This is a genomic window from Sporosarcina sp. P16b (genome assembly GCF_002743065.1).
In the GTDB taxonomy this organism is placed as follows: Bacteria; Bacillota; Bacilli; order Bacillales_A; family Planococcaceae; genus Sporosarcina.
Genome location: NZ_PDYO01000006.1, coordinates 115,344 through 173,014, shown reverse-complemented (window position 1 = coordinate 173,014; position 57,671 = coordinate 115,344). Strand labels below are relative to the sequence as shown.

General features: G+C 38.3%; 60 protein-coding genes, 1 other RNA gene and 1 pseudogene (1 of these 62 only partly in view). 20 read left to right on the top strand and 42 right to left on the bottom strand.

Going from position 1 to position 57,671, the window contains the following annotated elements:
• Positions 1-63, bottom strand: partial view of a type 1 glutamine amidotransferase domain-containing protein gene (locus tag CSV77_RS09755; protein ID WP_099673262.1) — the 5' end (the start) only. It extends 453 nt beyond the left edge of the window; 63 of the gene's 516 nt are visible here — the first part of the coding sequence; its start codon is at positions 61-63; its stop codon lies off the left edge, out of view.
• A gap of 282 nt (positions 64-345) precedes the next feature.
• Between CSV77_RS09755 and CSV77_RS09750 the strand changes: the two genes are divergently transcribed.
• Entirely contained in the window at positions 346-987 is a 642-nt protein-coding gene (locus CSV77_RS09750) for an HD domain-containing protein (protein WP_099631913.1), read from the top strand.
• Positions 988-1,376: 389 nt separating this feature from the next.
• Here CSV77_RS09750 and CSV77_RS09745 read toward each other — a convergent pair whose 3' ends face one another.
• On the bottom strand, positions 1,377-1,610 hold the full coding sequence (locus tag CSV77_RS09745) for a hypothetical protein (RefSeq protein ID WP_099631912.1): 234 nt from the start codon (positions 1,608-1,610) through the stop codon (positions 1,377-1,379).
• 111 nt (positions 1,611-1,721) lie between these two features.
• Between CSV77_RS09745 and ssrS the strand changes: the two genes are divergently transcribed.
• A non-coding RNA gene (gene ssrS / locus CSV77_RS09740) (6S RNA) lies at positions 1,722-1,916 on the top strand.
• A gap of 56 nt (positions 1,917-1,972) precedes the next feature.
• Here ssrS and CSV77_RS09735 read toward each other — a convergent pair.
• Positions 1,973-2,296 carry a four-helix bundle copper-binding protein gene (locus CSV77_RS09735; protein WP_099673261.1) on the bottom strand — a complete coding sequence of 108 codons (324 nt, stop codon included), beginning with the start codon at positions 2,294-2,296 and terminating at the stop codon, positions 1,973-1,975.
• 152 nt (positions 2,297-2,448) lie between these two features.
• Here CSV77_RS09735 and CSV77_RS09730 point away from each other — a divergent pair, with 152 nt between their 5' ends.
• The 3 genes from CSV77_RS09730 to CSV77_RS16920 all read left to right on the top strand — a co-directional run bounded on the left by CSV77_RS09730 (position 2,449) and on the right by CSV77_RS16920 (position 3,793).
• Complete coding sequence (locus CSV77_RS09730) at positions 2,449-2,934, top strand: antibiotic biosynthesis monooxygenase family protein (RefSeq protein ID WP_304442354.1); 486 nt, start codon at positions 2,449-2,451, stop codon at positions 2,932-2,934.
• 66 nt (positions 2,935-3,000) lie between these two features.
• Positions 3,001-3,498: a DUF3231 family protein gene (locus CSV77_RS09725; RefSeq protein WP_099631911.1), complete on the top strand. Its 498-nt coding sequence runs from the start codon at positions 3,001-3,003 to the stop codon at positions 3,496-3,498.
• A 130-nt stretch (positions 3,499-3,628) separates the two neighbouring features.
• Positions 3,629-3,793 carry a hypothetical protein gene (locus tag CSV77_RS16920; RefSeq protein ID WP_158232059.1) on the top strand — a complete coding sequence of 55 codons (165 nt, stop codon included), beginning with the start codon at positions 3,629-3,631 and terminating at the stop codon, positions 3,791-3,793.
• 64 nt (positions 3,794-3,857) lie between these two features.
• Here the strand turns inward: CSV77_RS16920 and CSV77_RS09720 are convergent, their stop codons facing one another.
• Genes CSV77_RS09720 through CSV77_RS09710 form a run of 3 tightly spaced genes read right to left on the bottom strand, consistent with a single transcriptional unit; the run spans position 3,858 to position 7,446 of the window.
• On the bottom strand, positions 3,858-4,982 hold the full coding sequence (locus CSV77_RS09720) for a Ger(x)C family spore germination protein (RefSeq protein ID WP_099673260.1): 1,125 nt from the start codon (positions 4,980-4,982) through the stop codon (positions 3,858-3,860).
• Positions 4,979-6,076, bottom strand: coding sequence for a GerAB/ArcD/ProY family transporter (locus tag CSV77_RS09715; RefSeq protein WP_099673259.1), 1,098 nt, complete (start codon positions 6,074-6,076; stop codon positions 4,979-4,981). Before CSV77_RS09715 ends, CSV77_RS09720 begins: the two co-directional genes overlap by 4 nt.
• Positions 6,073-7,446 (bottom strand): spore germination protein, encoded by a 1,374-nt coding sequence (locus CSV77_RS09710; protein WP_233212214.1) that lies wholly within the window; start codon positions 7,444-7,446, stop codon positions 6,073-6,075. The genes CSV77_RS09715 and CSV77_RS09710 overlap by 4 nt, the downstream gene beginning before the upstream one ends.
• Positions 7,447-7,624: 178 nt before the next feature.
• On the opposite strand from CSV77_RS09710, the gene tatA reads away from it, so the two are divergent.
• Positions 7,625-7,837 carry a twin-arginine translocase TatA/TatE family subunit gene (gene tatA, locus CSV77_RS09705; RefSeq protein WP_099631908.1) on the top strand — a complete coding sequence of 71 codons (213 nt, stop codon included), beginning with the start codon at positions 7,625-7,627 and terminating at the stop codon, positions 7,835-7,837.
• Between the two features lie 238 nt (positions 7,838-8,075).
• Here tatA and CSV77_RS09700 read toward each other — a convergent pair whose 3' ends face one another.
• Entirely contained in the window at positions 8,076-8,981 is a 906-nt protein-coding gene (locus tag CSV77_RS09700; RefSeq protein ID WP_099673258.1) for a LysR family transcriptional regulator, read from the bottom strand.
• 121 nt (positions 8,982-9,102) lie between these two features.
• On the opposite strand from CSV77_RS09700, the gene CSV77_RS09695 reads away from it, so the two are divergent.
• Positions 9,103-9,813, top strand: a complete 711-nt coding sequence (locus tag CSV77_RS09695; RefSeq protein ID WP_099673257.1) for a YczE/YyaS/YitT family protein — start codon at positions 9,103-9,105, stop codon at positions 9,811-9,813.
• 112 nt (positions 9,814-9,925) lie between these two features.
• Here the strand turns inward: CSV77_RS09695 and CSV77_RS17365 are convergent, their stop codons facing one another.
• The 4 genes from CSV77_RS17365 to CSV77_RS16915 form a co-directional block, all read right to left on the bottom strand.
• Complete coding sequence (locus tag CSV77_RS17365; protein WP_099673256.1) at positions 9,926-10,708, bottom strand: ASCH domain-containing protein; 783 nt, start codon at positions 10,706-10,708, stop codon at positions 9,926-9,928.
• 238 nt (positions 10,709-10,946) lie between these two features.
• The gene (locus CSV77_RS09685; RefSeq protein WP_099631905.1) at positions 10,947-11,483 is read right to left on the bottom strand and encodes an acyl-CoA thioesterase; all 537 of its coding nucleotides are present in this window, start codon (positions 11,481-11,483) and stop codon (positions 10,947-10,949) included.
• Between the two features lie 141 nt (positions 11,484-11,624).
• On the bottom strand, positions 11,625-12,446 hold the full coding sequence (locus CSV77_RS09680) for a Cof-type HAD-IIB family hydrolase (protein ID WP_233212213.1): 822 nt from the start codon (positions 12,444-12,446) through the stop codon (positions 11,625-11,627).
• Between the two features lie 508 nt (positions 12,447-12,954).
• Complete coding sequence (locus tag CSV77_RS16915) at positions 12,955-13,104, bottom strand: hypothetical protein (protein WP_158231669.1); 150 nt, start codon at positions 13,102-13,104, stop codon at positions 12,955-12,957.
• Positions 13,105-13,231: 127 nt separating this feature from the next.
• On the opposite strand from CSV77_RS16915, the gene CSV77_RS09670 reads away from it, so the two are divergent.
• Positions 13,232-13,423, top strand: a complete 192-nt coding sequence (locus CSV77_RS09670; protein ID WP_099631903.1) for a hypothetical protein — start codon at positions 13,232-13,234, stop codon at positions 13,421-13,423.
• A gap of 409 nt (positions 13,424-13,832) precedes the next feature.
• Here the strand turns inward: CSV77_RS09670 and CSV77_RS09665 are convergent, their stop codons facing one another.
• The 6 genes from CSV77_RS09665 to CSV77_RS09640 all read right to left on the bottom strand — a co-directional run bounded on the left by CSV77_RS09665 (position 13,833) and on the right by CSV77_RS09640 (position 18,323).
• Positions 13,833-14,354, bottom strand: a complete 522-nt coding sequence (locus CSV77_RS09665) for a YcxB family protein (protein WP_099673254.1) — start codon at positions 14,352-14,354, stop codon at positions 13,833-13,835.
• The gene (locus CSV77_RS09660) at positions 14,338-14,928 is read right to left on the bottom strand and encodes a histidine phosphatase family protein (RefSeq protein WP_099673253.1); all 591 of its coding nucleotides are present in this window, start codon (positions 14,926-14,928) and stop codon (positions 14,338-14,340) included. Before CSV77_RS09660 ends, CSV77_RS09665 begins: the two co-directional genes overlap by 17 nt.
• 11 nt (positions 14,929-14,939) lie before the next feature.
• Complete coding sequence (locus CSV77_RS09655; protein WP_099636515.1) at positions 14,940-16,112, bottom strand: MFS transporter; 1,173 nt, start codon at positions 16,110-16,112, stop codon at positions 14,940-14,942.
• A gap of 96 nt (positions 16,113-16,208) precedes the next feature.
• Positions 16,209-16,874, bottom strand: a complete 666-nt coding sequence (gene msrA, locus CSV77_RS09650; RefSeq protein ID WP_099673252.1) for a peptide-methionine (S)-S-oxide reductase MsrA — start codon at positions 16,872-16,874, stop codon at positions 16,209-16,211.
• Positions 16,875-16,965: 91 nt separating this feature from the next.
• On the bottom strand, positions 16,966-17,520 hold the full coding sequence (locus CSV77_RS09645) for a GNAT family N-acetyltransferase (RefSeq protein ID WP_099673251.1): 555 nt from the start codon (positions 17,518-17,520) through the stop codon (positions 16,966-16,968).
• A 164-nt stretch (positions 17,521-17,684) separates the two neighbouring features.
• Positions 17,685-18,323, bottom strand: coding sequence for a pentapeptide repeat-containing protein (locus CSV77_RS09640; RefSeq protein WP_099673250.1), 639 nt, complete (start codon positions 18,321-18,323; stop codon positions 17,685-17,687).
• Positions 18,324-18,401: 78 nt separating this feature from the next.
• On the opposite strand from CSV77_RS09640, the gene CSV77_RS09635 reads away from it, so the two are divergent.
• A complete protein-coding gene (locus tag CSV77_RS09635; RefSeq protein WP_099673249.1) occupies positions 18,402-18,890 on the top strand; it encodes a DinB family protein in 489 nt (162 codons plus the stop codon).
• Positions 18,891-18,935: 45 nt separating this feature from the next.
• Here the strand turns inward: CSV77_RS09635 and ytvA are convergent, their stop codons facing one another.
• The 6 genes from ytvA to CSV77_RS09605 all read right to left on the bottom strand — a co-directional run bounded on the left by ytvA (position 18,936) and on the right by CSV77_RS09605 (position 25,731).
• A complete protein-coding gene (ytvA, locus tag CSV77_RS09630) occupies positions 18,936-19,718 on the bottom strand; it encodes a YtvA family blue-light photoreceptor (protein WP_099673248.1) in 783 nt (260 codons plus the stop codon).
• Between the two features lie 142 nt (positions 19,719-19,860).
• The gene (locus CSV77_RS09625) at positions 19,861-20,793 is read right to left on the bottom strand and encodes an ABC transporter ATP-binding protein (RefSeq protein WP_099673247.1); all 933 of its coding nucleotides are present in this window, start codon (positions 20,791-20,793) and stop codon (positions 19,861-19,863) included.
• Positions 20,793-21,857 carry an ABC transporter ATP-binding protein gene (locus tag CSV77_RS09620; protein ID WP_099631893.1) on the bottom strand — a complete coding sequence of 355 codons (1,065 nt, stop codon included), beginning with the start codon at positions 21,855-21,857 and terminating at the stop codon, positions 20,793-20,795. Before CSV77_RS09620 ends, CSV77_RS09625 begins: the two co-directional genes overlap by 1 nt.
• Positions 21,858-21,872: 15 nt before the next feature.
• Positions 21,873-22,898, bottom strand: coding sequence for an oligopeptide ABC transporter permease (gene opp3C / locus CSV77_RS09615; protein ID WP_099673246.1), 1,026 nt, complete (start codon positions 22,896-22,898; stop codon positions 21,873-21,875).
• The gene (opp3b, locus tag CSV77_RS09610) at positions 22,898-23,830 is read right to left on the bottom strand and encodes an oligopeptide ABC transporter permease (RefSeq protein ID WP_099631891.1); all 933 of its coding nucleotides are present in this window, start codon (positions 23,828-23,830) and stop codon (positions 22,898-22,900) included. Before opp3b ends, opp3C begins: the two co-directional genes overlap by 1 nt.
• 170 nt (positions 23,831-24,000) lie before the next feature.
• Positions 24,001-25,731, bottom strand: a complete 1,731-nt coding sequence (locus tag CSV77_RS09605) for a peptide ABC transporter substrate-binding protein (protein WP_099673245.1) — start codon at positions 25,729-25,731, stop codon at positions 24,001-24,003.
• A 191-nt stretch (positions 25,732-25,922) separates the two neighbouring features.
• On the opposite strand from CSV77_RS09605, the gene CSV77_RS09600 reads away from it, so the two are divergent.
• Entirely contained in the window at positions 25,923-26,267 is a 345-nt protein-coding gene (locus tag CSV77_RS09600; RefSeq protein ID WP_099673244.1) for a DUF3899 domain-containing protein, read from the top strand.
• 82 nt (positions 26,268-26,349) lie between these two features.
• Here the strand turns inward: CSV77_RS09600 and CSV77_RS09595 are convergent, their stop codons facing one another.
• A complete protein-coding gene (locus CSV77_RS09595; RefSeq protein WP_099673243.1) occupies positions 26,350-26,901 on the bottom strand; it encodes a YusW family protein in 552 nt (183 codons plus the stop codon).
• 111 nt (positions 26,902-27,012) lie between these two features.
• On the opposite strand from CSV77_RS09595, the gene CSV77_RS09590 reads away from it, so the two are divergent.
• Positions 27,013-27,903 (top strand): catalase, encoded by an 891-nt coding sequence (locus tag CSV77_RS09590; protein ID WP_099673242.1) that lies wholly within the window; start codon positions 27,013-27,015, stop codon positions 27,901-27,903.
• 245 nt (positions 27,904-28,148) lie between these two features.
• Here CSV77_RS09590 and CSV77_RS09585 read toward each other — a convergent pair whose 3' ends face one another.
• From CSV77_RS09585 to CSV77_RS09570, 4 genes are read right to left on the bottom strand one after another with little or no spacing between them, the layout of a single operon-like run.
• Entirely contained in the window at positions 28,149-29,573 is a 1,425-nt protein-coding gene (locus tag CSV77_RS09585) for a glycosyltransferase family 2 protein (RefSeq protein ID WP_099673241.1), read from the bottom strand.
• 1 nt (position 29,574) lies between these two features.
• On the bottom strand, positions 29,575-30,615 hold the full coding sequence (locus CSV77_RS09580) for a HEAT repeat domain-containing protein (RefSeq protein ID WP_099673240.1): 1,041 nt from the start codon (positions 30,613-30,615) through the stop codon (positions 29,575-29,577).
• The gene (locus CSV77_RS09575) at positions 30,608-31,459 is read right to left on the bottom strand and encodes a response regulator (RefSeq protein WP_099673239.1); all 852 of its coding nucleotides are present in this window, start codon (positions 31,457-31,459) and stop codon (positions 30,608-30,610) included. The genes CSV77_RS09580 and CSV77_RS09575 overlap by 8 nt, the downstream gene beginning before the upstream one ends.
• 15 nt (positions 31,460-31,474) lie before the next feature.
• Positions 31,475-32,653, bottom strand: coding sequence for a hypothetical protein (locus tag CSV77_RS09570; protein WP_099673238.1), 1,179 nt, complete (start codon positions 32,651-32,653; stop codon positions 31,475-31,477).
• 214 nt (positions 32,654-32,867) lie between these two features.
• On the opposite strand from CSV77_RS09570, the gene CSV77_RS09565 reads away from it, so the two are divergent.
• Positions 32,868-33,752, top strand: coding sequence for an amidase (locus CSV77_RS09565; protein WP_099673237.1), 885 nt, complete (start codon positions 32,868-32,870; stop codon positions 33,750-33,752).
• A gap of 1,156 nt (positions 33,753-34,908) precedes the next feature.
• Positions 34,909-36,315 (top strand): purine-cytosine permease family protein, encoded by a 1,407-nt coding sequence (locus tag CSV77_RS09560; RefSeq protein WP_099673236.1) that lies wholly within the window; start codon positions 34,909-34,911, stop codon positions 36,313-36,315.
• Between the two features lie 105 nt (positions 36,316-36,420).
• On the opposite strand, the gene CSV77_RS09555 is transcribed toward CSV77_RS09560, so the two are convergent.
• Positions 36,421-36,933 carry a flavin reductase family protein gene (locus tag CSV77_RS09555; protein WP_099673235.1) on the bottom strand — a complete coding sequence of 171 codons (513 nt, stop codon included), beginning with the start codon at positions 36,931-36,933 and terminating at the stop codon, positions 36,421-36,423.
• Between the two features lie 293 nt (positions 36,934-37,226).
• Here CSV77_RS09555 and CSV77_RS09550 point away from each other — a divergent pair, with 293 nt between their 5' ends.
• From CSV77_RS09550 to CSV77_RS09520, 6 genes and pseudogenes are all read left to right on the top strand, one after another.
• A complete protein-coding gene (locus CSV77_RS09550; protein ID WP_099673234.1) occupies positions 37,227-37,466 on the top strand; it encodes a hypothetical protein in 240 nt (79 codons plus the stop codon).
• A 222-nt stretch (positions 37,467-37,688) separates the two neighbouring features.
• Positions 37,689-38,522 carry a gluconate 2-dehydrogenase subunit 3 family protein gene (locus CSV77_RS09545; protein WP_099673233.1) on the top strand — a complete coding sequence of 278 codons (834 nt, stop codon included), beginning with the start codon at positions 37,689-37,691 and terminating at the stop codon, positions 38,520-38,522.
• A 17-nt stretch (positions 38,523-38,539) separates the two neighbouring features.
• Positions 38,540-40,285, top strand: coding sequence for a GMC family oxidoreductase (locus CSV77_RS09540; protein WP_099631876.1), 1,746 nt, complete (start codon positions 38,540-38,542; stop codon positions 40,283-40,285).
• Positions 40,286-41,120: 835 nt separating this feature from the next.
• Positions 41,121-41,795 (top strand): annotated as a pseudogene (locus CSV77_RS17130) (ROK family protein).
• 171 nt (positions 41,796-41,966) lie between these two features.
• Positions 41,967-42,542 carry a chromate transporter gene (locus CSV77_RS09525; protein WP_099673230.1) on the top strand — a complete coding sequence of 192 codons (576 nt, stop codon included), beginning with the start codon at positions 41,967-41,969 and terminating at the stop codon, positions 42,540-42,542.
• Between the two features lie 35 nt (positions 42,543-42,577).
• Complete coding sequence (locus CSV77_RS09520) at positions 42,578-43,114, top strand: chromate transporter (protein WP_099673229.1); 537 nt, start codon at positions 42,578-42,580, stop codon at positions 43,112-43,114.
• A 384-nt stretch (positions 43,115-43,498) separates the two neighbouring features.
• Here CSV77_RS09520 and CSV77_RS16910 read toward each other — a convergent pair whose 3' ends face one another.
• From CSV77_RS16910 to CSV77_RS09460, 13 genes are all read right to left on the bottom strand, one after another.
• Positions 43,499-43,663, bottom strand: coding sequence for a hypothetical protein (locus CSV77_RS16910; RefSeq protein WP_158232057.1), 165 nt, complete (start codon positions 43,661-43,663; stop codon positions 43,499-43,501).
• Between the two features lie 2 nt (positions 43,664-43,665).
• The gene (locus tag CSV77_RS09515; protein WP_099673281.1) at positions 43,666-44,910 is read right to left on the bottom strand and encodes an MFS transporter; all 1,245 of its coding nucleotides are present in this window, start codon (positions 44,908-44,910) and stop codon (positions 43,666-43,668) included.
• Positions 44,911-44,981: 71 nt separating this feature from the next.
• Positions 44,982-45,773: a 2-keto-4-pentenoate hydratase gene (locus CSV77_RS09510; RefSeq protein ID WP_099673228.1), complete on the bottom strand. Its 792-nt coding sequence runs from the start codon at positions 45,771-45,773 to the stop codon at positions 44,982-44,984.
• A 2-nt stretch (positions 45,774-45,775) separates the two neighbouring features.
• On the bottom strand, positions 45,776-46,795 hold the full coding sequence (dmpG, locus tag CSV77_RS09505) for a 4-hydroxy-2-oxovalerate aldolase (protein WP_099673227.1): 1,020 nt from the start codon (positions 46,793-46,795) through the stop codon (positions 45,776-45,778).
• 22 nt (positions 46,796-46,817) lie between these two features.
• On the bottom strand, positions 46,818-47,702 hold the full coding sequence (locus CSV77_RS09500) for an acetaldehyde dehydrogenase (acetylating) (RefSeq protein ID WP_099673226.1): 885 nt from the start codon (positions 47,700-47,702) through the stop codon (positions 46,818-46,820).
• 30 nt (positions 47,703-47,732) lie between these two features.
• Positions 47,733-48,512, bottom strand: a complete 780-nt coding sequence (locus CSV77_RS09495; RefSeq protein ID WP_099673225.1) for a 2-keto-4-pentenoate hydratase — start codon at positions 48,510-48,512, stop codon at positions 47,733-47,735.
• A 65-nt stretch (positions 48,513-48,577) separates the two neighbouring features.
• Positions 48,578-50,047 carry an aldehyde dehydrogenase gene (locus CSV77_RS09490; protein ID WP_099673224.1) on the bottom strand — a complete coding sequence of 490 codons (1,470 nt, stop codon included), beginning with the start codon at positions 50,045-50,047 and terminating at the stop codon, positions 48,578-48,580.
• Positions 50,048-50,057: 10 nt separating this feature from the next.
• On the bottom strand, positions 50,058-50,504 hold the full coding sequence (locus CSV77_RS09485; RefSeq protein ID WP_099673223.1) for a RidA family protein: 447 nt from the start codon (positions 50,502-50,504) through the stop codon (positions 50,058-50,060).
• On the bottom strand, positions 50,501-51,511 hold the full coding sequence (locus CSV77_RS09480; RefSeq protein WP_099673222.1) for an amidohydrolase family protein: 1,011 nt from the start codon (positions 51,509-51,511) through the stop codon (positions 50,501-50,503). Before CSV77_RS09480 ends, CSV77_RS09485 begins: the two co-directional genes overlap by 4 nt.
• Positions 51,508-52,053 (bottom strand): 3-hydroxyanthranilate 3,4-dioxygenase, encoded by a 546-nt coding sequence (locus CSV77_RS09475; RefSeq protein WP_099673221.1) that lies wholly within the window; start codon positions 52,051-52,053, stop codon positions 51,508-51,510. The genes CSV77_RS09480 and CSV77_RS09475 overlap by 4 nt, the downstream gene beginning before the upstream one ends.
• Positions 52,054-52,287: 234 nt before the next feature.
• Positions 52,288-53,160: an MBL fold metallo-hydrolase gene (locus CSV77_RS09470; RefSeq protein WP_099673220.1), complete on the bottom strand. Its 873-nt coding sequence runs from the start codon at positions 53,158-53,160 to the stop codon at positions 52,288-52,290.
• 36 nt (positions 53,161-53,196) lie between these two features.
• A complete protein-coding gene (locus CSV77_RS09465; protein WP_158232056.1) occupies positions 53,197-54,210 on the bottom strand; it encodes a TAXI family TRAP transporter solute-binding subunit in 1,014 nt (337 codons plus the stop codon).
• Positions 54,211-54,264: 54 nt separating this feature from the next.
• Positions 54,265-56,157 (bottom strand): TRAP transporter permease, encoded by a 1,893-nt coding sequence (locus tag CSV77_RS09460; RefSeq protein WP_099673218.1) that lies wholly within the window; start codon positions 56,155-56,157, stop codon positions 54,265-54,267.
• 271 nt (positions 56,158-56,428) lie between these two features.
• Between CSV77_RS09460 and CSV77_RS09455 the strand changes: the two genes are divergently transcribed.
• On the top strand, positions 56,429-57,646 hold the full coding sequence (locus tag CSV77_RS09455) for an ROK family protein (RefSeq protein ID WP_099673217.1): 1,218 nt from the start codon (positions 56,429-56,431) through the stop codon (positions 57,644-57,646).
• The last annotated feature ends 25 nt before the right edge of the window (positions 57,647-57,671 follow it).

Genomic DNA, 57,671 nt, shown 5'->3' with positions numbered 1-57,671 from the left:
AGCTGGTTTCAAGTATTCCGAGTCCTCGAACATATCTCCAAGTACTGTTGCAATTTTAGCCATAATGCTTACCACTCCTTATATGATGTTCTATAAATACTATTCCACATTATAAAGAGACTAAACATTATCACCCGAGATCTAGTTCCCCTTCAGCCGCCAAGTGAGTTATCATATTACTAGTTAATAAATATCTTTGTAGCTGAGTAGAGTCCTCCCCTACTCGTATAATTATGTCTACATGGGGGCACATATATAGTACAGAGCTGTATGTAGGGATGACTTCTTAAAAACGAATGAACAGGTTTTTTAACCGTAAATACTAAATAAAGGGGATGAATGTTGTTGGGGGTACACCAATACTTTAAAAGCTTATCTGATTTAGAACAAATTATTCGTTGTCCTGGAAAGTTCAAATTTCAAGAGCATTCTGTCGCTAGCCATTCATTTAAAGTGACAAAAATTGCCCAGTTTCTTGGGACTGTCGAAGAGGAATCTGGACAGAATGTGGATTGGAAAAGCCTATATGAAAAAGCATTAAACCATGATTACGCAGAACTATTCACAGGGGATATTAAGACACCTGTAAAATACGCTTCGAAAGAATTGAAGAAGCTATTCGGTGAAGTGGAAGAGGAAATGACAAGAAAGTTTATTGAAAAAGAATTTCCTACTGAATTTCAAGCTATATATTTGGAACGATTGAAAGAAGGTAAGGATAAAACATTGGAGGGACGTATCTTATCCGTTGCTGATAAAATTGATTTGCTGTACGAATCATTTGGTGAGATCCAAAAGGATAATCCAGAGCCATTGTTTATAGAAATTTACGAAGAAGCATTAAGGACAATACTGATGTTTCAAGACATGAACTGTGTAGAATACTTTTTAAAACATATACTTACAGATATGCTCAGTGAACGATTTACTGAACATAATGAGTTAACTGACATTACAATGCGAATAATAGAGGAACAGGAAGAGTAAAAGATATTTACAACCGAAGAAGTTAGAATTAGAGCATTTAAACTGAGTACATCGCTTCTACATCAATCAATAAATTAAGCGTTTCAGTTCAGAAGAACTTAGTTTTTTCTCCTCCTGGCCATGGAGAATGAAAATCTGATGTTCTGCCCTATTAATCTGAATGAGCATTTCTATGACACTTTTAATCAAAATGCTCATTCTTTGATCGGGGCCTCCAGATTGCCCCCGCTTATTGCGGATGATAATGCGTGACCTTAAAAGCGAGTGTTACCACATGTAAGACATACTTGAGATAGGCGTAATATATTTCGCACTCACTCCCTTTTTCAACACAACCAGCAAGAACTTTAGTGCCGCCACTTTTATAATAGCAACGCAAAGTCGTTTCTCTAAAAGAATATCCCTATAATAACTAATATGGCGATAATAATACCACCGACTTGCCCGATTACTGCAGATGAAATGATAGGTTTCTTTTGAAATATATCAATGAGCTCAATATCCTCACGAAGTTGTTTTACCTCTTTACGAAGTTCATCCACTTCCTGATTCAACGTACTGATTTCCTCTGTCTGTCTTGTAACTAGCTGTTGCTTTTCTGAGTTGTTTTCATGCTGTTCCATACATGATCACTCCTTGTCTTTTCATTTCTATACGTTGTATCATACGTTTTAGTTTCAAAAAACAGAAGAACTTTCCATTGCTTTTCCGCTATTCCGGGTGTAAGATAAATCTACAAGCTGTATTGTTCGTATGACATTAAGTTTTAACCTTTAAGCTGTAAAAGGGAGTTTATTACGAAACGGAAATGGCATGCTGGATTCCTTTTTAGCAATCCAGACGTACAGGAACGTTTTCCGCAAACACCCACTTTGAGGAGTGGTGGTTTAAAACTTTCTATGACTAAGTACGGCAAACACGGCTTACATAAACAGAGAAAAACACCTTCATAAAAATGGAAGGTGTTTTATCTTTATATAAGAAATTAAGCTACATTGCGACAAGCTTCCGCACAGTTGCGGCATGCTTCAGCACACTGCTTGCAGTGATCATGATCGTGTTTACCACATTCTTCTGCACACCGCACACATACTTCCGCACATAGCTGCAAGATTTTATCTGTAAACGGACTCTGTCGAGTAATCGCCTGGATCGTATATGAACAAATATCTGCACACTCTCGATCAAGTCGAATACAATCGGCCATCATACGAACGTCTTCTTTTTTTAGACATGCATCGAAACAATGATTACACGTCTTTACACAATCCTCTAATATAGCCAATACATCGTCATATTTTGGGTTCATTAAATCGCCTCCAAAAGTATTTTGTTTCTTATTCTCCCCTTTTATTTTAATCTCAAACCAACTTCACTGTTTCCTTATTCATTGAAAGCATTTTCATTTTTCAGCTATAATACATAGTAATTAACAAAATAGAAAAAGATGAGGTGTTTGTATTGAAACTATTTAAATGGACAGGTCCACTAGAAGAAGCAGGTAACTTACCAGAAGAAGCCCGTGCGTCATTAATGAATAATGATGAAGAAGTGCTTGTACTTCAAGAAGCAGAAACGACCACTCTTGACCATGCCGTCGAATACGATGTTTTGGATCAAAGCGGAGATTTACCATCTGGTCGTTTCGCTGTATTAAACAATATTCCTGTAACTGAAGAAGGTAGAGAGACTTTTGAACAGCGCTTTAATAACCGCGCACGTCTAATAGAAGCGGAACCAGGTTTCATAGCGATCCGTGTATTGCGACCCGTACACTCTGGCACCTATGTGATTTTGACTATGTGGGAAGACGAACAATCCTTTAAAAATTGGCAAGAGTCTCAGGCTTACGGTAAAGCGCATGCGAAACGCGGTACAGAAGATGGTGTTGATCAGCGTCCTAATATTTTCTCAGGACCTTCATTTGTTACAACATATAAAAAGTAAGTATAAATAAGCGATATCTGCAAAGACTACTCTTGAAGTGAAAATAATAATGAGGAGAGTGTTTTTGTGGGTATTTTAGATGGTAATCCAAAAGATCAACCTATGCATTACGGTGAAATCACTGCTATCTGGGCGTTTATGGGTGCAAATAACGGTCTGATCAGTGGCTATGAGGCTTTCGTCAATCACGCAGAAGATGAGGATCTTATTCGTCTACTTGAAGAAGCAATTAAGATGATGAAGGCTGAAAATAAAGAGTTCGGTAAAGTACTGAAAGCAAATGGCATCACACCGCCACCTGCACTTCCGGAAAGACCGAAAGCAAATGCTGAAGATATTCCTGCAGGCGCACGCTTTATGGACCCTGAAATCAGCGGCGCTATTTCTATTAATGTTGGACAAGGACTCGTTTCTTGTAGTATGGCTATGGGTCAATGTCTACGTGAAGACGTTGCAGCCATGTTTGCAAAGTGTCATATGGAGAAAGTTGCATTTGGTGCCAAGTTGCTGAGCTTGAATAAATCAAAAGGTTGGATTATCCCTCCGCCATTGCATTTAAACTGATTATCACATAACTTCACCGAGCGTGTATATGCTCGATGAAGTTTTTTTCTTATTATGAATAGGTTCTGTGGTTGTGCTCATTCTAACTATGGGAAAAATCATTTCATCATAAGGAAGGATGAGTATACACATGAAGAATCGTAAGCCTAAGAGAAAACAACAAGAACAACCTGTACAGTATCAGCGACTCCAGCGGCTAGATAGTACGGAGTTTGGTGAGGAGTTTACCTTCGATCAGAAACGCCGGCAACCCGCTAACCTAGAAAACCAAGAGAGACGTAATCATAGAAGGTAAAAAGACCTTCATAAAACCTAGTAGAACAACGTCATCCCATACTGTGATGACGTTGTTCTACTAATTATTCTATTGTTCCTGTTCCTTGTAGTTTGACTTCCACAGTAACTTTAAATTCTATATCGGGGTATGCTTTTTGCCACGCAGTAAATAGATCTTCTGTATACAACCGTGTAGTACGGTAATGTAAACCAAAGCCAAATGGGTCTAGATTCTCCTCTTGCATTTTAATTAGAAAGTGCAGGATTTTTTGTTTCACTTCTTTTGAGGCCAATTGATTATACTCATCCAACTTGGCAATAGATAAATCTTTATTGGATTCACCTATAATTCCTTTCATCACAATATGCATATCTATCGCACGTGGCGCTCCGCTTCCTTCCCTCGGTACAAATTGATAGGTCATTTTACTTTGGCTAATATTCAATAATAACTCGAGGCTTCCTTTTTTGACTAGATAGGTAAGTCCTGTTGAATTTTTCAATAATGAATTGAAGTATTTCGTTTCAATAGTTGACAAAACAGTGGGATCTTCTCTCCCATCAACTACTACAGAATGATTTACTATTAATTCATCACCTTTTTCATTCGTCTCAATTAATGGTAGAACAGGATTAATACCATCTGCGAGTATATCTCTTCGCAATTGAAACAAAAAAGTCGTCACGACATACGGACTATCATTCGCTGTTGCTCCAAAAAAGTTGATTAAAGCAACTGATGCTGGCGCTTCAGTTTTGGGCTCGACTTTTAGAATAGTTTCGGCAGAAGGTCTGGCCCCTGCAACATATGAGATTAATTGGATATCACCGCGTCGAATAAAATAATCCATAAAAGTTTGCATATCATTTCTCAGAAGTTTTTCATGAACAATAATTGTTTTCATATGACCAAGTTCTAACACCTTGTCTATATGTGTCTCCAGCATACGAATCGCTTCGCCTATTGAATGTCCTTCACGTGAAAGGTACGCAAAACTCGGCTTAGCGGAATCTTTAATAGCGCCAAAGGGCAAAGCCACCTTCACTGTTACTTTATATCCATTTTCTACATTTTCCGCAGGATCAATCCCAATCGCAGACACAAAAAGGCGTTTATCTATATCTTTAAAAGCACAGCCATATTGTATTAACATACCACTGATGCATAAAACCACCAGAATCCATTTACCTAATGAGAGGAATTTCAAGCCTTCGCCCTCCTATTCACTACAAGCATAAGAACCATCAGACCAATTAATATAATGGGTATCGAATTAAAGTAATACTTACTATAGAGAAATAGATCGTATTCGGTTACTTTTAATGTTGTATAGATTGCAATGGACCAGAATACTACAACCACTATTCCAAGGCTGATTTTTTCACGCAACTTTATTTTCAATTGTTCTATACCAAACGCACTCTGAAATAATTTACAAGCGACATGCCAATGAATTGTAATATTTAAAAAGGCAATCGCTAACAATAGTAGCAAAAAGATAAATATTACGCGCTCAATTACCCCGAACTTCATTCGAATAGAGTCACTAGTCAGAATCCATGGGTACAGGATACTTTCCACTTGATCAAATCCTAAAACGCCAATTGGTATAAAGTAAGTAGTGAAAATCGCAAATGCTCCCAAAATAAATATCATTAGTGCTTGTTTAATACCGAAAGTCATTTTTTTCTTTAGGAGCGAGTTGAAAATTATGATATCAAAAGCTCCAACGAATAAATACGTCATCGTAGAAAACACTGTATAATCCGGTGGGTTATCGATAAAAGTCATCGCAATCGCCACATGATCCCAACTGACCTGTTCAGAAAAATAGAGTTTGACTACGTAATATGCAGCAACAGGAAACGACAAAACAAACACCAATTCAAGTGTAAATAATATATTTCGACTTTGCATGATTACTCCAAAAGTAATCACCGGTATGAACATCGCAATTATTAAATAAACAGACATTTCAGGTGTTATAAATCGTAAAAGAATATCTATATATGTAATCAGTGTCTGCATACCTGAAACATACCAAACAATTCCCAGGATAAATAATGTAGGAATTGCTATCCACTTCGATAAATATAGCGATAAAATTTGTGGTAAACTCTTCCCTGGAAATGCTTTAAAGAAAGTGATTAATACCCAGTTGATAAATACCCCAAAAAACAGTGCGATGATCATCGTGACAATCGCCCCTTCTTCACTTTTCCCGAATAAGATTCTCGGACTGGAAGCAATAAGATTGGCAATCATGTTGGATATGAGTAAAAAATAGACAAACCTGCTCATGAATCATCCGCCTCTAATTCTTCTCGTCTATTCTTCCAAAACATTCGTAAATACGGCTCTCCGAAACTGTCTTTGTTTACCAAATACAACAACAGCCCAAGCATTCCAAGCATCATACCTGCAATACCAAACAACGTCGTATATACCAATAGTAAAAAACGGCAGACTCGAACAGCATAATTCATTTCACTGATTGGGATAACAAATGTGGAAATCGCTACAAGTGAGACGACGATAACCATGATGTTCGAAGTCAATGCAGCTTCTACTGCCGCGGTTCCAAGAATTAATCCTCCAACTGTTGTAGCCGTAGCGCTTATGCTATTGGGCAACCGCATACTAGCTTCTGTCAGTAGTTCGATAAATATCAACATGAAAAACACTTCAATAAATGATGGGTACGGAACACCAATCCTGCTCGCTGCCACTGTTAGCGCAAGTTCAGATCTGAGGACTTCCGGTGTATACGATGTGACGCCAACATATATAGCTGGCAGCATTATACATGTAAACAATCCCGCATATCGAAGAAATCGTATAAGCGTTACTACCCAAAAGGAATAATATGCATCTTCCATCGATAGCATAAAATCAAAGAATGTTGTAGGAGCAATAATTGCGTGAGGGCTTCCATCTACTAAGATAATGACTTTTCCACCCGCCACATTATGAAGAATCCGATCCGGTCGCTCAGTCAGAAGGCTCGTTGGAAACAAGCTGTATTTTTTATTGTTCAAGTAATATTGTAAATCTCCACTTGCTTGAACTAGTTCTACATCCAAGGTCAGAATACGTTTTCTAATTTTCTTTAGCAGTTGAAGATTTACTTTTTCTCCATCGTAAATTAATGCAATATCCCGATTCGAAACATCTTCTAATTGGATCGGTTCAACAGTCAAGGATGGCTTGTGATAACGTTGCCGCATTAGATTAATATTCGTCTCTATACTCTCACTGAGTCCGAGTTGAGGACCGTGAATTGTAGGTTCCATAATGGCTTCTTGCACTGCATTGGCAGCTACCACTTTTAACTCAAGTAACGTTATTTGCTTGTCAATCATGACAAAAACATTACCCTTCGTAATTTCTATAAGAACCTCTTCATCTCCAGTTGGCATCTTGGTTTCATAAGGTAATGAAAAAATATACTCCGCAAAATTCTGATCTGCTGACATCTCATAGAAAGGTTTTACTACAATTTCTTGTAGTTGCATAATATCCACTACACTTTTCAAATATAGCAAATGCACGATTCGATCTTTACTTTTCAAGGTTTTTTTCACTATATCCGAAGTGGGTTCCAATCGTTTAGCCAAACGGGTAAAGTATGCAGGTGGTTCTGTATGACTGGTTGTTTCATCCATACTCATCACTTCTTTCTCATCGAACAAGTTAGTTGTTAGTTTGTCCAATGAATGGAAGTTTATTCATAAGAGAGGAGGAATACTCCTCCACAATTAAATTTTCAAATAGTGTTTTATTAGATGCCAAATGGGTTATGGTATACAGAGGATTACATTTTTTGAAGCTATGAAAGGAGGATTCCCTATGAACTTAGCAGCAATTGGAGTACCTGGCTTAATCATTATTTTAGTAATTATATTAATTTTGTTTGGCCCCCGAAAATTACCTGAAATTGGTTCGGCAGTAGGAAAAACATTATCTGAATTCAAAAAATCGGCAAAAGACATCATGGATGACGATGATGAGCCTAAGAAGATAGAAGTGCAACAAGTTGATGCTAAAGATCAAGTGAAGTAATATTCTATACGTGAAAAAGCCAACCACTAATGTGATTGGCTTTTTCATGTATGATTCTATGCAGATTAAGGTACAATCAGATACAGCATGAAAGACAATATTTGCTGATTTATCCTATTCACTTCATTTCGGTACGTGCTTGCTTAATACTGGAAGAGTTTGTATTAGTAAAAGTTTCATTAAGTATCTCACTGTACCTCCAACATCTTCAATTAGAGTTGCCATCAAGCCATACGGGTTATCGAGAGTCATGGCGAATGTTGATATGTACAGAATCTACTAACTCCCAAAATTGGGATGTTGCTTTAGAAACTTGTTCATTCTTTGTCTTAACCATGACTGGTTCAACACGAAAATCAAATTGCTTTAATTCATAAATCTTCAATTGGTCCATTGGCACCGCATATGCTACACGTGGAATAATAGAAAATCCTAAACCTTTACTAACCATTGCGATAACAGTTGTCAGATCTTTGCTTTCCATTACAATATTAGGAGTAGTATGCGCTTCTTCAAAAGTTTTTAGGATCTTTTCATAGTAAGAGTGTCCTTCCATGGCAGCAAGCATAATAAAAGGATGCTTGGCGAGATCTTGAAACGTAACGCCCTCAGACGAAAAAACATTTCCCCAGCTACGCGGACTTACCACCACGTATTCCTGTTGTTTTAACTCTAATACATCACAATGTGCACTATTTTCTAGTCGTAATAACAAAGCCACTTCAATTTCTTTATGATCCAGCTTCTTTAACAATTCCTCGGAACTTCCTTTTTCAATGCTGATTTTGATATCCGGAAACTGTTTACGATATATACTGATGTAGTCGACAAGCAAATTCAAGCAGGCAGACGAAACTCCAATACGTAATGTGCCTGCACTGCCACTTTCAATTTCCTCAATTTCTTTCTTAACATCTTCCATGCTACGCAATAACCTTTTTGCATATTGGTACAGGATGTGCCCTGTTTCTGTCAGCTCCCATTTTTGTCGATAGCGGTGAATCAACGTTGTGCCAAGCTCAGTCTCCAGCCTTTTTAATTGTTGACTGAGTGGCGGTTGAGCAATGTGTAGTATGAGCGCTGCTTTCGAAATACTTTCTTGGTCTACAATCTCCTTAAAATAATGCAACTGTTTAATATCCATGATTCCCACTCCGTTATAAACTATTTAATATGTCGTCTTTAATTATTATATATTATTTATATCTCTCTTTACGTGATAAAATTAATTGAATCACATATCGAAAGCAGAGGTTTTCATCCAGATGAATAATATTTCCAAACGACTTACCCTATATGTAATAGGTTTATTTTTATTATCTCTGGGCGTTAGTTTCTCTATCCAGGCTAACCTTGGAGTTTCTCCTGTTTCATCACTAGCTTACGCGATCTCCCTTACGTCGGATTTGACAATCGGGATCACGACAATACTTGCAAACATCTTATTCATTTTCGCGCAGATTCTATTGAATAAAAAACGTATCGGATTACGTGAATTTGTTGTTCAGTTAATTATTGTATTTCTATTTGGTCTGTTCATGGATGTTACATTAGCCATTGTGCAGATACTTCCTACACCTGACACATTAGTAGGTAAATATCTATTCCTTTTCATAAGTTTATATATTATATCTGCTGGATTGTTAGCCTATTTTTCAGCAGGATTGCCTTTAATGCCTTATGATGCAATAACCTATGTTGTAAGTGAACGTTTTAATATGAAATTTGGCAAAGCGAAAATATCCAGTGATTTACTAAACGTCGCACTTGCGGGTATCATTTGCTTAGTATTTCTTCAATCGCTAGGAGCCATTGGGATTGGAACCATTCTAGCCGCATACTTTATCGGGAAAATCCTTGGCAAGATGATGTCGCGATTCCAGCCATTACTGCAGAGCTGGGTGTATAAAAGTAAAGAGGATGTAACGATAGAAGAAAAAGAAGGAGTTGAACCTATTCAACAACAATTTCCATAAACAAGAGGAGATGTTAAAAGTCGTAATGAATACGGCTTTAACATCTCCTTTTCCTATCATTGAATGCTATTATCTATACTTACTGTTAGCCCAATCATTCTCCATGACAGATTTAGTTCTTATACACCAATTTAAACGTTTCACAAACTACTGGTATTTCATGATGGAAATCTTGATTAACTTCTTTTAATTCATTCGTGAAAAACTTTTCATGAACTTCTTGCCAATAACGCAATGAACGATCCCCTTCACCCTCCAAATTCGCATGTTCTTCCGTCACTTCATTGAAAGGCACTACTTTTACTGCTATATTTTCTACGACTGCGACCGCTATTCCATTGCCATCCAGAATAATATTGTGAAGACCTACCATTGGTAACGGTTCATTTTCTAATTCATAGAGCGTGTAGTTAGAAGAAGTCGCCGTTTTAGTTCCCTCTATTACCAATGAAGCAAGTTCATCCGCCATTTGTTTTGAATTACCAAATGACCAAGCTACGTACTGTTCAGGCGCATCGGGATGTGTACTTTTGAATTCTTCCCATACCCGCTCAATTGACTCTTTACTAATATATTCTTTCCACGCAGTAATTCCGCCTTCCAATACCGTAACATCGTAATCTCTACTAGAAAGGATGTTAGCACATTTAGTTGCAGAATTTCCTGTTGTACACGTAATAATCATTTCTCTATTCTTCGATAACTGTGGGAGCACATTCTCCACTTCATCATCTAACATAAAGATTTCCGTTTTCGGCACGTTTATATCCTCCACCGTGTTAGCTTCGATATGGAATTGATTATATTTATCCTCAGCACGTACATCTACTAGTACAAGTGCTTGTTCAGTTTGTATCTTCCTGAATAATTCCTCTGCAGTAATCATTTTAACCATAAACTAATCCAACCCCTAACTCTACTTATGATACTTCTCATTATAGCTGTAATTAACTATTGTTTGTTATGGCAAGACGTTTTACATAGATGAATATATTTTTGGACAATAAAAAGATAGGTATCCTCCAAGAAAAGTAATTAGAGAACGTCCTATCTATTAGTAGTATGGAACACTAAGTTACATATTATACATGATTTTAAAAAATACTCAGTCAAACCGGGTTGACTGAGTATTTTTATGCATTCACTTGTACAGGATCATGCCATGGATAGTTATTCGTTAAAACTGAAGCTAAGTCTTTGCTTTGCTGTTTACGCATTCTACGGATCTCTGCGCGCTGTGGTGCAGTTTCATGTAAATATTTTTCTTCTTCGGTTTCTGGAATGACACGCGGAACAGTCAATGGCTTTTTATTCTCATCCAATGCAACAAATGTTAACAATGAGGTGGCTGCAATTTTACAATTACCAGTTGCCAAATCTTCCGCAATCACTTTCACGAAAATCTCCATGGAAGATTTTCCAGTCCAAGTCACATATGACTCAAAGCAGACTGAATCGGAAGGACGGATTGGATACAGAAAGTCTACGGAATCCATAGATGCCGTCACACAGTCTGCTCTGCTGTGTCGAGCTGCTGAAATCGATGCAATTTGATCAATATCGCTCATTAAACGTCCACCAAACAATGTATTATGGTTGTTTACATCGTTTGGAAATACTCTGCTCGTTCGTACGACCCTTGATTCCCGACACTGCTTTTCTAGTTTCATTGTAAATATGGCCTCCTCCAAGATGTGAACCAAATTACTCTATAAGTAATTTGAAAAGTTAAACAATTCTTTTTTTGTATATCATCTTAATATACTCTTCGTTCACAGAACTGTCAAGAATGTTTTTTCACACTTTTTGAATTACCTCTTCATACTTTCATGCAGCAACGGAATATCTTTTTCCTCTAGCAATCCTAAACTGATCAAGCCTTTCATAATACCATCTTCTGAACAAGATGCGGTCACGTGATCCGCTACTTCTTTTAATTCGGGTATAGCATTTTCCATTGCTACCCCAATACCTACTGTCTCGATCATTTGCATATCATTGGCACCATCTCCAAATGCATAACTGTTTTCAATAGGGATATCCATATGTTCAAGCATTGTTTGTATACCGATGGCCTTAGAAGCCCCTTCAGGCAACATATCTACGGAGTTTTCATCCCACCTAATAAAGGAATAATCCTTGAATAACTCCATATACTTTTCAGTTTCCTTTGGAGTAGAGTAAATTTGCACTTGATTCACAACAGAATGAGAATATACGTTAGGATCTACAGGTGGGTACGGTATTTTTAAACGTGCAGTTCCTTCCTGAACAAGAGGATGTTCTTCGACGTTCGACACGAACGATTCAAACGTGGAGTATGTCAATCCATGTCCTTGTTTATGCGCAAGTTCGGTAAGTTGTTGTATAACTTCTGGCTTCATAGGATTCGAGTAAATTACTTCCCCTTCCAGTACCACATGCTGCCCGTTCATGGAAACATATGAATCAAACGAAAGTTCTTCTAGCAACCATTTGAACATAAGTGGAGCTCTACCAGTACAAATTACAGTGTATATGCCTTTGTCGCGTAGTGCATAAAGAGATTGTTTCGTCGATTCTAAAATTGTTTTGTCATGGTTCATTAATGTTCCATCTAAATCAAAAAACACTATTTTTTTATCTTGATTCACTTTGTAAACCCCTTTCATTTCTCGTTGTCTATCTCGTAGTTTATCAATTACTGATCACATATGCCTTGAAGTTGCTCGGAAGTTCAACATACATGTGCTAAAGCTAAAAAAATGCATTTAATATTTTCATAATAGCCGGTTATTCTTTTTCTACAGTATATTTATTTAGAAGTATTAGATGGAGGTTATGGGCATTTACTTACTGGATGGCCCGAAGCAGCTTTATCACCAATGCGTCAACTGTCTATGTTGAGCAGGATTCACGATTTAGTTAGTGAAGACTCACAGTTTATAATTGCAACACATTCCCCAATTCTACTATCCTTTCCTGGTGCAATAATCCTCGAATTCACAGATGAAGGTGTGCAAGAAACACCTCTGGAAGAAACAAGTCACTACCAAATCATGAAGCAGTTTTTTGATGATAAGGAGCGTATGTTACATTATTTGCTAAAATAAATGAATTGGATGAAAAAACGATTATTTCCGAGGAAATAATCGTTTTTTGTCATTCCTTATTTTCTTTTTTTACTTGTTCTCTCGCTTCCTTCTTTATTTCTTCTACTTGTTCTTCAGCTTTTTTTGCTGCATCGTTAGCTAATTTCGCTGAACTCTTATCCTTATCATCTTTAGGTGTATCTGCATAACTCTTTGTCATTTTCCACACTCCTGTCTGATTAAGTAACTTTATTATTCCCCAGATTCATGAAATAAAAACACACGTTTTTAATTACCTGTTTTTTCATGATACAATAAGGGTAGAATTTAGGAAAGGTGGACTACTTGTGTCTAAGAAATTGGCTATCTATTTGTCCATGCTTGTCATCGGCTTCACATTTTTATTTTTAGCGGTCTTTCTCGATTTACCCGAAAAATTAAAGTGGCTGTTTTTAGCGATCGCAATTATATTAAATGTTACATGTGCTATAGCCGCTATGAGAATTGGATTGAAAGAAATGAAACCCACTAAAAAGTAAATATTTTTTTGCAGAAAGAAGTGCTACCTATGAAGCGTTCTGCTAGTTTCCGAAATAGATGTACTTACTCTCACACTAGCTCATTTAGTTAAATGGGCAAAGAAAAAGAGTAAAGATAAGAACCCATTTACGAATAGAATAGAATTCCAATGCCCAGTATTAAACGGTGTTGGACAGGTCCGCAGTTATGCACCAAAAACTCCGCCATTTTTAGAGCAACCTGCATTGATCAACACCTATCTCGTACAACATGATATAGATCAACATAAATTTCAAGTGAAGATGCGAAATCGTCTATTCGCCGGATTCATCGCGGTTGAATCTGGTTTTATATTACTTATTTCTTTTTGGAAATATCGTCACTTAGGAAAATAAAAATCAGGGGCTCAGTAGCCTCTGATTTTTTTATTTACCCTATTTCCGTGATCATCCGTTGTTGGATATAACTCTTTAGCCCTTCGACCGAATATACATCCCGCTTTGGAATGATATATGCGCTTACCGTACTCGTATATATGTAGAAATAATCCGTGTCTTCTATCAGTTGTTTCACGCCAGCCCATTGTACGTTTGTTTCACCAACAGCTGTCTGATCTATTATACCTGTTTTATTCATCTTCATAGAGTGTTCTCCAACAAGCCCTTCATTCTTACCGCCCCTAAGCATCTTGCTCACTTGCCGTGTAATATGAAAGTAAAAATACTTTGGATAAAAGATCACCCACAGAATAGCCGTTACTCCAAATGTAGCAAATAATGGACCTTTCGCCATATCTGTAAAAACAGATAAAAAATATGCAAACAGTAAAAATATTAGCGGCGATATATACCGCTGCCATTGCAATGAATTTTTACCGACTTTAGAAGTTTTCACATGATACAAATTAAAGGCTACCACATCTTGTTCCGTTAAATCATACTGGATTTCCATTTATTCCTCCCGCAAGGTGTGCTGTATCATTTAACAGCAAGCAACTTTTCTCTTCTATATTTATTATAGTCAATGAAGTATTATCGATCTTGACTGTATATGTTTCATCTTCCATTAAAGCCACAATGATCCGTTTGATAAAACTACCATGACTCACAACGATCAGACGTTGATTTCGATTCTTCTCGATCTGTTCATTCACAAATTCAAGACCTCGCGCTACAACACTTTCCGCCGTTTCAAACTGTAAATCTAATTCCCTCCACTGTGGTCCCCACTTCTGCTGTCGCTCTGATTCCGTCGTTCCTTCAATCAACCCGCCACTACGCTCACGCAGTCGATCATCTTCCACGACTTCAATACCCGACTGCCTAGCAAGTAAATCTGCTGTCTGTCTAGCGCGTGTCATAGGGCTAGTAAAAATGACGTCCCATTCCTCATTTGCCAAGCGCAATGCCAACTTTTTTGCAGTCTCTATGCCTTCTTCATCCAACGGTATATTTGAACTTCCTTGTGCACGCCCTTCTTTATTCCAAGCAGTCACACCATGCCGTACAAAACCAATAATGGTCAAATCAATCCCCCCTAAATAGTAGGTCTGAAAGATGGCGTTCTTTTGATCCAGATATAATTCAACACTACACCAAGTAATAATACAAATGCTCCAAAATAGAACGGATAATCTACATCGACATCAAATAATGCTCCACCGATGATTGGACCAAATACATTTCCAATACTCGTAAACATCGAGTTCATACCACCGACAAATCCCTGTTCATTTCCCGCAATTTTTGACAAATAAGAGGTTGCTGCTGGTCGTATCAAATCAAACCCTACAAAGATAATCATTGTAACGGCCAGTACGGAAAAATAACTTTGAACGAACGTTGTCAGAAAAACTAAAACGGACGAAAAAACTAAACAGAATAAGATTAGACGTTTCTCCCCTATCGTTCTCGCAAGCTTGTCGAATAATACGACTTGTGCAACTGCTCCGACTAACCCGCCTCCTGTAATGATGATCGCAATGTCTTTGGGTGTGAATCCAAACTTATGATCAACGAACAAGCTGAAAATCGATTCAAATGAAGCTAAACCAAAAGATAAAATCAATATAATAATAAAGACAATGAAATAATGACGCGCAAAGATCCGCTTTAATCCCGGTTTAGTTGCGTCCTCCGCTACCGATTCTCGATAACGTTCCGGTTCACGCAATGCAATAAAGGAAAAGATCGCTGCAAACAGAGCGAGTCCCCCCGCAAAGAAGAAAGGAACCCGAGTACCATATATCGCTAGAAATCCGCCAATCCCTGGACCTAATATAAATCCCGTAGATATGGCAGCGGACATAAAGCCTAATGCCTTTGAACGAGTTTCCATTGTTGTAATATCTGCAATAAAGGCAGTAACAGCTGGCATAATGAAAGCCGCACTAATCCCGCCTAGAATCCTGGATGCAAATAATACCGGCAAGGTCTGTCCAATCCCGAACAAGAATTCGGAAGAACTAAAAATGATTAACCCAACGACAATCATTTTTTTTCGACCAACTGTATCTACCCATCTTCCTGAAAAAGGTGAAACAAGCAGTTGGGCCATCGCAAAAGTCGCGAACATATAGCCAACCACTGTACCCGATATATGTAATTCATTCATTAAACTTGGCATAACTGGTATAACTAATCCAATTCCCAAAAATGCTATTAGTAAATTGGTCAGTAGCAGACCTAACGTGATGGTTTCCTTTTTCATCTACTCTCTCCTACGCTCATTCTAAGTTGATATTGGAATATCATAGCAACCACAGAATAAAGTTACAAGAAGAAAAGATTCGGAATTTTAGTGATTTCACCACTTTATTTTCAAGAACTGCTGAACGAGTTGTTGTCGTGCATTTTCATGTAATGGCCAGCTTTCTATCTCAGTCACAATTTGATCACGTGTTCCAAAACCTTTAACGAATCCATTCAATCTTGCCGCAAATGTAGAATGGATCAGCGACTCTGCAGAAGGATATAATGAATGTAACTGCTCCAATACATTCGGATAACGCTTCAAATAATATTTCTGATGGCGGTTCTCAGCTAATGTAAAATGGCCTAATGGGGTGATTTCCGTTTCAATTGGTTCTCCAAGCTTTATCTCCATTTCCCTCTTGACTAAACCGATTATCTGTTTTTGTTGCAGGTTGTGATAGCGCAATGATGAAACATATTGTTGCCCTTTGTATTGATCACGGTTTGGATAATGATTACGCCAAAAATGTAGAAGTATTTCCTCGTAAGAAATACTCGTCGGGTCATAATCAATTTCTATCGTTTCAGTATGATCTTCCATCGTCTGGTATGTTGGCGCTGGCGTAGTTCCGCCTGTGTATCCTACACGTGTTCTAATGACACCTGGCAAGCTGCCAAAGCGCGCTTCAGGTCCCCAAAAACATCCCATTCCAAATGTCGCGGTGTTCAACACTCTGTTCTTCGTTAGCTCTTCATCTATTTCAGTAGTGGTTATCATGGCGATCCCCCCTTTATGTTCATTGTACTATACTCGTTATTATTTCATAAAAAACAGAGTCCATTTTTAGAAGGACTCTGTATGAAACGTATTATATTTTTTTACACTTTCCCCACTCATCTTCTAGCATACCGTATACGATTAAATCATGATAATGGTCATATAAAAACTCGCCGTCACGAATGACTCCCTCTTTCTTAAATCCTAATCGCTCAGGAACTGCCCGACTTCTTTTATTCTCCGTACCACATCGAATTTCTACACGGTGTAGGTCATATTCTTCAAATGCATAATCTACCAGCGCAGACACCACCGCTGTCATTATACCTATTCCTTGATAATCTTGAGCTAGCCAATAACCAATACTCGTTTGCCTATTTGTATAGTTAACTGAATGGAATCCTGCAAAACCTGCCAGAGCTCCTTTATATAGTATCCCTGCCTGGAATCCATCTTCTTCAGCGAATTGTCGTAGCCACGCATTTATGATTGAACCATACTGATTCACATCCGTCATGGAATCAACCCACGGCAACCACTCACGTAAGTACTCCCTTGATCCATCTACAAGAGCGAATAATGCTTCTGCGTCTTTCTGTCCTACCAGTTTCAATGAAATATCCTCTGTCACTTGATGTACAAACATAGCATAGCTCCTTTAATAGCCGTCAATCTATTCCGTGAACATTCACTATACCCTGGCTTTACAGCTGTCGGAAAAACCACCGGAGCTTTTTAGCATAATTAGAAGAGGGTTAGTATATGATATCTTATTTTTCATGAGTATTTTTAATACCTAATTACGTCGCTCTATTCATCACGAATATCTAATCCCAACATGGCAGCAAATTGAATCGCCTGCATAGAGGACACGACACAACCATCCAAATCTTTTATAGATACTGTCATGCTCTCGAATTCTGAAGTGTTGATCTCCACTCCTTTTAGAGGTGTCTCATCAAAGCTTGCAGCATCCAGATTACACTCTATAAAGTATGTCTTTTTTAGTTTGCAATCGAAGAAGTCCGCATCTTTCACTTGGCAGGTATCGAACCACACGCTTTCCCATCTTGAATGGACAAATGCAGAGAGATTGCATATACACTCCTCAAATAACACATCCGTGAATCGGGCATTTGTAAAGTTAACACCCAACATTTTGCAATTATGAAAACTCACACGGTGAATACTAATACCCGTCAAGTCTGCATTGGAGAAATCACAGTTTTCAAATCGAACATCTGTAGCAAATAGCTCTGGTAAAATTGCTCCTTGAAAGCTGGAATTCCTAATGAGCATACTTGTTAATTGCGCACGTTCAATTGTTTGCCCATCTATTCGCGAATCGACAATACTTGTGTTATGCAAGAATGGATCCTCTTCGTGAAGCAGGTCTTGTAACTGTCCCGACGTTAAATGCTCGGGTATTTTAGGTTGATTTATTTTCATAAGTAGATCTCCTCCTCAAGCTTTTATAAAAGATTTCTCGTGTTACGAGTGGTACTATAATTAGAAGGGGTGACCATTATGGAAATTAATGATCAAGCACGTAAGGAGCTTTTTGCGCACGTAGAAGACTTGTCAGATGAAGTGATTAATCGAAAACCAGCTGAAAACAGATGGTCTATTAAACAAATTATACAACATCTGTACTTAATGGAAGGTAGCGTGGCTAAAATCATTCAGACTAAGCTTTCTAACGACGATCAGAACATTACCACGGTGAAGCCGATTCAACTTACTGTGGATCGTTCTAAAAAAGTCGATGCGCCTGATTTCGTGACACCAACTTCAGATTTTTCTACTCTCCATGACTTGAAAAGCAAGCTTTCTGCTACTCATTCGGCTTTACATGATATAGCTGAAAACGCAACAGAAGATCAATTAGCAGTAAAGTCCTATCCCCATCCTGTTTTTGGTGAAATGAGTCTTACGCAGTGGATTCCATTTGTCGGCTATCATGAACTGCGCCATATTGAACAGATTAGAGAAGTAAAAGAACAACTCGGTATCTGATAAAGACCTCTGCCATAACGTTGCGTTATGGTAGAGGTCTTTTCTCTATCGCTGAATATAGTAAATTGCTTGCTGAATACTTGAAAAGGTTTTTAATATTTGCTGAGGATCTTTAGCTGACGCTAATTTTTGTGCGAGATCTGGCGAGATGCCTGTAATATAAAGTTGACATCCCATAAGCTTTAATACTTGTTGGATTTCTAGCAACCGATCAATCGAAGTTCCTTGTTGCCAATATAAACCCGTTATATCAATCATTACATGATCTACTTCATTTAAGTGAACGTAGTCACTAAGCTTCGTAATTAATAAATTAAAACGTTCTTCAGTCATTTCACCAATTAATGAAACAGCCGCTAGATTATCGTAAATTCTCATGATGGGTAACATGAGTTGTTCTATTTCATGATCCTTTGTATGTAGCTCTTCTATTTGTCTGTATTGTACAGAAACGTCTGTCTGTGTACCAATACAATATGGTACCCCATCAATAACGGTTGGACGAAGACTGAGTCGATTCCAAAATAACGTACCGTCTTTTTTATAGTTTTTCAATACGATTGTAAGAGGTGTTCTTTCTGAAACCGCTTTTCTAATTTTCGAGACTGTACTAGGATCTGTATCCTTACCTTGAAGAAATCTACAATTACGCCCAAGTACTTCTTCTTGAGTATACCCTGTCATCGTTTCGAATGTTTTGTTAGCAAAAATTATTGGATTATCATCTTTCGAATCATCCGTTACCAAAGCTCCAACTCTACTACCATTAATGATCGCTTCCATCAATTGACTTTGAACCGCCGCCGTTAATTTCTTTATTTTAAACACATCCTATCAATTCATATGTTATTTATTATTTTAATAGTAGCATATTACTTCATAAAACATACAAATCATCTGAATCATCGTTGGCTTTACTATGATAAAAAGAAACATCCCTCTGATACTTGCAAATCAGAGGGATGTTGTTTTATACATGTGTAGCTTGCATCTCAGCAAGTTCTTTCTCTGAACATAATACAAAATGTTCAGGAGCCACTTCACGAAATTCCACTTTTTCGTCAGGTCCATATTGATGGTCCTTCGGGTTATACGGGTGGCGCACACGGGAACGTTCATAAATTGGGTCCGGTAGTGGAATCGCTGACAGCAAAGATTTTGTGTAAGCATGCATTGGATTTCGATATAATTCATCCGCTGGAGCCATCTCCACCAGTTTGCCAAAGTACATCACGCCAATACGATCGGAAATGTATTTAACCATCGATAGATCATGAGCAATAAATAAATATGTCAGCCCTTTTTCTACCTGCAATTCTTTCAACAAGTTGACGACTTGCGCTTGGATTGAAACGTCTAGTGCAGATATCGGTTCATCCGCAATGATAAATTCAGGCTCCACGGCTAATGCACGTGCAATTCCGATACGCTGACGCTGACCGCCTGAGAACTCATGCGGATAACGCTCAGCATGTTCACGGTTTAAGCCAACAATCTCAAGCAAATCAATTACCCGTTGCTTTCTATCCGTTTTACCTTTTACTAAACCATGTATATCTAGTCCTTCTGCAATAATATCCAAAACTTTCATCCGAGGATTCAAAGAAGCATATGGATCTTGGAAAATCATTTGCATCTTTCTATTCAGTTCGTGATTTTCCTTTTTACTTTTTGGTGCGTGTACATCTACACCATTATAGAGAACTTGACCCGCTGTCGCATCATATAATCGGATCATTGTACGCCCTGTTGTGGATTTACCGCAACCTGACTCCCCTACTAAACCAAATGTTTCTCCACGTTTTATAGTGAAACTAATATCATCTATCGCACGGACTTCAGTAGATTTCCCTGCATTAAAAAATTGTTTAAGGTTACGTACTTCAATTAAATTGTCTGACATCACACAGTACCTCCCGTCTGATCAACATAGTACCGGCTACCTTTAAATGTTTTCATACGCTCAATAATAAGGGCAGGCGGTTCAACCTGTGGTGCCTGAGAATGCAATAACCATGTCGCTGCGTAATGTGTATCGCTCACTTTGAAGAAGGGAGGCTGACGCTCCATGTCGATCTTCATTGCATATTCACTTCGCAACGCAAATGCATCACCTTTTGGAGGATTTAATAAATCAGGAGGTGTGCCGGGAATCGCATACAGCTTTTGATCTTCTAAATCCATAGACGGCATTGAACTTAGTAAGCCCCATGTATAAGGATGTTGTGGATTATAGAAGATTTCATCCACTGTACCGATTTCAACGATTCGACCACCATACATAACAGCTACTCGATCGGCAACGTTTGCTACTACACCAAGGTCATGCGTGATAAATATGATAGAAGTATCCGTCTTCTTCTGAATGTCTTTCATCAGCTCGAGAATCTGCGCTTGAATCGTGACATCCAGTGCTGTTGTCGGCTCATCTGCAATCAATACTTTCGGATTGCATGCAAGCGCAATCGCAATAACGATTCGCTGACGCTGTCCACCAGAAAATTGGTGAGGGTACATCTTGTACCGATTTTCCGCATTCGGTATACCGACCAGATTCAATAATTCAATCGTCTGTTTACGTGCAGCTGATTTATTTAGCTTCTGATGTTTTAAGATCGGCTCCATGATTTGTCTTCCAATGGTCATAGTTGGATTTAATGAAGTCATTGGATCCTGGAAAATCATCGATATATCTTTTCCACGAATCTTTTGCATATTTTTTTCAGGAATTTTCGTTAAATCTCTTCCTTCAAATAGAATTTCACCATTCTTATATTCAGCACTTGATTCAGGAAGAAGCCGCATGATTGATTTCGTCGTAACAGATTTACCTGATCCCGACTCACCTACGATAGCGAGCGTTTCCCCTTTATGTAAATCAAAGTTAACGCCACGAATCGCTTTCACTTCACCAGCAAATGTGTGGAAGGAAAGCTCGAGGTCTTTTACTTCTAATATTTTTGTCAACTTGCTCTCCTCCTCTTAATCTTTCATTTTAGGATCTAGTGCATCGCGCAGTCCGTCACCTATCAAGTTAAATGCAATCATAAGAACACTAATGACAATGGCCGGGAACAATAATACGTATGGCTGATTCTCCATCACTTTGTATCCGTCGTTGATCAATGTACCTAATGAAGCTGCTGGTGGCTGGAGTCCGATTCCGATGAAGCTCAAGAATGCTTCAAAGAAAATCGCATTTGGAATCGTGAACATCGTATTGATGATGATGATCCCTAGCATGTTCGGCAGTAAGTGTTTCGTAATAATTTTTCCATCTTTGGCGCCTAGCGTACGTGATGCCAATACGAATTCCTGTGATTTATATTTCAATGTCTGAGCACGGACAATACGTGACATTCCTATCCAACCCGTTATGGTGATCGCGACAATGATGGCGGTTATTCCAGGGTCCATAATCATAATCATCAAAATAACGACAATTAATGTAGGAATTCCAATCAAGATCTCGACAACGCGTTGCATGATATCATCTGTACGTCCACCGAAGTATCCAGAAATCCCTCCGTATGCGACACCTATAACCATATCAATCGCCGCGGCTACGAATGCGATGAATAGTGAAACACGAGTACCTTCCCATAGTCTCGTAAACAAGTCACGACCGAGTCCATCTGTACCAAACCAATAATATTCATCAACTTTTTTCATTTCGTATAAATTGACAGTCTTCCCTGCTAGCTTACCATCCCCATCAAAAAATCCTGTTGCTTCAATACCCGGAATTTTAGGTGGTAAGTTTGCATGGCGTAGGTTTTGCGAATCACCCGCATGTCCATTTAAATAAGGACCTATTAGTGCCATGAGTAAAACTAATAAAAGAACGACCATACTGACAATAGCTGCCTTATTTTTACGGAGACCCAACCATGCATCTTGCCAGAAACTCAAACTCGGTTTCTCTATCCGTTCGGAATGATGCGCGTCGATGGTCACTCGCTCAAAATCTTCTGGCGTTAATTTTTCTTCTTCATTTTCATTGCGCATTATCCCTTACCTCCAGACACGCGGATACGTGGATCGATAACCCCGTATAAAATATCCACAATAAAAATAACTACAATAAGGAAAGCCGAGAATAATAATGTCGTACCCATGATCGTAGCGTGATCATTCGTCATGATAGACGATACGAACTGTTCACCTATTCCTGGAATAGCAAAAATTTGTTCTACAACAAGTGAACCCGTCACCAAACCAGCTGCCAATGGCCCGAGAACTGTAATCAAAGGAATTAATGCGTTTCGGAATGCGTGTTTGAAAGCAATTTCGAAACCATTGGCACCTTTCGCTTTAGCCAACATAATATAATCTGAATTCAGTACTTCTATCATCTCAGTCCGTATAAAGCGCGCGGATAGGGCAAGTGGCCCCATAGCGAGTGCAAGCGATGGCAGGACACTAGATTTCCAACCGTCATTCCACAATCCGACCGGTAATAGATGCCACTCTGAAGCAATCCAATATTGTAGCAATGACGCAAATACAAAGGACGGAATGGAAATACCGAGTATCGCAAAAAAGGTGCTTCCGTAATCCCAAAATGTATTATGCTTCAATGCGGCAAGCATACCTAGCAGGATTCCAACTATAGTCCCGAAGACCATCGCTTGCGCTCCCAAGATTAAAGAAGGTTTCAATCTTGTAGCCAATAAATCGTTGACACTCTTCCCTTTAAATACAAACGACGTACCCAAATCACCTTTTGCTAAATTTTTCATATAGATTGCATACTGCACAGGCTTAGGCTTATCGATTCCATACTTCTTTTCAACAATTGCTTTTTGTGTATCATTCAACTTGTTGTAAGAAGCGATCGGTGAACCTGGCAATGTCTGCATAAGGAAAAAAGAGGCCGTTGCAATTAAAAACAGCGTTATGAACATATATACGATGCGTTTTCCAATATACTTAACCACGGTACGTTACACCTCCAAAAGAGTATCTTACTTATTATGCAAGTAACCACTTGACATTTTTCGACAATAAATTAAATATTGAAACTATTTACCGTTACTAAAAAGAGAGTATATAGATATCTACCCCATATACTCTCCTCTATTAAACTCAAATCGTTACTACATTACAATTATTTACCTGAAATGTATGCCCACTTATAGCTATAGTCTGCTCCAAATGGATGATCCACTAAGCCCTTAAAGTAAGGTTTATGCAAGAAAATCAAACCACGTTGATAAATTGGTGCAATCGCAGCGTCTTCATCAAGTAGAATTTTCTCAGCTTTTGCGAATGCTTCATAACGCTCTTCTGGTTTAAGAGCCAATTCGCCTTTTGAATCTTCAATCAATTTATCGTACTCAGGATTAGAGTAAGACATTAAGTTGTTTGTACCATCTGTTACGAATAAATCCATGAATGAAATCGGATCTTGGAAGTCTGGTCCCCAACCTGATACTTGAATATCATAGTCTTGATTACCATCTAAATCCAAACGTACAGAGAATGGTACTTCTTTCAAAGAAATTTTTAGACCTTCCAGGTTACCTTCCAGTTGAGACTTGAAATACTCGTCCATTTTCTTGGAAGCTTCTGTATCTCCGCCAAGAATTTCAAGATCAAGAGATTCAACGCCTAGTTCTTCAAGGCCTTTTTTCCAGTAATCTTGTGCTTCTTCCACATTGTACTCCAAGTGGTCACCGCTCAACTCACGGAAGTCTTTTTCATTTTCATCAAATGCAAAGTTCGTTGGTACTAAGAAGTTTGCTGCTAATGAACCGTTAGCTAGTACTACATCTGCCATGTCTTCCTTTTCGAAAGCTTTAGCAATAGCTTTACGGATATTCACATTAGCAAGTGGTGTTTCTTTACCATCCCGCTCTTGATTAAACTTGAAATAGAATACAGACGTTTCTGGTTGAACCACGGCTTCTTCATCATCGCGATATTGCTGAGCGAGATCACCAGACATTTCTGCCCGATCCAATTTTCCATCCTGGTAAAGTTTTACTGCAGTTGCAGGGTCTTTTACTACGTTTACATGAATTTCATCAAGCTTTACGTTTTCTGCATCCCAGTAGTGTTCGTTCTTAACATAAGTCCAGCTATCGCCAGTTCCATCCCATTTAGTTAAAACGAATGGTCCATTTGAAAGAAGGTTATCAGAGTTTGTTGCAAATGCATCCTCTTTAGAAGCAACGAATTCTTCTTTAAGGGGATAGAAAGTTCCGAATGACATAAGTGACAAGAAATATGGTACTGGACGCTCCAGTGTTACTTCAAACGTCTTTTCATCCACAGCTTTAACTCCAAGCTCAGACACTTCCATTTTTTCTTCAGAGATTGCTGTCGCATTTTTCACTACGCCAGACATCATGAATGGTCCATAAGGTGAACCAGTTGCGGGATCAATTGCACGCTGCCAAGCATAAACGAAATCGTTTGCTGTTACAGGTGTTTCATCAGCCCACATTGCATCGCGAAGTTTGAATGTATATGTCAATCCATCTTCACTTACCTTTGCTTCTTCAGCAGCCATTGCAGGTTCTGCAATATTATCTTGGTTTAAACGATATAAACCTTCATTGATATTGTTTAATACATTGAAGCCTACTTGATCTTCTACGATTGAAGAATCAACAGAAGGAATAGCTGCGCGTTCTGACAAGTAAAGAACCTGTTCTGCATCCGGCTCTCCATCTTCGTCTTTGGCATGCTTTTTTTCTTCAGTTGCTGCATCTTTGTCCTTGTCGTCTCCGTCTGCTGCTGGCTTCTCTTCGTTTTTCGAACCGCCACATGCAGCTAAGAACATACTTAAGACTAATGTTAGTGCCATTAATATAAGCCACTTACTTCTCTTCAAATTGTTGACCTCCCCTTTGATGTTTTTGTAGTCCTAGCTTTTTCATTATACAAGAAAAATGTATAGATGTAAACGCTAACAACACTATTGTCGTAATTTTGAACCATTATGGAAGATTCTACACATTTTAATATATATCTAGTATGATAGAAAGTAGTTACTCACTCTATAAATGAAAAGAAGGATTCCATATGAAACGTAATATTATTGTATTTCTACTATCTCAATTAGTAATTGTTATTTCCGTTTATTCAGTATACGATAAAATTTCGCTACTCGGCTATATTAATGTCTCCTTTTTCGTCAGTGGGTTTCTGCTATTTATCGGTGCATTGGTATTCATTATCCGTACAGGCTCTTTTGACTTTTTCATGAAGAGTACACGAAAGGTCTTTGCTTTGAAAGGCCAGAGGGAAGCGCTAGATTCGATGCGGGCCCCATCTGAGACGATATCAATGAGTCCGGCATGGTTTTTCACCGCTGGTATCCCAACTTTTCTTTTGATGATTGTTGCGCTTCTGGTATACTATTTATAATTTTTAATCCTGACAGAACACCTTAGGTCTATTATTTTCCACATTAAAAGAGCCCTTCCTTAAGGAAAGGCTCTTTTCGGAGTTATTTACGTTCTTCTACGTCTAATTTACTTCCATCATTAAATTTAATTTCCACTTCAATCTTCTCGTAATTTGCATCCAAGCCAAAGACTTTCAGCACTTGATCAATCGCTTCCTGGTTTGTGCTATCTTTTGTCAAATCGAGTTGTTTAACCTTAGGGTATAAATCATCAAATGCTTCTTGATTTTTTAGGTATACGTCATTTACCTCATCTTCCACTTTCGCTTCAATTGGTTCGTTTTTGTCTTGTTCAATTTCTGCTTCGTATTCTTTATCTCCACTGTACGAAACCTCTATCTTGATTTCTTCAAATGAAAGTTTATCCATATCTGCTTTCATATTATCCGTCGCAGAATCTGATTGTTGTACAGCGTCTGTGTTACCTTCGTCGGCAGAGTTTTTGTTAGTATCATCAGTTGCAGGCTCTAAAGGTTGTTCCACAGGCGGTGTTGTGCCTGAATTTTCTTCCGCAGCGTCATTCGTTGTATCAGTACCACATGCTGCGAGGCTGAGTGCCATGACAGATATTCCAGTTAGTAACATACGATTCATATACTATTCCTCCTAAAGTTGTCATACTTTTATTAATACCCCAATTTCTATTTTTTAATCGCTTAGTTTTAATTAATGAAGGGTATGTTGTACGTAAAGGAGTGATTTTAAATGAATCATCAAAGTTCCTTAACTGCTAAAGAAGCTGTTGATTCTATTGAATCAGCGGTGAATACAGAAAGTCATTTACGACGTGCACACGCAATTGGCGTTGCATTTGATGCGACTTTCCAACCAACCGGGGCTGCTGTACCTTGGACAACCGCTGCTCATCTACAGCAAACAGAAGTTCCAGCCGTTGTACGTTTTTCTCACAGTTCTCCAAGCCGAAAGTCAAATGAGCAATTGAATCCAGTTAAAGGAATGGCAGTGCGTTTTCAGTTATTTGATGGTACTTTCACAAATTTGACTATGGCCAATATACCGATCTTCATCAGTAAAACTCCAGATTCCTTTATTCGTCTGATACAGGCATTCGATTCTAGCAGTACATGGTCACAACGAATAGATGCACTGATACATGATACAGAGTACAAAGCATTTGGTTCCATTATAAAAGAACTACAACCTTTTCGTAATTTCGAGTCTCTCCATTACTATTCTATCCATGCATATTATTTGAGAAATGAGGAGTTGCAAAGACAAGCTGTCCGATTTGAATGGCAACCTCTTCCGCAAAATGATGATGGGAATGTCAACAACTCTATGGAAAATGAACTCATTCATAAGGTTAAACTAGATCAGTCTATACGTTTTCGCTTACTCATACAATTCGCCGAACCAGGAGATGCAATTGATGATCCTACTATCGCCTGGCCCGATGATCGAGAAAAAATTGAAGCAGGAATCCTGACACTGAAATCTCTTCGTGCAGATAACGCAGAGTCCTTCATCTTTGATCCAACAGTCACTATAGAAGGAATAGAATGCAGTGACGACCCAATATTACATTTTCGTTCCAAAGCATATGCTGAATCTGCCAAGCGACGTGGCGTTAGGTAAAAAGATGAAAACTTTAATTAAAAATTATACAAGTTTTAACAGCATATTTTTCGACACTACCATTTTAGTCATCCTATTCAGACCAAGTTTGCAAACATACATTCATGAATAATGGCGGTCAATCGTTAACGTTTCTACAGTTAGTTACTGAAATCTTTATTGGATGGCTGAAAATAATGAAAAATACCTCACTATATTCACTAAGAAAATGCCTGTTATATCGGTCACGATATAACAGGCATTTTTCATTCACGATCTTCTGATAATCCTCTGCGTTGAATACTTCCCCATTCACGTTTTCCGCGCAGTGCACTACTAATCCCCTCCGTGCGCCAAATCAGAGTTAATGGCCTATACCAAAACACTTCGGTTAATGACAACATCACTAGACGAAATAGATCTTTCACTGCGGGATACGTATTACGGCTCCACGCCTCCAATAAGATGGATGCCATCGAAAACAGGGATCCATATAAGATGAATAATAACCCAAGAATTCCAGCGAAAACTATATACGCTTCTCCCATAAATAGACATAGGACCATATAGGCATAGCCAGCCAATTCTATTACCGGTCCAAGCAATTCAATAAACAAGAAATACGGAATAGATAGTAGCCCTACAGAACCATACTTGGGATTAAACGCCATTTTCTTATGTAACCATAGGCTTTCGGCCAGTCCCTGATGCCAACGTCGACGCTGAGTACGTAAATCTTTGAAGTTATCAGGAGCTTCTGTCCAACAAACAGGATCTGGTGTAAACACAATTTCTTTATCTTCTTTTCGATCTGATATTTCTTCATGTAGCTTAACTACTAATTCCATATCCTCTCCAACTGTATTCTTGGTATATCCGCCTACTTGCAATACCCATTTCTTTGAAAAGACACTGAATGCTCCCGATATGATTAACACCATATTGTATTTACTAAGCGCCATCCGCCCCATAAGAAACGCACGCATATACTCTATAATTTGCATTATGACGATAGTTGAGCTCGGCAAACCTTCCCTGACGACTTGCCCCATTTGTATTTCATAGCCATTGGCGATCCGCACAGTGCCGCCTGTCGCAATCACTTCTTTATTAGATTCCATGATAGGTTTCATTACACGCAGCAGTGATGTATTGTCCAATATGGAATCACCATCGATTGAACAGAAATACGGGTATTTTGACACGTTAATTCCCACATTTAAGGCGTCTGCTTTTCCACCGTTCACTTTCGTAATCAACAGTAAATTGGGGTGCATATCGGATTGATAGATAGCTTCAATAGGTTGTGTTTCAAGTTGTTGATTCACTACTTTCCGAATTGGCTTCATATTGAAATGCTCAATTACGACATCTTCCGTATTATCTATAGACCCATCATTGATTACTAATATTTCAAATTGGGGATACTGCAATGCCAACAACGAATAAATATTCCCAAGCACACCTTCTTGCTCATTGTAAGCAGGAACAATTATCGTTACGGGTTGCGTATATATAAAATCTACCGCTCCTTCATCCGATAACTTTTTCTGCAACTTCCGTTCTTTTCCTAACTGAATAAAAGCGATAACTAACATGGATGAATACGAAAAAATAACAGCCAGCATATAGACGAGCAATATATAGCCAACAAACCCAAAAAACGAAGACGTGATTAAAGGTGTGTTCATCTTAGTACTCCTTCCCGAACATCTCTTCTGCTACATCGATTGCGAACTCATCTGTAGACATCGTTATGACAGAGTAAAGTGCTTGGTGACCATTTTTCAAAGATTTAATCGATTTAGCAGCTTGGGCACGAACTTGATAGTTAGGATCTTTGATTAAACGTTCAAGTATAGGTAATGCTTCTTCCGTCGGTGCAAAACGGAAAATCTTCGCTGTCATCAGACGTTCTTCCCAGATGGTTGAATGGGAGAATGATTCATATAACTCAAGCGAATTCGCTACTCCCAGTTCTGCAATGCTTTTTAATGCTCTAATCCGTATTTCTTGCGCCGGATTGTCTAAACACTGATGCAATAAAGGAAGCCAATCAAGGTAATGATGAACACCTATAATTTCGATCATCGTCAGCTGAAGCAATTCAGGCAAAACATTGAAATCTTTCGCTAGTAAATTAATCTGTTCTTCATCTAACTCCATCAACAATTTTTTATAATCAAATTCACCTAGTGGAACTTTCGGAGCCACGAAGTGAGTTACGAAATCAGTACGAGAAAACTTTACTATAATCTCATAAATCAATAATAATTCTGTTTTCGAATACTTTTTCTTTTTTTCCAATAACGACGAAACCGGGTCTAGCATAAACTGTAAGTTGAATAAGCTGATTTTATTGAGCGTATTAATACGCAGTTCCCTACTCCGACTAGTGAGCTTTTTACTATAGTAATCACTCATATATAACGAAGCAAAAGCATTTACCTTGTCATTAATTTCTTCTGAGGAAAAGTGGTAGTTAATGCGAAAAAACAACTCATCAATCGCTTCGAGTTCTAGATTCTTATGAGGTTTAAGCGCTACAAGTGACAATCCGTCTCCGAATAAATATTCATACCAGTCGACTTGACGATCTTCGATATACTTTCCAATCGCCTCTTTTTTTTTCACTTCTTGCATTCTATAAAACACAAGTAAAAAGAACAGAGCGAAGAGTATAATCAGCAACACTACAATGACTAGTAGCAATGAAAGTAATAGCTTATCCATAATAAATTCGTCTCAATACTTTCTTTATTTGTGATTCAAATAATTTCGGATTGAATGGTTTCGTTATGTATTCATCGACCCCGTATTGATAAGCGTAAATCATTTCCGCTTCACTTTTTCTCTTGGTCATCATAAAGACGTGATATTTCTGCATATTCGGCAATTCGCGTAGTGTGTATAATACTTCCAGTCCATTTTTTCTCGGAAGAATATCATTCATAATGACTAAATGAGTGTGGGAAGACTGGTACCAATTGGATTCAATGAAATATTGTCCGTCACGGAACACTTGGATATCCAGGTCCAGTTGTTTTACTGAAATACGCTCCACTAGTTTCTGTATAATCATCGTGACAACGGGATCATCTTCTATAATACTCACCCGCACACATTGTCGCTCTAACTTTCTAAAAGAACGATCTTTTACATAAGGCGTATCACCTCGTAATTGCAATGCACGGTTTACTGAATCATTTCCAATTTGCAGCACATCTTCAAACGCCGCATCCCCGTTACGAATTTCAATTACTGAAACGCCCACTCGGTAAGAACGAGTGGATTCGGTGCGGCGCAATCTTTCAATAAAGACATCCGCTTCATCTTCTCCGGTATTCGCCATTAAAATGATATCCGGTTCACCTATCGGGAAACTGAATAATAAATCTGAAGTACGCATCTGCTTCAGAAGAATTTGCTTCATTTCAGGACTTTCAGGGCTCTTGACAAAGACAAGGGTGAACACTTGCCGGAAACGTTTGGTGTTGGCCATCTGCCAATGAAAGAGTGAACGAAAGAGTGAAGCATCCAAGATATTCAGTTCATTTTTATTTATTTGCATACTCATTACACCCTTCCTCAGCTAACTTATTATTAATCTTTCTTCAAGTAGACTATGCATAGTAAGTGAATCTATCATCGCTATGTTAGTGAGCTTACTCTCATTTTTCAGTAAAGGTATCACTACCCTTTTGACTGTTTTTCTCTTATAGGTTTCATCTAAGATCTCTTCCATCATCGGGAAATATGTCAGCCAATAGAAAGCCGAAATATCTTTAGCAAAGTATTTGTATACGGTATGTACCCCTTGCCATTTAACAATGGGATTCTTATCAAAATCTGCATAGTCTCCCGCAAAATAATAGGTATTCGCCTGTTCTTGATGTAACACTGCGGGGAATACTTCCGGAATATCGGCCTCTTGTAATACACTACGACCTTTTTCTGTCAAATTAAATTCATATGTCGCCAATATTTTGGTTTGTTCAAACGGTTCCACTACATCGAACCAATACATATAATTCGATGAATATACTTTTGGGAATTTTTCTTTTCCATCTTTCGTTAACTTGAAATGGGCAGCACTTTTATTTTCTTGTCCATCCAAGACAATCACTTTTCCAGATGTATGAACAAACGCGAGACCTGTACCAGCAAACAACCATTCACTATTCTTCTCCTCTTTATATCCTTCGATAAGCCATTGGGGTACTTCTGCATTCGACAAATCAGTAAAATAGCGTCCAATCCATCCTGTCCAAGTAATCCCTAGTTCCTTTTGCATGATCGTGCTCATTTCTTCACTAGTTGGTGATGCAAAACTATTGAATTCTGCGATTAGTGTCGTGTCCTCACCTTTGCTAGCCATTAGTTCGTTCCACTCCATCAATTCCATACCACCGTATAATAGTTCCGATCGTGAACCATCAGGTTTAGCTTTAAGATCATCGCTGAATACACCATACGTATCCGCTACATAGATCATATCAAGTGGCCGTTCGTGAAATGGCTCCATCGCGACTTGGTCATACGGATCGAACCCATAATAATCAAGACTTTTATCATAAGGTTCCTTGTCAGGCCGCACGATTTTCTTTCCTTCCAATACATGAAAAAAACCGCTATGCTCACGATAATCTTCCTTCGCGACCGATTTATCGATCACTGCTATATCCAGTATTTTCTCTTCTTTGATAGCCCAATAAATTCGTGGAGACAACACGAGTAAAATCAACAGTATAGCTATGGCTATTTTTTTCACTAAGATGTCTCTCCTTTACATATATTGATTACTAGTTAATTTTTCAAATCCATTCTTATTATACTGTCTAGTATTCTTTCAAACAATCTGTCAGTACGTAATAACAGTATAAATATACTAGAAAAATGAGGTTATATTAGTGTATAATTAATTAATAGTACTAAAATATCATGAAATTCTATTCTATCTGCGTAAGTAGAGAAAGGTGACTACTATGTCTAAAAAATCCCGAAGTATTTGGATGGTAGCGATTCTATTGATTCTATCTAACTTTATTTGGTTAAAACCAATGTTAACTATGCGCATTGACCAACCAAAAGCCACATGGTTGTGGCATACATCGCAAATACTTAATCAGTCTAGTACACTCATCGAGTTTTTAGATAAAAAAAATGTATCCACGCTGTATTTGCAAATTAACGCAGATATACCAAATGATGCTTACCAACGCTTTATTCGCAAAGCGAGCGAGCGAAATATAGAAGTACACGCCCTGGATGGCGCGCCATATTGGGCAACTGACCAACAATCTGTTCAAAATTTCTTTCAATGGGTAGAAAGTTATCAATCGGTTTCCGAAAACACTGAACAGTTTACCGGTATTCATTTGGATATTGAACCGTATATTTTGCCTACATGGGATTCTAATTTACAAGGGACCGTTCAGAGCTATCAGCAGAATATTCGATTAGCAGCTGACAAATCCGCTAACCTTGGATTACATTTTGGAATCGATATACCGTTTTGGTTTGATTCCATCAACTATTCGAATGTCATAGGTGAAGGTGTACTTTCAGAATGGCTGATCGACCAGTCCGATAGTATAAATGTCATGGCTTACCGTAACAAGGCGGATGGACACAATGGAATGATCAGTTTAGCAAAAAGCGAAATAAATTATGCTAGCGTCACAGGCAAGCAAGCGCGCGTTGCCACAGAAACTAGTAAATCTTCTGAAGGCGATTATCTATCTTTCTTCGGTAAAAATAACGCATATATGGAAAAACAGTTAAAAGAAGTTGAACGATCCTTTAGTCATGCTGAAGGGTTCCGTGGAATTGCTATTCACTCGTTAGAGAGCTGGATGATACGTAAATAGTTGGATATGTATGAAGAGTGTAGCCATCTAGAAATATGTTGCTAAACAGGTTTTTCAAACGCATTTTTAAAGCGTCAACAAGAGACTTTCGGATTTTCTGTGCTATGTTCTATTCAATGGACCTTTTAAAAACTAATTTGCAGTAATTACGTTTCTATCAGATGACTTCGGTATTGTGCCGAAGTCGTCTTTTTTATTTCTCGTTGTTCATAGGAACTATACTAACGATACATACTCATCTACTAGTGCTTTCAGCAGATCAAATAATAGCCGTCTTACTGAATTATAACCATTTTGAAGCGACCTAAAAAGATTACTAGAGTACTTCTACTGAAAGTTATATGGCTGTAATGGATACGAAATTCTTTATTCCCATCTGGGTTATTTTTAAACCATGAAGGGTATATTACTACGTAGAGACTTAATCTACACACGACGTATGTCCTATTTCATACGATTTGATTACTACACAGATATTCAACCATATTCTATTCATGCATACTTATAAAGAGCAATTCCCCAGCGAGACAGGCTACCTTATTTACATTGAAACTCTTCCTCAAAGTACTGATGATAATGGCTGCACTTTTATAGAAAATGAACTCATTTCTTTAGTTGAACAAGCGGAATCTATACGTTTACACTTACCCATACAATACGCTGACCAAGTAGTTTTAATTGACACTCCCCATTATTGCCTGCCCAATAACTGAAATAACGAAACATGAACGTTACGATAAACCCTTTTCATATAAATTAACAGAAGATCTCTCGTCGTGGATCCACTAATACATTTCTGTTCCGCGTAGCCCGATGAATCAGCTAAGCAACACGACGTTAGTAAAAAGAATTTACAACTATGTACTAAAATCCCAATGGTATTTTATAGCATTAAAGTTTTCATTTATTAATTAATATTTTTAAGTATTTTTACTACGAGTCATTTTTCTATGAATCTATAATCATGCGCAAAATCAGACTTTTGTATTGTTATTTTTACAAATACATTTGAAACTTGATTTTTTTATTACACTTTTGTTAAACTAGCAACGTGTCAATTCAATGAACGGATTAAATTCATCATTTTGCATGAATCAGAACATGCTAGTTAGGCTGGCAGGAGGGGTTGACTACTTATTACAAGGAGCTGATGTGTATGACTACGGAAGACGAAAGAATATTGAATACTATGGAAGAAGATGAAACGGAAAAGGATTATTCCTTAGATCGTGTACCTTTGGAAGACCGAAATAAAAGTTGGCTGAGCATTACGAACATCACGTTCGGAATCGCAACTGCTATCTTTTATTTTCAAATGGGTAGTGTCATGGCTTTGCAATTCGGTGCACCAAACGCTATCGTTTCGGCTATCTATGCTATTATCGTCGCCGGTTTGCTTGGTACGGTCATTGCGTATTTATCTGCTAAATCTGGCATGAACGTTAATCTATTATCACGAGGTGGCGGATTTGGCTATATCGGATCATCGCTAACATCATTGATTTATGCTTCGAACTTTATTATGTATTGTGCGTTTGAAGGGTTAATCCTCGTTTCCGCTGTACACTTTTTTATGCCTGATTTTCCCAAGTGGATTTTAATTATCATTTTCGGTACGCTTGTTATTCCACTGAATTGGTTCGGAATTGAGCAATTGGACAAGCTTCAAAAATGGTCCATGCCAATATTTATGGTATTCCTTGTCGCGGCCATTGTATTATCGTTCATCAAACCGGCTGTTTATACAGGACCTGTGTTCTCTTATATGCCTGAAGGCGTTCAGTTTGGGGGAACAGCATTATTATTCTGTATCGGGATGCACAATGGAATTATGGGGTTAACGGCTTTACTCGCTTCAGACTATGCACGTTTCCTAAAGCCGTCCGATAGAAAGTTCGGTTCAATTGCAATCGGTTTCATTCCGCAGATTTTCTGTTATGGGGTAATGGGCGGACTCGGTATTTGGTTCGGAGTGCGATTCTTGGAAAAAGATCCAGGCGTATACATCGTACTGTTGTTAGGTATCGGTGGTGCATTATTTACGATGTTGACACAGTTGCGTATTAACGTAACCAATATCTACAGTAGTTCTTTATCGCTATCAAATTTTTTCGAGAATGTTTTCCGCTTCACGCCCGGACGCAGATTCTGGGTAGTGATCTCAGCTGTAAGTGCTATCTTATTAATGCTTGGTGGAATCGTGGATCACTTAGATACTGTCATGACATTCCAAGGTGTGTTCTTATTTTCGTGGGCTGCTATTCTTGTGACAGATGCAGTAGTCGTCAAAAAGTGGCTGAAAATAGGTCCGACCTATTATGTTGCTAGACAAGAGTATTTGTACAAATGGAACCCTGTTGGTGTTGCTTCGCTACTTATAGCCAGCACATTCGGATCTGTCGCGGCGTCTGGATATCTTGGGATATTCCTACAGTCTACAGCTGCATTTATGGCTGCTATATTAGCTGCTGTATTGACAGTAATCATCGCCATGTATACAAAAGGCAAATATTATTTAGTACGGGAGCCAAATGATATTACTGCAGAAGATAAACTAGGGTAGGATTAAGCTACTTGTGAAAACACGAAAAACATAATTAATAAAATACGCATGAAAAAAGCCGTCTCTTTGAAGACGGCTTTTTTGTAGTTATGAAATGCTCCAAATTCAAGCTTTGTCATCTTGTTGATAGAAAACGGGTGGCACAGATCCAAATACCCTACGGTGATATAACATAGGATCTTTATTTTTCTCGATTTTTAAATCGATTACTTCGCCTATAAGAATAGTGTGATCTCCCGCTTCAATCGTTTGGAACGTTTTACATTCGAATACACCGAATGCATCTTCGATAATTGGTAATCCGTTATCTGACATTTCCCATTTACATGTAGAGAAACGATCTTCTACGCGACTCGCAAACGTATTACAAAGCTCTTGTTGATCACCTGCAAGTACGTGCACAGCAAATTTACCGCCCTCTGTGAAGGCTTTAATAGACGAAACTCTATGATCAATAGACCATAAGAGAAGCATCGGATCCAAGGATACAGAGGCGAAAGAGTTTACTGTCAGTCCAACTGGTGTGCCGTCTTCAGTTACTGCAGTCACCACTGTTACACCAGTGGGATAATTCCCCATAATTTCTTTGAATAAATTCTGTTGTTCTTCTTTTGTCATGAAACATTCTCTCCTTTACAAATAAGCCAATTTACGTAACAGATTTTGTCCATCACTTTTGAAGTAGGCATGTCTATATCCATCATAGCACTTTCACCATCTTTCTTCAGTTTTCTCCACATGTAATCACGTATTCTTCTGGAGTATGCATTTTTTCATTATATTTTATCTTTTTCTGCATGGTCATTGTCATGACTAAAGTACCACTTCCGAACTTTCAGGTTTACAAAACAAAAAATAGGATATTTACAACATAAGAAAGTCTATCAAACATCTAAAGGAGGAAATTACTAATGAATTTGAATAAACTTAAGAAAAGTAATTTATTGAAAGTAGGAACAGCTGCCATTCTTTCTGTGGGTGTTCTTAGTGCTTGCGGAGATGATGATCCCGTTATAGATGAAAATGACGATGTTGAAGTAGATCAACCCGCTGATGTAACGCCAGATGATGATGTGAATGTGGACGAGCCAGAAGTAGATATGGAACCGGAACCGGACACAGATACTGAAGTTAAAAATAATGATGAATAACCTATAGTATGAACAGTCCCCTCTATAATCACTCAAATACGATGATTTATAGAGGGGTTTTTATTTTACATATTCATTCTGAGTTATTACTCCCTCAATTTTCCCCATTTTTACTGTGTAAGATCTTGGCACTATGTATAATTTTTCCCCATTCATCACACTATGAGAAGTAGTGGTGCATTGGTAAATTATGAAAGTCATATATACAAGGAGGAGAGCAACGTGACAGAACCTAGACAACCTGAAGATACACAAAAAGGAATGAGTCGTAGGAATTTCATGAAAAACACCGGTCTATTAGCTGGTGGTCTAGTTGGTGGATCACTATTCGGTGGATTATTGACTAACCAGCTCCAAAAACCAGGCGCACCTACAAACACGGGAAAAGAAGATAACCACTTATTGGAGGCACGCACATTCTTTAGTAATGCCGAAGACTTTCTTATACTTTCCGCCGCTACTGAAAGGCTGTTTCCCAAAGATGATTTAGGCCCAGGCGCTATTGAACTAGGAGTCCCCTACTTTATCGATCGACAACTTGCCGGGGAATGGGGAATGAACGGAAAAGAATATATGAAAGGGCCGTTTTTGCAAACAGGTGCAGCAGATCAATATGAAAACCAAGAAGATACGACGCAAGACCAAGGTCCAAATGCTGAAACGCAAGTACCTACACCAGCCTTCAGGTATCAGACTCCCATGACAAGAGGAGATATTTTCACGGAAGGCGTACATGCATTGGAACAAACGGCACAAGAGAAATTCGAAACAAACTTTCGTAATTTAGAACCGGAGCAGCAAGATGAGATTTTGCAGATGTTCGATGAGGGTAAAGGGAAAGTGAACGGTGTCGCTTCGACGACGTTCTTTAATCTGTTACTACAAACAACCATTGAAGGTGCGTATGCTGACCCAGTCTATGGAGGGAACCGTAATATGGAAGGCTGGAGAATGAAAGAATTCCCTGGTCCACGTATGAGCTATACAGCAGATATTGAAAAAGAAGACTTCATAGTAATGAAACCTGAAAGCTTACGTAATTACCAAGGTCACTGATAATGGGAGGAACTCATATGGCGAAAAAACTAAAAAAAGTAGATGTTGTCGTAGTAGGAAGTGGTTGGGCAGGTGGAGTAGTCTCTGCTGAATTAGCTAAAGCCGGCTATCAAGTAGTAACACTAGAACGTGGCAAAAAACAAGACCGACGGGACTATATCGGTGTTAAAGATGAATTACGCTATACTAATCGTTACGAGATGATGCAAAATCTATCTCCTGAAACCATTACGTCACGCGTAAACATAGAAGATACTGCCCTTCCTGTCCGGACAAGGGCAGAAATGATGGCTGGTACCGATTTAGGCGGTGGTAGTGTCCACTGGGCAGGTGCGACATATCGATGGAGACCGATCGACTTTGAATTGCGTTCTAAAACCATTGAACGTTACGGCAAAGAGAAAATTCCTGAAGGTATGACGATTCAAGACTGGGGCATCACGTATGATGAAATGGAACCTTATTACGATAAGTGGGAAAAAACCGCCGGTACTTCAGGCGAACCCGATCCACTTGGAGATAAGCGTTCTAATGATTATCCTAATCCTCCTATGCTAGCATCGCCAGCTGTAAAGTTATTTAAAGAAACCACAAAGAGAATGGGTTATCACCCTTACCAAGTTGCTTCTGGAAATTTATCACAGGCGTATACGAATCCCGATGGTGAAAAATTAAATGCTTGTATGTTCTGCTCTTATTGTACGATGTACGGCTGTGACTTCACGGCTAAATCGGACCCATTGGCTACAGTTATTCCAACTGCCCGAAAAACTGGAAACTGCGAAATTCGGACCAACTCTTTAGTGCGTCGCGTTCTGCATAAAGATGGAAAAGCGACCGGTGTTCTATTTACTGATACACGTACAGGAATTGAATATGAACAACCTGCAGACGTTGTCGTATTAGGTGCATTTTCCTTTACCAATAATCGCTTATTGATGCTTTCCGAGATTGGGACACAGTATGATCCAACAACACGTAAAGGAACAATTGGACGGAACTTTAATGGACAATTTAACATTACATTCCTTGGAGCAAGAGGATACTTTGAAAAGAAGAAGTTTAACCTCTATATGGGGGCAGGTGCTCTTGGTGGTGCTATGAGTGACTTCGCCGGCGATAACTTTGATCACTCTAATCTGGATTTCATTAACGGTGGCGGCATCGAAATGCGCCAATACGGGGATGGTGCTATTTCGACGAACCATGTTCCTAGAGGGACACCGAAATGGGGACCTGAGTTTAAGAAAAACTCGATCCATTACGCAAATCGTTCGCTAGTTGTATGGTATACACCTGCTGTCATGTCATGGTGGCATAATTACGTGGATCTTGATCCAACGTACAAAGACGAATACGGAGATCCCCTACTGCGCATTACGAATCGTTACACAGATCAAGACCGCAACATTGCTAAATTCGGAATTGAAAAATGTAGCGAAATCATGAAAGAAATGGGTGCAGATATCATAGACGAAGATGAGGTTCCAGAAGAGTTTGACCACATATATTCAGGCGGTCACTATGCGGGCGGCATCATCATGGGGGCAGACCCTGAAACCTCTGCGGTGAATAACTACCTGCAAATGTGGGAGATGGACAACCTATTCGTAGTCGGCGGTTCAGCGTTTCCTCAATTCGGAGGTCATCACCCCACTTCAACTATCGGCGCGTTGGCATATCGTGCAGCAGAAGGTGTAGAGAAGTATTTAAAAGAAGGCGGTCCGCTTGTAGAAGCTAAGCAAGCAACTCTAAACGCCTAATAATCTCTGCAGCCGAATAGATTTCGGCTGCTTTTTTAATGTAATATTACTATTATTAAAACTCCTCTTTACAAAAAATTAGTTTTCCATACTATTCATCCTGTTGGCTTATGTTAAAACGACATTGCACACGAGGCATGCCAATCAATTTCTATTTGATTGATCCATTTATTGTTATAGTAATCAATAGATTAATTGATATATCGATTTAATTCCTCACATTTGCATAGTGTCACACCATAATATATATCCTTCTGCAACAACTTTACAAATCGACATCAAAGAATTGTCTCGATTCTCCCTTTTGGCTAGTAAATTATTAGACTAGTTTTGCGAAAGGAAAATAAGTAGAGGAATTTGAATGGTGAAACAATTCGCTAATATTAAATCTCTTAAAGAAAAGAATAAAACAGTTATATGTAAAGATTAGCAAACTCGGACCTATTTCTAAAATCGATTTAATTGCTGAAACCGAACTTACACTTACTACTTGTTCTCGTCTACTCGATGATTTATTAGATCAAAACAAATTATTGAAAGCGGGTTCGGAGAATCCAATGGTGGACGTAGACCACATTTATATGAAATTAATGCCGCCGCTTCTAACTTAATTGGTATCGATATCTCCAGAACCTATACAAAAGTCTTATTAATGAATTTGAAGTTAACTATTTTAGACGAAGCATATTTTAAAATGGATTATACGACTACTCCTAGTTTGACTATAAGTCTCATTACAAAAAATCCAATGTATGCTAGGCAAAAGACAATTATCACCCGAATCAATACTTGGAATTAGAATTGGAGCAATAGGTCCCTTGGACAAAGAGAAAAAATGATACTGAACCCATCACAATTCTTAGCATCGGAATGGATTAACGTCCCTATAAAAATAGAATTGAGCACAGATCCTGGAATAGATGGCTTTATTGATTATGGTGTGAATTCTGCTGCACTTGCGGAATATAAACACCCCTTTTCCAAAACATACGAAAACATGATCTATATTTATAAAGGTATTGGTAGCCGAGCTAGAATAATTATAGATGGAAAATTAAAGCATAATTAATCTAACGTCAATGTGTATGGGAAAGGACATATGATTGTGGACATTAACGGCCGCAAATGTACTTGTGGATCCAATGGTTGTATTCAAGCATATTCATCTATTCATGTAATAACAACAGACGTAATAGGCTCTTTAAAACAAGAAGAGAAATCTATTCTCTTAGATAGGATTGATGTAATCGAGAGTATCCAATTCGATGATATATGTCGGGCTGTAAATGATATCGATCCTTTGTGTTTTGACATTATGGAAAGGGCTGCACATTACACAGGAATAGGTCTTTCCAATTTAATGAACATTCTTCAACCTGAATTAATTATATTAAACGGACCTGCTTATCGTATTACGGTCTTGTTCTATGATGTCGTGAAAAAGATAGCTGTTAACAGAAGTAAAATACTTTCCCCAGATATAGAAGTCCTATTCAGCCGTGGATTATGAGGAGAAAATGCAACAGCAATAGGAGCAGGTCAATTAGTCATTAACCATTACTTGGAGTAATATATTTAAAACGATTCAAATAAATTACTTCTTTATACACACTTTAACCCAAAACGGTCTAAAGTATGTTACAATTAAGATAGAGAAAAGCACTATAAAGGAGTTGAAAAATTGAAGGTAAATTGGAAACTACTAAGTGAAATATTTGTTACATTTTTAAAGATCGGACCTGTTACTTTTGGCGGTGGATATGCGATGATTCCACTCATTGAAAGAGAGGTAGTCACAAAAAAGAAATGGGTAAAGGCGAATGAAGTCGCGGACGTTTTCGCAATTGCCGAGTCAGTACCTGGAGCGATTGCAATTAATTCAGCAACTTTTATTGGTTATCGAATTGCACGCACTCCAGGTGCGATTGTTGCGATGGCTGGAATCTTAATTCCAACATTCATAATCATCATAGGATTGAGCATCTCATATTTATATTTTAAAGATAACCCTAAGATGGAAGCGGCATTTGAAGGTATCAGACCCGCAATAGTAGCATTGATTACGTTTGCTGCTTACAAAATCGGGCAAATGGCTATAATTGATAAAACTACGCTAATCACAGCTTTCGTAACAGTAGTCATATTGTATTTTTCAAGTCTCCATCCTGCCATCATAATTCTCTCTGGTGCCATTGTCGGGATATTACTTATCAAAATAAAAGAACGTTTAGGGCACACTGTTCAATTTGATGAATAAGTCATCAGATTGGGAAAGGCTGGTGAATGTATAATATGATTCTATTTGAATTATTTAAGACCTTTTTCACGATTGGTTTGATTTCGTTTGGCGGAGGATATGCGATGATTCCCGTTATCGAATTAGAAGTAACGCAACATGATTGGATGACTATACAAGAGTTTACAGATATCATTGCAATCGCCGGTATGTCCCCTGGTCCCATTGCAACCAATAGTGCAATCTTTGTCGGTTACAGAACAGCAGGTTTCTCTGGTGCCCTCGTATCGGCATTCGGTATGATATTGCCTTCTCTAATAATTATTTTAATCATCTCAACATTCTTTAACAGAGCAAATAAACATAGAACAGTACAATCCGCCTTTTATGGTCTTCGTCCAATCATCGTAGGATTAATTATTTATGCAGCAATCAAATTTGCGGTGTCCAATGAACTACTCGGCACACTGTCATTTCATTCAATTAGCTTATTGGGTATTTTTGGGACTGCTCTCCTCGCCTTGATAAAGTTCAGTGTGCATCCAGCATTAGTTATTATTGCAGCAGGTGCAATAGGCATGGTATTTTACTAATCTATTGTCCTAATTGGAAATATTAAATAGTATTCAAAAAACCACGCTAATTTCATCAATTCAATTGGTGATGAAATTAGCGTGGTTTTATATTAACATGTCTAGGCAATATAAAAAGACAGACGCTGACTTAAGAACATAATCTGTTCAACCTTTTTCTATCTAGTTTCTGCCTTAAATTCAAGGCCCTTCACCTAAATATGTGCTTGTCTAGGATTCATACATAATCCATTACAAATTGCACTACAGTAAATTCGTCTCTTTATAGTGTTCTGTAATGTGCGTGAAAAAGTGACGACGTTGTAAGGATTTAATTAAATTGTTTTTCCCTTTCACCACCGCGTCGGTAAAGCGCAATTGATGATAGCTACAGATCTCCGTCTACTAATTCTTCATTATTTTCATACAGTTTTGGACAGCTGGGTGGTCAATGAGTTGGTCTAGCTGAATCCACTCCGCGTATCCAGTCAGCGCTTGATAAGATGAGCTACAATCGTACCTGTCAATGAACGCTGTGTCTACTAAGCGAACTATTTCTTCATTCGACATTATTATCCACTCCATTCATTTCTAGTTGATTGACTCGTTGTTTGCTTTAGTAAAAGAATGACAATCACCATTAGTGCTGCAATAAATATCCATCCGTGTGAAAAGGAACCACTTGTATCTACGATATAACCAAACAGCGGCGGAATAATCAAAACACCCCATGAGCTGATTGTTATAGTAACGCCTGTAGCGAGACCAGATTTCTCTTTTTGTACTAGTTCCACTATTATTGTCATCCAGACACCATTATAGCCAGATATAGAAAAACCGAAAATAAAGACTGTAAGCAATATAACAATAAGATGTGTTGTTGGTGGAAACAGAGCACATACTAACGCACATGTTCCAGTTATAACCGTTACAATGAACATAATAATCATTCGATTTCCCGCAAAAAGTCGATCACTAATCACGCCCCACGCCACTCTTCCGATTGACCCTCCTACTTCAACTAATACGAGCAATAGTCCTGCTAAAACAAGTGTCATTTCCAGTTCTTCAAATGCGAATAAAATGATGTATGTAGTCAAGCATAATTGTGCCCCCTGTAACCCCATCGCACTGATACTTAGTAAGAGAACTGGTTTATTTTTTATAATCGCTCGAAAATCTTCTTTAAACTCTTTTTTATTTAATGAGGACGCTTTCTTTATTGTAGACTCTGGTGCATCTTGATAGTAATTAGCCACTAATGCCCCTATAGCTAACAGTAACAAACAGCTGATGAATAAAGATGGACGCCATCCAAATTCTTTGGCTAAAGGCAATAATAACAGCGCAGCCAATGCAGATCCCACTGTAATCCCCATTTGCTTAATCCCCATCGCGGTACCACGGCTTCGTTGGGGGAACCAATAGAGAATTCCTCGATTAGTAGTTGGATGCATAGCGGCATACGCTCCACCGCCTACTACTACAAATAAAAGCATTATGAAGAAGTTAGTAGAGAATGAAATTAAAACAAAACTTATTGCCAGCAGTGATATTGTTGTAAATAACTGCTTTTTGGATCCTAAACGATCTACTAACAAACCAGATGGGATCGCGGCCAAAGATTGTCCCAGAAAAAGAGCAGCAGGTATAAACCCAATATGTGTATTGGAAAGTGCTAAATCTTTACTGATTAAAATTGTCAAAGGAGCTAAGCTTCTTCCAACGAAAGATACCATGACTTGAGCAATTAACAACCAAATCAGCATCTTCCATGCCATACGTAGCGTATGTTCTTTAGATTGTCCATTTATCATTCGGATCATCTCATTTACTTTCTATAATGAAAAAGAGAGCGCTGGCAATCAGCAAACTCTCTTTTTATCTATCACTTACAAAACATCGAGACACTGCCCAACCCATCGAATTGTGCAACGATAGAGTCACCAGACCCAAATGCAATAGCTTCAGACATCGCACCACTTAGCACGATATCACCTTTTTTCAAACCTTTTCCGCGCTTACTTAATTCTTTTACAGACCAAGCAATAGCTTCAGCAGGATGTCCTAATACGGCAGCACTTGAACCCGTTTGTTCAACTTTACCGTTTTTAGTCATCACCATTCCGATGCTGTCCAATTGTATCGATTCAGGAGATAGCCATTTACTGCCTACTACAAATTTAACTGAAGAACAATTGTCCGCTATTACATCCACTAATGTAAATTTGAAGTCTTTGTAGCGACTATCGATGACTTCTAATGCTGGAGCGACATATTTTGTAGCTTTGATTACGTCTTCAGCTGTTATATGCCCCCCTTCCAAATCTTCTCCAAGTAAGAATGCAATTTCAGGCTCCACCTTTGGATGAATCAAATCCGAGTACTTGACTGGTTCCCACTCTAGACAAAGCATATCTTCATGTAAATATCCGTAAATGGCTTCATCTACGCCCATCATAAGTTGCTTTGCTTTACTAGTTAACCCTAATTTCACACCGACATGTTTCGTTTCATTTTCTTTCAATCGACGCTCTAATAATTTATCCTGTAATTTATAGGACTCTTCAATTGTCAGTTCAGGATATTTATCAGTAACTTTAATAACTTCACGCGCATCACGTTCAGCAGTATATAAGTATTCTACAATTTCTTGTCCTTGATCTATCGACACTGTCATTTTTATGCCCCCACTTTCGACTTCTTAGCTAAATCAGCAGCTACATCCAAAATCATATCTTCTTGTCCGCCTATTACTTTTAACTTACCAAGTTCCATTAAGATATCGCGCGGATCTAAACCAAATCTAGCAGCAGCTCGTTCAGAATGAAGCAGGAAGCTTGAGTACACACCCGCGTAACCTAATACGAGACTGCCTTTTTTTATCTCTTGTGTATCAGGAATTAATGGACCTACGATATCTTCAGCTAAATCCATCATTTTATAAAGATCAATTCCTACATTTACTCCCATACGATCTAATACAGCAAGCAGTACTTCTGTTTGCGTATTACCCGCTCCGGCACCTAAACAACGAACTGCTCCATCGATTCGAGTAGCCCCTCCTTCAATTGCAGCAAGTGTATTTGCTACAGCTAAAGATAAGTTATTATGTGCATGGAATCCTACTTCAATATCCAATGAATTGCGTAGTGCTTTAATTCGCTCACTAACTTGATGCGGAAGTAACGCTCCCGCAGAATCAGTTACATAAACTGCTTCTGCTCCATAGCTTTCCATAAGCTTCGCTTGTTCAACTAATTTATCAACAGGAACCGAATGTGCCATCATTAAAAATCCTAAAGCTTCCATTCCAAGTTCACGCGCTTGGCTGATATGCTGTGCGGAAACATCGGCCTCAGTAGAGTGTGTCGCTACACGAACGAGCTTTGCTCCTAATTGATGTGCTTGTTTAAGTTCGTTCATAGTACCAATTCCAGGTATCAATAAGACCGCTACTTTTGAGTCTGTACATTCATCAACTGCTGCTTCAATCAATTCCATTTCATTGACTAATGATCTGCCATATTGAAGAGTAGAACCGCCTAAGCCATCACCATGGCTTACTTCTATATAATGCATACCTGCATCGTTTAACGCACGTGTAACATTTCGTACTTGGTCTGCCGTGAATTGATGTGCTACTGTATGACTTCCGTCTCGCAAACTTACTTCTGTAATTTTAATTGGCTTCTTCGTCATATAAGTTACTCCTTCCCATTTTTCAAATGAGAGATTTCTTCTCTAACATATTACGTGCAAAATCTTCAGCAACCCTCGTTGCCGCTGCGGTCATAATATCTAAATTACCAGCGTAAGCAGGGAAGTAATCTCCAGCTCCTTCTACTTCAACAAATACCGTTACAACATTTCCTTCGAATAGTGGTGGTTGTTTTAAACGGTAACCAGGCACATATTCCTTTACCTTTTCTACCATATCGCTAATAGATGTTGATATCGCTTCTTCGTCCATATTTTTCACTTCACAATAAATGGTGTCGCGCATTAAGATTGGAGGATCAGCAGGATTCAAGATAATCAGAGCTTTTCCTGTATCTGCACCACCTACGTCTTCTATTCCTTTACGGGTAGTGAGTGTGAACTCATCAATATTTGCCCTTGTTCCAGGGCCTGCACTTAAACTGGAAATCGTAGCTACAATTTCACCATATGTAACGTCAGCCACTTTATTGATAGCATTCACAATCGGAATAGTCGCCTGTCCACCACATGTAATCATGTTGACATTATCAAGATCTTTAGAGTCTGCGTTGGAACTTACTGCCGGTGAAAAGAATGGCCCTATAGCGGCAGGCGTTAAATCGATTGCTAGCTTCCCTAAGCTTTTAAGTACTTCCGCATGGTGAATATGCGCTTTTGCCGAAGTGGCATCGAATACAATATCCGCCAGTTCAGGATGATCTATAATAGCTTGAATTCCAGTAGAGTACGCTTGATAGCCTCTTTCTTTCGCTCGCTTCAGTCCATCAGAGTTAGGTTCTATCCCAATGACAGCTGTTAACTCTATAACATCACTACGTTCAAGTTTATACATTAAATCTGTTCCGATATTTCCAGAACCGATGATGGCTGCTTTTATTTTCTCCATTATTTTGCTCCTTTCCTTATAATCCGATCTTTATTCAAAATGCACCATAACAGATCCGATAGGGCCGAAGTCTGCCTCAATTGTATCTCCGGCTTCAACAACAACCGCTCCAGATAATGCCCCAGGTAAAATCAATTCGTCTTTCTTCAATGTAATACCAAATGCATGCAACTTATTTGCAAGCCAAGCAACAGCATGTGCTGGATGTCCAAGTGCTGCAGCTCCTGCACCTGTTGCAATTAATTCTTCATTTTTGTAGAGACTCATACAATTAGTACGTAAATCTAACGTTTCCAACGTAGTTTGCTTATCGCCAATTACAACTTTAGCACTCGAACCATTATCCGCGACTGTATCGATTAATTTAATTTTCCAATCCGACACACGGCTATCAATGACTTCAATCGTAGGCACAACATGCTTCGTTGCCATCATCACATCTAAATACGTTACATTCGGTCCCACCAAATCTTCGGACAATACAAAGCCGATTTCAGCCTCCACTTTCGGTGCCAGCATTGAATTCACTTTAATGGAAGCTTTATTTCCTAATTCCATATCATCATATAAATGTCCATAGTCCGGCTCATCTACATTTAACATTTTTTGCATCGCTACACTAGTTAGTCCAACTTTCTTCCCAATGACAGTTCTTCCATCTGCTAATTTCCGTTTTACCATCTCTAGCTGAATATTATAAGCATCCTCTACTGTCAATGAACTATCTCTATCCGTCAAAGGCGCAATACCTTTGCAAGTTTTCTCAGCTTCCAATAATTCTGATGCATAATTTTCAATTTTAGTAGACACGATATTCCATCCTCCTGCGTGAAAACAACAAAAGGCGGGCACAATGCCACCTTTCGCTGTCCAGTTTATTTTTTTATTGTAATAGTCTTTGCTTCCGTATAGAAATCAAAGCTATGACGACCGCCTTCTCTTCCTATTCCGCTAGCTTTAGCTCCACCGAATGGAGTACGCAAATCGCGTACGTACCAGCAATTCACCCATAGTAAACCAGCATGTACTTGAGAAGTAACTCGCTGTCCCCGTCGCAGATCATTCGTCCAGACAACGCCAGCCAGTCCATAGATGGAATCATTCGCAATATCAATTGCTTCTTCTTCTGTCTTGAACGGAATGATTACAGGAACTGGTCCGAAAATCTCTTCTTGCGCTACACGCATTTTATTGTTTACATCATATAAAACAGTAGGTTCATAGAAGTTACCTTCAGGTAAGCCTTCTACCATCTTACCGCCATAGGCAAGTTTAGCACCCTCATCGAGTCCGATCTGCACATAGTCTGCAACTTCTTTCAAATGACTTTTAGATACAAGTGCTCCCATGTCTGTAGCTTCATCTGTCGGATCACCAACTTTAATGTTCTGAACTGCCGCAACGAATTTTTCAAGAAATTCCTCATAAATTCCTTCTTGCACAAGAATTCTTGATCCCGCAAGACAAATTTCACCCTGGTTGCGGAAAATTGCTTCGATTGATCCTTCTACCGCTTCATCCAGATCTGCATCTTCAAATACTATATTTGCTGACTTCCCGCCTAATTCTAAGGAAACCGGAGTTAGATTTTCTGCTGCATTACGCATGACAGTCTTTCCAGTTTCGGATTCACCTACAAATGAAATACGCTGAACATATGGATGTTTCGCCATCACGGTCCCAACTGTGCTTCCTGGACCTGTAAGAATGTTTAAAACACCTGGCGGCAAGCCGGCTTCATTCGCAATTTCTCCAAGTAGAACTGCACTTAAAGGTGTATCGGAAGCGGGTTTAATTACGACAGTATTTCCTGCAGCCAATGCAGCAGAAGCTTTCCATGTCATTTGCATGAACGGAAGATTCCAAGGAATGATTAGACTCGTGACGCCTGCTGGAGCGTATTGCACGTATGACATGTGGTTCGCCATATCATAATGCTCATGCACCATATACTTCGCCATTTCAGCAAAGAAACGAAAGTTTGAAGCGGCTCGTGGAATATCGAACTCACGACTCTCACGAATAGGCTTCCCGACATCCAATGTCTCAACATATGCAAGATGATCTACTTTTTCTAGAATCAGATCAGCCATGCGACATAAAATTTCTGAACGCTTTTCAACCGGCATATTACTCCAGACTCCACTGGTAAATGCATTATGTGCAGCTTCAATAGCTCTGTTAGCGTCTTCTTCTCCGCCTTTAGCCACTGTTGCAAGCTTTTGATTGGTTGCTGGATTTATCGTATCGAATGTGTCTCCTGAAATTGCATCTACATATTTCCCATTAATAAATAGTTTTGCATCCTGGACCGTTGTATTGTCCGCTACTAATTCTTTAGCCACGATATCCCTCCTAGTCCTCGATCTCGATGATCATCTCAATTTCTATTGCTGTATTATTAGGAAGTTGCGACATTCCTACTGCCGACCTTCCATGCTTACCTTTTTCACCAAATACTTTACCGATTAAATCAGAAGCGCCATTCATTACTTTCGGCTGATCAGTAAAATCTTCTGTGCTATTGACCATACCCAGAACCTTCACGAATTGTTTTACTTTACTCAACTCACCGATTTCTTCTTTCACGACACTCAATAAGTTCAGCATGGATTGCTGCGCTGCCAAATAACCTTCATCCACAGTCAAATCTCTTCCTAATTTACCATGGTATTGATCAACGCCTTGTCCCGCAGTGAACAATAGATTTCCCGTGCGAACACATCGAACATAATCTCCAAGTGAAGGTCGTAATGCAGGTAATTCCAACCCTAATTCATTCAACTTTTCTTCAGGCGTCATTTTTTCATCTCTTCCTTTACTGATATGTTTAAGAATTCCAGTGCGTTTCCTCCCAAAATGGCCTGTCTTTGTTCATCAGTTAAATTCACTGTGTCATCGACTACTTTGCCCGGTGGGATTTCACGTAATAAGAACGGATAGTCAGAACCCATTACAATCTTTTCATGACCAAAACGATCAATCATAAAGTTGAGATTCAATGGATCATAGTTTAATGAATCAAAATAGAAGTTTTTAGCGTAATAGCTAGGCATTTCTTTCGTCTGTCTCAAATGTGGCCAAACTTTCCAACCTTGATCTAAACGTGGCAAGATGTAAGGGAATGAGCCTCCGCCATGCGCAAAGCAAACTTTGAGTTTTGGAAACTTCTCCATTACTCCACCATTTATTAGACTTGCTGCAGCTAAAGCAGTCTCACTTGGCATACCTACTGTATACATAAAGTTATGACGTGGCATTCTGTCTTTACCAAGTGTTTCCCACGGGTGTACGAATAGAGGCACTTCCCACTTCTCGGCCATTTCAAAGAACTTAGTGAAGTCAGGATCATCCAGATTCTTACCATTAATATTCGTTCCAATTTCAATGCCTTTAAGCCCTAGTTCCTTTACACATCTTTCCATTTCGCGAATCGAAATCTCAACATCTTGTAAGGGAACAGTTCCTAAACCAATAAACCGCTCTGGATACTGTTTAACAGTATCCGCAATAAAGTCGTTCTGGATCTTCGACATTTCTTCCGCTTGCTCTCCGTCTGCCCAATATGAGAATGTCACTGGTATGGGGGACAGTACTTGAATATCCACGCCTTCCGCATCCATATCTTCAATGCGTTTTTCGGGACTCCAAACTTGGTTTGTCACTTCACGGAAAACATTACCTTCAACCATAATATCCGCACCACATGAACACGTTTTTTCTAAAGTCGGCCAGCGTCCACCACCGAACTTCTTCACAAAGTCAGGGATATTTTCAGGAATGATGTGTGTATGGAAGTCTACTCTCATTTCCACAGCCCTACTTCTTCTGGCATTACATGACCACAGTTATCACATGTACGCAGTTCCTCACTACCATTGAATTCTTCAATTGCACCTTTGACTTGCGTCTCGATGTTCGTCAATTGAACCGTCTTTTTATGCATCTGCTTATCACAATTTTCACAGAACCAGACGAAATCTTCTAGTTCGCCTTGATCACGCTTACGTTCGATTACCAGTCCATACGTGTCAGCAACACGATGTGGTGAGTGTGGCATCATAGCTGGAAGCATGAAGACTTCTCCTTCTTTAACTTCTACTACTTCACGCTTTCCTTCAAAGTTGATTACTTCTACAAAGCAACTACCTTTTATTTGATAGAAAAATTCTTCAGAAGGGTCCACATGAAAATCACGTCTTCTATTCGGACCACCTAAAATCATACAAATGAATTCTGAGTCTTCCCATAAAACTTTGTTATTGACCGGTGGCTTTAACTCGCTTTTATTTTCTTCAATCCACTGTAGCAGGTTGAACGCCTTTAAAGTTTTGATTGTTGAAGTTGTCATTTAAAACCCTCCATTATTTTAGTTGATGTTTTTTCGTGTTAGACGATGCAAGACTCATTCTGTTATCACATACTAAAAACAGACAGAATCAAACATTCTTTATTGCTTGATTAATTCTATATTTAGCATAATTGAAAACGCATACATTTGCTACGTGTGAATTTCACTATGTGGAACAGTTAGAGTTCTTTCAAAACTCTTAGTATTTTAAGATTTAATCTCTCTTTTATTATTTTATTTACTTGAAATCGAATTATGAAATTTGCTACATGGCACTATGATTTCATCCAAATCATTAGGTACTATAATTTCACCTCTAAAGTGTTTTGAAGCCAATGAGTGTGTAGTTTCTGTGAGTGTCCCAGGAAGGAAATGAGTAAGTATTAACTGCTTAGCTTGAGCCTGACTTGCCATTTGGGCAGCTTGTTCAGGACCACAATGTTCCTTTTGCAATTCTTCCCATATCCTCTTCCTTTCCACACTAAGTGTCCCAGAGTATATTTTATTTGGTGCTAAACAACAATCCACTACCATCGTATCTGCATCCATCGATAAATTGACTAATTCTTCAACTGGCGCAGTATCACCAGAAAAGACAACTGATTGATCTTCAGTTTCAAATCGGTATGCATAAGTCAAAATACTGTGAATCATCTCAGCAGTTATTACTTTAACGTTATTAGGTAAATCAATTTCTACAGCACCCGAACTTTCAATTTCAATAACATTTGTATCGATTAAACCGTCTGGAGATCTGCCAAGGGATAATTTGTAAGCTATATCTTCCTCATACATTTTTAAAATTTGTTGATGAAACTGTTTAGTACCCTTCGGACCAATCAAAGTTAGTTGCTTTCTGCTACTAAACCACCTCCCTAACAAAAATTGTCCATATCCAAGAATATGATCCGCATGTAGATGTGTTAAAAATATATAATTAATAGAAGCTAATTCTATATCTGCTCTACTGAGTTGATATGAAACTTTCTCACCACAGTCTACTAGAATAGGCTGTTCATTTATCCATAAAACCTGGGAAGGTCCAGACCTCTCTTTATCGGGCCAAGGGCTTCCAGTGCCTAACATTGTTACTTTTAACTCAGTCATTACAGTACCTCCATTTCAAAGTTGTTTCTAAAATATTTATTCATATTTTATATCTTCTTCTTTAAAATACTTAATAGCACCTGGGTGGAATGGAATAACAACACCTCTTGAAACACTTTTTGGTGATATATCAAATGAATTGTGTACTTGTTTTATATCTTCCTCATTCTCCATAATAAATTTAACTAAGTTATACACCATATCATCATCTGTATTTTCATGTGTTAATAGCATAGTTTCAAATGCCCCAATTGTGATATCTTCCTTCTGATCTTTATAAGTATTTGCTTCTACTTCCATTGAAGAGTAGTATGGATGATTTTCAGTAAATGAGGATAACTTTTTTTCATCAAACGGTATGATTTTAACATCCATCAACTGAGATACTTCAGTAATTAAGGGAGCTGGAATAAACCCTGTTAATATACCAACATCTATACTTCCGTTTTGAAGTCCTTCACTAATTTCGGGATTACCCAATGGAATTACTTTCACATCTTCATCAAACGAAATATTATATTCATCCGCCAACAATGTTTGCATGAAATTGTAAGGAGAACTTCCCTTTGGTGCGACACCAACTTTTTTACCTTTCAAATCTTCAATTGATTTGATTTCCGACTTTTTGGGGACTACAATATGAACTGCAGCATAACTAAACCACGTTACAGCTTTTAAATCTTTATGTTCGCCCGTAATGATTGGGTCTTTACCTTGGTAAATGTTTGTTGCAATATCTGAAGCGGGTACACCAAACGCTGCTTTACCCTTCTCACTACGAGAAATTAAATTCTTCGCAATTTCTGTTGAACCATTTACAGATTCTGTTGACAAGACTACATCTGGCATCTCTTTTGAACTGTTGAACAATTGACTAATTCCTGCCCCTATTACATAGTTAGTACCGCCTGATCCTGGCGTGTAAAGGGGAACAACACCAGTCGTTTTATCATCGGAAACCTCTCTATCAGCTGATTTATCCGAACTGCACGCTGCTACTATAAAAACAATAGACATCAATACTAATGAAAGTGCTAAATTCTTTTTCATGTCATTCCTCCTATTCCCTTTTACTTCTATTGGATTTTTATTGCATATCATTAATTACAAGGATTTATCCAAAATAATAGTTTCATTGATTTTATTAGCACTCCTCCACTCATACATTAAAACAATCAATATGATACTGAGTCCTATGAATGACGATAAGACATTAACTGTTATTAACATGATTGAACCTGCAAAGAGAATCAATCTGCTATAAATACCTAATTCAGCTTTGAAGTAGCCTTCAATCGAAACAGCAATCGCGTAGACACCAATTAAAGCTGTAATAGTAGCGAATATTATTGGTATAGCCGAACCAATTAAGAGTAGTTCTGGACCAAACACAAACATGTAAGGAACAATGAATGCGACTAAAGCGAGTCTACATGCAACAAGCGATACTCTCATAGGACTGGTATCTGACAGTCCTGCTGCGGCATAAGATGCTAAAGCGACCGGTGGTGTTATAGCTGATAATGTTCCATAGTAGAAAATAAATAGATGTGCTGCTATTGGAGGAACACCTAGATTAACCATTGCAGGTGCTGCCAATATAGCTAGAACCAGATAAGATGCTACAGGCGGTAAACCCATCCCCATAATAATTGATGCAAGCATCGTCAAGATACAGAGTAAAAGTAGATTACCACCTGATAATTCTAATAGAACACTGGAGAAACGAAGACCCATACCCGTCATGTCAATCACACCAATAACAATTCCAGCCGCACTACATGCCGCCACAACCATTAATGAGAGTTTAACACCCTCTTGTAAAGCAATAATTATTTGCCTGAACGGCATGCGAGTCTCTTTTCTAAGTAAACAAGCAAGCGGTACAGATACTATAGCCCAGAAAGCAGCATTATTGGCAGTCATTTGGAAAACCATTAATAGAATTACAAGTACAATTAACGGAAGCATTAAATGTCCTTTTTTAAGTATTAGCTCTTTCAAATCTACATTATTCTCAACTTCTGTTGCTTGTAATCCTTCTTTAGCTGCTCGAAGATCCACCATAACGAAGATAGCTACGAAATAAATTATGGCTGGAATTAATGCAGCAAAAGCAACTTCCGCATAACTGACTTGCAAGAAATCAGCCATTAGAAAAGCCACAGCCCCCATAATGGGAGGTAAGATCATTCCACCAGTTGAAGCTACTGACTCTACAGCTGCAGCATAAGTGGGTTTATAACCAGCCCTTTTCATTAACGGAATAGTCAGCACACCCGTAGTTACAACGTTGGCTACTTGACTCCCGCTGATAGACCCGAATAGAGCACTGGCAACTACTGAAACCTTTGCTGCACCTCCTCTAAATCTTCCAACCAATCCCATTGCCAAATCTAAGAACATGTTCCCTGCTCCAGATTTCTCAAGCATTGCACCAAAAACTACGAATAAAACAATATAACTCGCCGATACACCAAGTGGGATACCGAAAACGCCTTGATTTGATAGACCAATTTGAGTTACTATCTGCTCAAAAGAATAACCTGAGTGTTGTATCATTAAAGGAAGTTTATCTCCTATGAAAGCATATATTAAAAATATAACTGCGATAATTGGGAGTGCTAAGCCTAGCATTCTCCTGGCAACTTCTAGCGTTAGCAATATCACTAAAACTCCAATAATAATAGTTATTGATGAGGGAGAACTAATTTCCATCGGTAAATCCAAATATCTAACTGTTAGATATCCACCCACGACTAAGGAAAGTATAGACAGAATAATATTCACAGATAATCCGAATTTACTTTTTGGCTTTTCCAATACTTTTTTCTTCTTAATAAACGGATGCAACAAGAATACTAAAGCAAAGGCTAAACCTAAGTGGACAGCACGCTGTTGTGTAGCAGGGAATAATTGTATCCCTCCGGAATATAAATGAAATACTGCCATTACAAAAGCCAGTATTGCAATTATGCCTGTTAACAATTTCCTCATTTTTTCAGATCCTTTCTATATTGGAGGTGAAAGAGTTCTTAACCGCTAGATTTAATATATTAATAACTTAATGGTTAAGCGCTTTCATTTCTTAATAATCTGAATTATATATGTTTAATCCGTTTTAGTCAAATGTATTTTGTAAGTATATTTTTTTTGTTGTTTTCAATGCGTTCAAAGTGTAAAATTAAAGATAATACAAGTCTTCCTTAGCACTTATAACTTTTTCGAACTTTAGTTTCAAACATAATTCAATAGGGGGCAATATATTGTGATAAAAGAGCTTTATAGGAAAAATTCTATTAAAGATAAACGTTTAAAACATTTAGTTGCATTGATTTATGAATATGGGCCACTTTCTAAAAGTGATTTGATGGAAAAAGCTGAATTGACAACTACTACATGTTCTAGACTACTAGATGATTTATTAACTGAAAAGATTGTGACTGAAAGTGGTTATGGAGAATCGAGCGGTGGAAGGAAACCTTTCTTATTTGAAATTAATACTAATTTTTATTATTTAATTGGGATCGATATTTCCCGTAGCTATACCAAGGTCTTATTAATGGATATTAAATTGAACGTATTAAATGAGGCACGCCTTAAAATGGGTGTATTAAGCACACCTAATGCAACTGTTGATTTTATCGAACAAAACATCGAGCAAATGCTTACTAATGAAAATATCTCCAAAGATAGAATTTTAGGTATTGGCGTTGGTACTATCGGTCCTTTAGATAGTAAAAGTGGCATTATATTAAACCCAAATCAATTTCCTTCCTCTGGTTGGAAGGATATCCCGATAAAAGATATATTAGAAGAACGTTTGGGGTTAGAAGTGTTAGTTGATTATGGAGTAAATACGGCGTTACTGGCTGAGTATAATAATCATTACAAAGACCAATACAGTAATATAATTTATATGTTAAAGGGTGTTGGCAGTCGAACAGGCATGATAATAGAAGGAAAGTTAAAACCAGGCACTGACAAACTTGGTATACACGGTCAAGGTCATATGATAGTTGATATACATGGCAGAAAGTGCTATTGCGGTAGTTATGGTTGTGTACAAGCATATTCATCTATTCAAGCAATTAATACTGATATAATAAATGCACTCAAACAAGGTAAAAAATCAATTTTGACAGAAATGACTGATGATATAGAAACAATTGATTTCGATGATATTTGTTATGCAGTAAGGAATAACGATCCACTGTCATGTGATATTGTAGAAAACTCTGCTTATTATACAGGTATTGGTATTTCAAATCTAATTAATGTTTTACACCCTGATTTGATAATTGTGAACGGGGCCACATATAATATGAAACTCTTCTATGATACAGTGGTAAAAGTTGCTACTGAAAGAAGTAATATTATTTTTCCAAATCATACCCTCCATTTCAGTCGAGGATATCTAGGAGAGAACGCTACTGCTATTGGTGCAGGTAGACTTCTAGTGACTAAATATTTAAGTGATTTATAAATATAAGCTACAAGGCTGTAACAAA

Excerpts from the sequence above, each read along its gene's own strand:
- CSV77_RS09745 (WP_099631912.1), bottom strand. The coding sequence starts at position 1,610 with ATGGAACAGCATGAAAACAACTCAGAAAAGCAACAGCTAGTTACAAGA.
- CSV77_RS09590 (WP_099673242.1), top strand. The coding sequence starts at position 27,013 with ATGAATCATCAAAGTTCCTTAACTGCTAAAGAAGCTGTTGATTCTATT.
- CSV77_RS09480 (WP_099673222.1), bottom strand. The coding sequence starts at position 51,511 with ATGAGAGTAGACTTCCATACACACATCATTCCTGAAAATATCCCTGAC.
- CSV77_RS09700 (WP_099673258.1), bottom strand. The coding sequence starts at position 8,981 with ATGGATATTAAACAGTTGCATTATTTTAAGGAGATTGTAGACCAAGAA.
- CSV77_RS16915 (WP_158231669.1), bottom strand. The coding sequence starts at position 13,104 with ATGACAAAGAGTTATGCAGATACACCTAAAGATGATAAGGATAAGAGT.
- CSV77_RS09640 (WP_099673250.1), bottom strand. The coding sequence starts at position 18,323 with ATGAAAATAAATCAACCTAAAATACCCGAGCATTTAACGTCGGGACAG.
- CSV77_RS16910 (WP_158232057.1), bottom strand. The coding sequence starts at position 43,663 with ATGTCGAATGAAGAAATAGTTCGCTTAGTAGACACAGCGTTCATTGAC.
- CSV77_RS09520 (WP_099673229.1), top strand. The coding sequence starts at position 42,578 with ATGATTCTATTTGAATTATTTAAGACCTTTTTCACGATTGGTTTGATT.
- CSV77_RS09595 (WP_099673243.1), bottom strand. The coding sequence starts at position 26,901 with ATGAATCGTATGTTACTAACTGGAATATCTGTCATGGCACTCAGCCTC.
- msrA (WP_099673252.1), bottom strand. The coding sequence starts at position 16,874 with ATGATAACCACTACTGAAATAGATGAAGAGCTAACGAAGAACAGAGTG.
- CSV77_RS09600 (WP_099673244.1), top strand. The coding sequence starts at position 25,923 with ATGAAACGTAATATTATTGTATTTCTACTATCTCAATTAGTAATTGTT.
- CSV77_RS09585 (WP_099673241.1), bottom strand. The coding sequence starts at position 29,573 with ATGAACACACCTTTAATCACGTCTTCGTTTTTTGGGTTTGTTGGCTAT.
- CSV77_RS09580 (WP_099673240.1), bottom strand. The coding sequence starts at position 30,615 with ATGGATAAGCTATTACTTTCATTGCTACTAGTCATTGTAGTGTTGCTG.
- CSV77_RS09635 (WP_099673249.1), top strand. The coding sequence starts at position 18,402 with ATGGAAATTAATGATCAAGCACGTAAGGAGCTTTTTGCGCACGTAGAA.
- CSV77_RS09715 (WP_099673259.1), bottom strand. The coding sequence starts at position 6,076 with ATGAGCAGGTTTGTCTATTTTTTACTCATATCCAACATGATTGCCAAT.
- CSV77_RS09685 (WP_099631905.1), bottom strand. The coding sequence starts at position 11,483 with ATGAAACTAGAAAAGCAGTGTCGGGAATCAAGGGTCGTACGAACGAGC.
- CSV77_RS09515 (WP_099673281.1), bottom strand. The coding sequence starts at position 44,910 with ATGATAAATGGACAATCTAAAGAACATACGCTACGTATGGCATGGAAG.
- tatA (WP_099631908.1), top strand. The coding sequence starts at position 7,625 with ATGAACTTAGCAGCAATTGGAGTACCTGGCTTAATCATTATTTTAGTA.
- CSV77_RS09565 (WP_099673237.1), top strand. The coding sequence starts at position 32,868 with ATGTCTAAAAAATCCCGAAGTATTTGGATGGTAGCGATTCTATTGATT.
- CSV77_RS09510 (WP_099673228.1), bottom strand. The coding sequence starts at position 45,773 with ATGACAGTGTCGATAGATCAAGGACAAGAAATTGTAGAATACTTATAT.
- CSV77_RS09475 (WP_099673221.1), bottom strand. The coding sequence starts at position 52,053 with ATGACAACTTCAACAATCAAAACTTTAAAGGCGTTCAACCTGCTACAG.
- CSV77_RS09695 (WP_099673257.1), top strand. The coding sequence starts at position 9,103 with ATGAATAATATTTCCAAACGACTTACCCTATATGTAATAGGTTTATTT.
- CSV77_RS09470 (WP_099673220.1), bottom strand. The coding sequence starts at position 53,160 with ATGACTGAGTTAAAAGTAACAATGTTAGGCACTGGAAGCCCTTGGCCC.
- CSV77_RS09465 (WP_158232056.1), bottom strand. The coding sequence starts at position 54,210 with ATGAAAAAGAATTTAGCACTTTCATTAGTATTGATGTCTATTGTTTTT.
- CSV77_RS09655 (WP_099636515.1), bottom strand. The coding sequence starts at position 16,112 with ATGAAAAAGGAAACCATCACGTTAGGTCTGCTACTGACCAATTTACTA.
- CSV77_RS09575 (WP_099673239.1), bottom strand. The coding sequence starts at position 31,459 with ATGAGTATGCAAATAAATAAAAATGAACTGAATATCTTGGATGCTTCA.
- CSV77_RS09550 (WP_099673234.1), top strand. The coding sequence starts at position 37,227 with ATGAATTTGAATAAACTTAAGAAAAGTAATTTATTGAAAGTAGGAACA.
- CSV77_RS09665 (WP_099673254.1), bottom strand. The coding sequence starts at position 14,354 with ATGGAAATCCAGTATGATTTAACGGAACAAGATGTGGTAGCCTTTAAT.
- CSV77_RS09560 (WP_099673236.1), top strand. The coding sequence starts at position 34,909 with ATGACTACGGAAGACGAAAGAATATTGAATACTATGGAAGAAGATGAA.
- CSV77_RS09735 (WP_099673261.1), bottom strand. The coding sequence starts at position 2,296 with ATGAACCCAAAATATGACGATGTATTGGCTATATTAGAGGATTGTGTA.
- CSV77_RS09555 (WP_099673235.1), bottom strand. The coding sequence starts at position 36,933 with ATGACAAAAGAAGAACAACAGAATTTATTCAAAGAAATTATGGGGAAT.
- CSV77_RS09460 (WP_099673218.1), bottom strand. The coding sequence starts at position 56,157 with ATGAGGAAATTGTTAACAGGCATAATTGCAATACTGGCTTTTGTAATG.
- CSV77_RS09645 (WP_099673251.1), bottom strand. The coding sequence starts at position 17,520 with ATGTTTGTACATCAAGTGACAGAGGATATTTCATTGAAACTGGTAGGA.
- opp3C (WP_099673246.1), bottom strand. The coding sequence starts at position 22,898 with ATGCGCAATGAAAATGAAGAAGAAAAATTAACGCCAGAAGATTTTGAG.
- CSV77_RS17365 (WP_099673256.1), bottom strand. The coding sequence starts at position 10,708 with ATGGTTAAAATGATTACTGCAGAGGAATTATTCAGGAAGATACAAACT.
- CSV77_RS09710 (WP_233212214.1), bottom strand. The coding sequence starts at position 7,446 with ATGAGTATGGATGAAACAACCAGTCATACAGAACCACCTGCATACTTT.
- CSV77_RS09485 (WP_099673223.1), bottom strand. The coding sequence starts at position 50,504 with ATGACGCCTGAAGAAAAGTTGAATGAATTAGGGTTGGAATTACCTGCA.
- CSV77_RS09625 (WP_099673247.1), bottom strand. The coding sequence starts at position 20,793 with ATGTCAGACAATTTAATTGAAGTACGTAACCTTAAACAATTTTTTAAT.
- CSV77_RS09500 (WP_099673226.1), bottom strand. The coding sequence starts at position 47,702 with ATGGAGAAAATAAAAGCAGCCATCATCGGTTCTGGAAATATCGGAACA.
- dmpG (WP_099673227.1), bottom strand. The coding sequence starts at position 46,795 with ATGACGAAGAAGCCAATTAAAATTACAGAAGTAAGTTTGCGAGACGGA.
- CSV77_RS16920 (WP_158232059.1), top strand. The coding sequence starts at position 3,629 with ATGAAGAATCGTAAGCCTAAGAGAAAACAACAAGAACAACCTGTACAG.
- CSV77_RS09540 (WP_099631876.1), top strand. The coding sequence starts at position 38,540 with ATGGCGAAAAAACTAAAAAAAGTAGATGTTGTCGTAGTAGGAAGTGGT.